General features: G+C 71.8%; 51 protein-coding genes and 1 pseudogene (1 of these 52 running past the window's edge). 31 read left to right on the plus strand and 21 right to left on the minus strand.

Annotation, left to right across the window (positions count from 1 at the left end; all coding sequences use genetic code 11):
- Positions 1-127: 127 nt before the first annotated feature.
- Together ABT001_RS27710 and ABT001_RS27715 are read right to left on the minus strand one after the other, a co-directional pair.
- The gene (locus ABT001_RS27710; protein ID WP_351282809.1) at positions 128-1402 is read right to left on the minus strand and encodes a PucR family transcriptional regulator; all 1275 of its coding nucleotides are present in this window, start codon (positions 1400-1402) and stop codon (positions 128-130) included.
- 151 nt (positions 1403-1553) lie between these two features.
- Positions 1554-2447 (minus strand): LysR family transcriptional regulator, encoded by an 894-nt coding sequence (locus ABT001_RS27715; protein ID WP_351282812.1) that lies wholly within the window; start codon positions 2445-2447, stop codon positions 1554-1556.
- A 124-nt stretch (positions 2448-2571) separates the two neighbouring features.
- Here ABT001_RS27715 and ABT001_RS27720 point away from each other — a divergent pair, with 124 nt between their 5' ends.
- The 7 genes from ABT001_RS27720 (at position 2572) to ABT001_RS27750 (ending at position 11169) form a co-directional block, all read left to right on the plus strand.
- On the plus strand, positions 2572-3573 hold the full coding sequence (locus tag ABT001_RS27720; RefSeq protein WP_351282815.1) for an aldo/keto reductase: 1002 nt from the start codon (positions 2572-2574) through the stop codon (positions 3571-3573).
- A gap of 171 nt (positions 3574-3744) precedes the next feature.
- Positions 3745-4578 (plus strand): M55 family metallopeptidase, encoded by an 834-nt coding sequence (locus ABT001_RS27725; RefSeq protein ID WP_351282818.1) that lies wholly within the window; start codon positions 3745-3747, stop codon positions 4576-4578.
- A complete protein-coding gene (locus ABT001_RS27730; protein WP_351282821.1) occupies positions 4571-5914 on the plus strand; it encodes a M20/M25/M40 family metallo-hydrolase in 1344 nt (447 codons plus the stop codon). Before ABT001_RS27725 ends, ABT001_RS27730 begins: the two co-directional genes overlap by 8 nt.
- An 18-nt stretch (positions 5915-5932) precedes the next feature.
- The gene (locus ABT001_RS27735; protein WP_351282824.1) at positions 5933-7951 is read left to right on the plus strand and encodes a S9 family peptidase; all 2019 of its coding nucleotides are present in this window, start codon (positions 5933-5935) and stop codon (positions 7949-7951) included.
- Complete coding sequence (locus tag ABT001_RS27740; protein WP_351282827.1) at positions 7948-8892, plus strand: S66 peptidase family protein; 945 nt, start codon at positions 7948-7950, stop codon at positions 8890-8892. The genes ABT001_RS27735 and ABT001_RS27740 overlap by 4 nt, the downstream gene beginning before the upstream one ends.
- Before the next feature lie 150 nt (positions 8893-9042).
- Positions 9043-10818: a CocE/NonD family hydrolase gene (locus ABT001_RS27745; protein ID WP_351282829.1), complete on the plus strand. Its 1776-nt coding sequence runs from the start codon at positions 9043-9045 to the stop codon at positions 10816-10818.
- A gap of 117 nt (positions 10819-10935) precedes the next feature.
- Positions 10936-11169, plus strand: coding sequence for a LapA family protein (locus ABT001_RS27750; RefSeq protein WP_351282832.1), 234 nt, complete (start codon positions 10936-10938; stop codon positions 11167-11169).
- Between the two features lie 7 nt (positions 11170-11176).
- Here the strand turns inward: ABT001_RS27750 and ABT001_RS27755 are convergent, their stop codons facing one another.
- Positions 11177-11626: an SRPBCC family protein gene (locus ABT001_RS27755; RefSeq protein WP_351282835.1), complete on the minus strand. Its 450-nt coding sequence runs from the start codon at positions 11624-11626 to the stop codon at positions 11177-11179.
- A 297-nt stretch (positions 11627-11923) separates the two neighbouring features.
- Here ABT001_RS27755 and ABT001_RS27760 point away from each other — a divergent pair, with 297 nt between their 5' ends.
- The gene (locus tag ABT001_RS27760; protein WP_351282837.1) at positions 11924-13108 is read left to right on the plus strand and encodes an alcohol dehydrogenase catalytic domain-containing protein; all 1185 of its coding nucleotides are present in this window, start codon (positions 11924-11926) and stop codon (positions 13106-13108) included.
- Positions 13109-13203: 95 nt separating this feature from the next.
- Positions 13204-14121 (plus strand): arginase family protein, encoded by a 918-nt coding sequence (locus ABT001_RS27765; RefSeq protein WP_351282839.1) that lies wholly within the window; start codon positions 13204-13206, stop codon positions 14119-14121.
- Here ABT001_RS27765 and ABT001_RS27770 read toward each other — a convergent pair whose 3' ends face one another.
- The 3 genes from ABT001_RS27770 to ABT001_RS27780 all read right to left on the minus strand — a co-directional run bounded on the left by ABT001_RS27770 (position 14122) and on the right by ABT001_RS27780 (position 16940).
- Positions 14122-14475: a VOC family protein gene (locus tag ABT001_RS27770; RefSeq protein WP_351282841.1), complete on the minus strand. Its 354-nt coding sequence runs from the start codon at positions 14473-14475 to the stop codon at positions 14122-14124. It lies immediately after the preceding gene.
- Positions 14476-14536: 61 nt separating this feature from the next.
- Positions 14537-15346 (minus strand): methyltransferase domain-containing protein, encoded by an 810-nt coding sequence (locus ABT001_RS27775; RefSeq protein WP_351282844.1) that lies wholly within the window; start codon positions 15344-15346, stop codon positions 14537-14539.
- Between the two features lie 97 nt (positions 15347-15443).
- Positions 15444-16940, minus strand: a complete 1497-nt coding sequence (locus tag ABT001_RS27780; RefSeq protein ID WP_351282846.1) for a bifunctional phosphatase PAP2/diacylglycerol kinase family protein — start codon at positions 16938-16940, stop codon at positions 15444-15446.
- A gap of 215 nt (positions 16941-17155) precedes the next feature.
- Here ABT001_RS27780 and ABT001_RS27785 point away from each other — a divergent pair, with 215 nt between their 5' ends.
- The 4 genes from ABT001_RS27785 to ABT001_RS27800 all read left to right on the plus strand — a co-directional run bounded on the left by ABT001_RS27785 (position 17156) and on the right by ABT001_RS27800 (position 21165).
- Entirely contained in the window at positions 17156-17929 is a 774-nt protein-coding gene (locus ABT001_RS27785; RefSeq protein WP_351282849.1) for an IclR family transcriptional regulator, read from the plus strand.
- Complete coding sequence (locus ABT001_RS27790) at positions 17926-18774, plus strand: SMP-30/gluconolactonase/LRE family protein (protein ID WP_351282851.1); 849 nt, start codon at positions 17926-17928, stop codon at positions 18772-18774. The genes ABT001_RS27785 and ABT001_RS27790 overlap by 4 nt, the downstream gene beginning before the upstream one ends.
- A gap of 113 nt (positions 18775-18887) precedes the next feature.
- Positions 18888-20126 (plus strand): aminotransferase class I/II-fold pyridoxal phosphate-dependent enzyme, encoded by a 1239-nt coding sequence (locus ABT001_RS27795; RefSeq protein ID WP_351282853.1) that lies wholly within the window; start codon positions 18888-18890, stop codon positions 20124-20126.
- Between the two features lie 13 nt (positions 20127-20139).
- Complete coding sequence (locus ABT001_RS27800; RefSeq protein WP_351282856.1) at positions 20140-21165, plus strand: MBL fold metallo-hydrolase; 1026 nt, start codon at positions 20140-20142, stop codon at positions 21163-21165.
- 32 nt (positions 21166-21197) lie between these two features.
- On the opposite strand, the gene ABT001_RS27805 is transcribed toward ABT001_RS27800, so the two are convergent.
- Positions 21198-21815 (minus strand): DedA family protein, encoded by a 618-nt coding sequence (locus ABT001_RS27805; protein ID WP_351282858.1) that lies wholly within the window; start codon positions 21813-21815, stop codon positions 21198-21200.
- Complete coding sequence (locus ABT001_RS27810; protein ID WP_351282861.1) at positions 21812-22588, minus strand: MBL fold metallo-hydrolase; 777 nt, start codon at positions 22586-22588, stop codon at positions 21812-21814. The genes ABT001_RS27805 and ABT001_RS27810 overlap by 4 nt, the downstream gene beginning before the upstream one ends.
- A gap of 293 nt (positions 22589-22881) precedes the next feature.
- Here ABT001_RS27810 and ABT001_RS27815 point away from each other — a divergent pair, with 293 nt between their 5' ends.
- Positions 22882-25074 (plus strand): phage holin family protein, encoded by a 2193-nt coding sequence (locus tag ABT001_RS27815; RefSeq protein WP_351282863.1) that lies wholly within the window; start codon positions 22882-22884, stop codon positions 25072-25074.
- Between the two features lie 13 nt (positions 25075-25087).
- Here ABT001_RS27815 and ABT001_RS27820 read toward each other — a convergent pair whose 3' ends face one another.
- The 3 genes from ABT001_RS27820 to ABT001_RS27830 all read right to left on the minus strand — a co-directional run bounded on the left by ABT001_RS27820 (position 25088) and on the right by ABT001_RS27830 (position 27791).
- Positions 25088-26143, minus strand: coding sequence for a LacI family DNA-binding transcriptional regulator (locus ABT001_RS27820; protein WP_351282866.1), 1056 nt, complete (start codon positions 26141-26143; stop codon positions 25088-25090).
- A gap of 7 nt (positions 26144-26150) precedes the next feature.
- A complete protein-coding gene (locus ABT001_RS27825) occupies positions 26151-26771 on the minus strand; it encodes a DUF305 domain-containing protein (protein WP_351282868.1) in 621 nt (206 codons plus the stop codon).
- 84 nt (positions 26772-26855) lie between these two features.
- Positions 26856-27791 (minus strand): DUF1996 domain-containing protein, encoded by a 936-nt coding sequence (locus ABT001_RS27830; protein ID WP_351282871.1) that lies wholly within the window; start codon positions 27789-27791, stop codon positions 26856-26858.
- Positions 27792-28032: 241 nt separating this feature from the next.
- On the opposite strand from ABT001_RS27830, the gene ligA reads away from it, so the two are divergent.
- The 6 genes from ligA to ABT001_RS27860 all read left to right on the plus strand — a co-directional run bounded on the left by ligA (position 28033) and on the right by ABT001_RS27860 (position 35248).
- Positions 28033-30129, plus strand: coding sequence for an NAD-dependent DNA ligase LigA (gene ligA / locus ABT001_RS27835; RefSeq protein WP_502967536.1), 2097 nt, complete (start codon positions 28033-28035; stop codon positions 30127-30129).
- 148 nt (positions 30130-30277) lie between these two features.
- The gene (locus tag ABT001_RS27840) at positions 30278-31117 is read left to right on the plus strand and encodes a type IV pilus biogenesis protein PilM (protein ID WP_351282874.1); all 840 of its coding nucleotides are present in this window, start codon (positions 30278-30280) and stop codon (positions 31115-31117) included.
- On the plus strand, positions 31114-31620 hold the full coding sequence (locus ABT001_RS27845) for a hypothetical protein (RefSeq protein WP_351282877.1): 507 nt from the start codon (positions 31114-31116) through the stop codon (positions 31618-31620). Before ABT001_RS27840 ends, ABT001_RS27845 begins: the two co-directional genes overlap by 4 nt.
- A gap of 36 nt (positions 31621-31656) precedes the next feature.
- Positions 31657-33951 (plus strand): protein translocase subunit SecD, encoded by a 2295-nt coding sequence (secD, locus tag ABT001_RS27850; protein ID WP_351282880.1) that lies wholly within the window; start codon positions 31657-31659, stop codon positions 33949-33951.
- Positions 33952-34076: 125 nt separating this feature from the next.
- Complete coding sequence (locus ABT001_RS27855; protein WP_502967537.1) at positions 34077-34820, plus strand: YoaK family protein; 744 nt, start codon at positions 34077-34079, stop codon at positions 34818-34820.
- A gap of 116 nt (positions 34821-34936) precedes the next feature.
- The gene (locus tag ABT001_RS27860; protein ID WP_351282886.1) at positions 34937-35248 is read left to right on the plus strand and encodes a 4a-hydroxytetrahydrobiopterin dehydratase; all 312 of its coding nucleotides are present in this window, start codon (positions 34937-34939) and stop codon (positions 35246-35248) included.
- Between the two features lie 69 nt (positions 35249-35317).
- Here ABT001_RS27860 and ABT001_RS27865 read toward each other — a convergent pair whose 3' ends face one another.
- The 3 genes from ABT001_RS27865 to ABT001_RS27875 form a co-directional block, all read right to left on the minus strand.
- A complete protein-coding gene (locus tag ABT001_RS27865) occupies positions 35318-36154 on the minus strand; it encodes an aldo/keto reductase (protein WP_351282889.1) in 837 nt (278 codons plus the stop codon).
- Between the two features lie 146 nt (positions 36155-36300).
- Positions 36301-38100, minus strand: a complete 1800-nt coding sequence (locus ABT001_RS27870; protein ID WP_351282892.1) for an AMP-dependent synthetase/ligase — start codon at positions 38098-38100, stop codon at positions 36301-36303.
- A gap of 229 nt (positions 38101-38329) precedes the next feature.
- Complete coding sequence (locus ABT001_RS27875) at positions 38330-39223, minus strand: LysR substrate-binding domain-containing protein (RefSeq protein WP_351282895.1); 894 nt, start codon at positions 39221-39223, stop codon at positions 38330-38332.
- A 131-nt stretch (positions 39224-39354) separates the two neighbouring features.
- On the opposite strand from ABT001_RS27875, the gene ABT001_RS27880 reads away from it, so the two are divergent.
- The 3 genes from ABT001_RS27880 (at position 39355) to ABT001_RS27890 (ending at position 43138) form a co-directional block, all read left to right on the plus strand.
- Entirely contained in the window at positions 39355-40392 is a 1038-nt protein-coding gene (locus ABT001_RS27880; RefSeq protein ID WP_351282898.1) for a bile acid:sodium symporter family protein, read from the plus strand.
- A gap of 171 nt (positions 40393-40563) precedes the next feature.
- Positions 40564-41547, plus strand: coding sequence for an AraC-like ligand-binding domain-containing protein (locus ABT001_RS27885; RefSeq protein ID WP_351282901.1), 984 nt, complete (start codon positions 40564-40566; stop codon positions 41545-41547).
- Between the two features lie 166 nt (positions 41548-41713).
- On the plus strand, positions 41714-43138 hold the full coding sequence (locus tag ABT001_RS27890; RefSeq protein ID WP_351282904.1) for a COG1470 family protein: 1425 nt from the start codon (positions 41714-41716) through the stop codon (positions 43136-43138).
- Between the two features lie 17 nt (positions 43139-43155).
- Here ABT001_RS27890 and ABT001_RS27895 read toward each other — a convergent pair whose 3' ends face one another.
- Positions 43156-43437, minus strand: a complete 282-nt coding sequence (locus ABT001_RS27895) for a hypothetical protein (RefSeq protein WP_351282906.1) — start codon at positions 43435-43437, stop codon at positions 43156-43158.
- Positions 43434-43721 (minus strand): hypothetical protein, encoded by a 288-nt coding sequence (locus tag ABT001_RS27900; RefSeq protein WP_351282909.1) that lies wholly within the window; start codon positions 43719-43721, stop codon positions 43434-43436. Before ABT001_RS27900 ends, ABT001_RS27895 begins: the two co-directional genes overlap by 4 nt.
- Positions 43722-43895: 174 nt before the next feature.
- On the opposite strand from ABT001_RS27900, the gene ABT001_RS27905 reads away from it, so the two are divergent.
- Complete coding sequence (locus tag ABT001_RS27905) at positions 43896-44738, plus strand: helix-turn-helix domain-containing protein (protein ID WP_351282912.1); 843 nt, start codon at positions 43896-43898, stop codon at positions 44736-44738.
- Positions 44720-44929, plus strand: a complete 210-nt coding sequence (locus tag ABT001_RS27910) for a DUF397 domain-containing protein (RefSeq protein ID WP_351282914.1) — start codon at positions 44720-44722, stop codon at positions 44927-44929. The genes ABT001_RS27905 and ABT001_RS27910 overlap by 19 nt, the downstream gene beginning before the upstream one ends.
- Positions 44930-45010: 81 nt before the next feature.
- Here ABT001_RS27910 and fdhD read toward each other — a convergent pair whose 3' ends face one another.
- The 5 genes and pseudogenes from fdhD to ABT001_RS27935 form a co-directional block, all read right to left on the minus strand.
- Complete coding sequence (gene fdhD, locus ABT001_RS27915) at positions 45011-45859, minus strand: formate dehydrogenase accessory sulfurtransferase FdhD (protein WP_351282917.1); 849 nt, start codon at positions 45857-45859, stop codon at positions 45011-45013.
- Between the two features lie 5 nt (positions 45860-45864).
- Positions 45865-46725, minus strand: a complete 861-nt coding sequence (locus tag ABT001_RS27920) for a 2Fe-2S iron-sulfur cluster-binding protein (RefSeq protein ID WP_351282920.1) — start codon at positions 46723-46725, stop codon at positions 45865-45867.
- The gene (locus ABT001_RS27925; RefSeq protein WP_351282922.1) at positions 46722-48692 is read right to left on the minus strand and encodes an NAD(P)H-dependent oxidoreductase subunit E; all 1971 of its coding nucleotides are present in this window, start codon (positions 48690-48692) and stop codon (positions 46722-46724) included. The genes ABT001_RS27920 and ABT001_RS27925 overlap by 4 nt, the downstream gene beginning before the upstream one ends.
- Positions 48683-50656 carry a molybdopterin oxidoreductase family protein gene (locus ABT001_RS27930; protein WP_351282924.1) on the minus strand — a complete coding sequence of 658 codons (1974 nt, stop codon included), beginning with the start codon at positions 50654-50656 and terminating at the stop codon, positions 48683-48685. Before ABT001_RS27930 ends, ABT001_RS27925 begins: the two co-directional genes overlap by 10 nt.
- Positions 50653-50904 (minus strand): annotated as a pseudogene (locus tag ABT001_RS27935) (ketopantoate reductase C-terminal domain-containing protein); the annotation flags it as partial. The gene ABT001_RS27930 and the pseudogene ABT001_RS27935, both read right to left, overlap by 4 nt.
- 297 nt (positions 50905-51201) lie before the next feature.
- Here ABT001_RS27935 and ABT001_RS27940 point away from each other — a divergent pair.
- The 6 genes from ABT001_RS27940 to ABT001_RS27965 form a co-directional block, all read left to right on the plus strand.
- Positions 51202-52152, plus strand: coding sequence for a beta-ketoacyl-ACP synthase III (locus ABT001_RS27940; RefSeq protein ID WP_351282926.1), 951 nt, complete (start codon positions 51202-51204; stop codon positions 52150-52152).
- A 74-nt stretch (positions 52153-52226) separates the two neighbouring features.
- Positions 52227-52904 carry a GntR family transcriptional regulator gene (locus tag ABT001_RS27945; RefSeq protein ID WP_351282928.1) on the plus strand — a complete coding sequence of 226 codons (678 nt, stop codon included), beginning with the start codon at positions 52227-52229 and terminating at the stop codon, positions 52902-52904.
- Positions 52905-52988: 84 nt separating this feature from the next.
- Positions 52989-53615 carry a class I SAM-dependent methyltransferase gene (locus ABT001_RS27950; RefSeq protein ID WP_351282930.1) on the plus strand — a complete coding sequence of 209 codons (627 nt, stop codon included), beginning with the start codon at positions 52989-52991 and terminating at the stop codon, positions 53613-53615.
- 188 nt (positions 53616-53803) lie between these two features.
- Positions 53804-54943 (plus strand): M23 family metallopeptidase, encoded by a 1140-nt coding sequence (locus ABT001_RS27955; RefSeq protein ID WP_502967538.1) that lies wholly within the window; start codon positions 53804-53806, stop codon positions 54941-54943.
- A 182-nt stretch (positions 54944-55125) separates the two neighbouring features.
- Positions 55126-56307: an ROK family transcriptional regulator gene (locus tag ABT001_RS27960; protein WP_351282935.1), complete on the plus strand. Its 1182-nt coding sequence runs from the start codon at positions 55126-55128 to the stop codon at positions 56305-56307.
- A gap of 244 nt (positions 56308-56551) precedes the next feature.
- Positions 56552-57536: the 5' portion of a sugar ABC transporter ATP-binding protein gene (locus tag ABT001_RS27965; protein WP_351282937.1), read on the plus strand. It continues 539 nt past the right edge of the window; the window shows 985 of its 1524 coding nt (coding positions 1-985); its start codon is at positions 56552-56554; its stop codon lies beyond the right edge, outside the window.

A 57536-nucleotide genomic window follows, 5' to 3' on the forward strand; every position in this document is an offset into this window, starting at 1 on the left:
GTTTCCTCTCCATGGTCCCACCATCCTGCTCCTCGGGTGGCCAGAGTTCCCGAGCGGGGTGCTCGGCCAAGCGGAGGGTCCGCGTCACCGGCCGGGGCCCGCTGGATCCGCACCTCCCCCTGTGCGGTCAGAGACCGTCCTCGGCGGGCCCGCTCGTACCGCCTGCGTGGGTGATCCCACACAGTTCGAAGGCGAGACGGAGGGCGAAGTCACCTGCGTCCACGGGCCGGGCCACGATGTCCGAAGCCCGGTTGAGGCGCTTGACGAGGGTGTTGACGTGGACGTTGAGGCGCCGGGCGGCCCGGGTGGGGCTGCCGAGTTCCTCGAACCAGATTCGGAGGGTTTCGCGCAGGACCGAGTGACGCGGTTCGACGAGGCTTCCGAGCTGGCTTCGGACGAAGTGCCGTGCCAGTTCGATGTCGCGGCTGGCGAAGACCAGCGCGAACACGTCGCAGATGGACACGATGTGGCCGGCCTCGGCCTTCGTGCCGGGACGTATGGACTGCGGCATGGCACTGTCGGCGAGGGACTGGGTCTCCAGCGCCTCGCGATGGGTGACACGGAAGCCGCTGCTGCCGTACTGCGGTGTGCCCAGACTGATGCGGATGCCGGCGGGCACGGAGAGGCGGGCACGCAGCAGGTCCACACCGGGAGCACTCTCCGGGACGTCGAACCACCCGTGCAGAGCATGCTCGTCCGCCGGGACCATGAGGTCCTGCTGCGCTCTCATCTGGAAACGCAACCGGGCCGCGACCTCCCTCAGCGCGGCTTCCGTGGCTCCGGGGCCCCACACCACGAAAGCCACGTGCCGCTTGTTCATCCGATAGCCCAGCTGCTGTTCCGCCTCCGCATCGCCCAACTCTCCGGACAGCACCCGCTGGACGGCTGCCAGTACGTCGGGAACCCCGCTGTGCTGCAACCGCTGCTGCTCCTGGTGGTAGACCGTCATCGCTTGCGCCAGCGCGGCCTGACGGAACCGGAACAGCCGGCCCGCCACCACCAACAGCATGTCGGCGCGGTCGCAGCCCGCCGGTGTGGAGGGGTCGCCGCGCAGTGCTCTGCTGAACGTATCGAGCAGCGCGTTTCCGGCGATGTCGTAGCTGAGTGCGAGATCCACGAGTTTGATTCCCGCCGCGGGAAGCCGGCGTGCCAAGTCGTCCGCCGCAGCCGGGAGTGAAGCCCCCTGGGGGATCTCGCCTGTGGTCACTGCCTCGCTGACGACCGGGACGAACGAGGAGCACACCGCGCGGAACGCGAGTTCGATCTCCCGGCCGGTGGTGATGAAGGAGGGAACAGCCGAGACGCAAGCTCGGAAGACGTTGTCAGCGACGTCGTCCGGGTTCGCTCGGATCCATTCCGCGAAAGCGTCGACGCGCTGGGTGTCAGGCGAGGTGGTGCTCATATGTATGCAATTTACAAGAACATCTGTAGAGAATGATCGAGGAAAAGGTGACGGCGGGGTGAAAACGGTGACAAGGCAGGTGCTCGCAGGGTGCGTTCGCCCGCCGTTGCCGGAGGCGGGTGGCACGGCTGCTGTACGGGCTCTGCTCGCCTCAGCGCAGCGGGGCCTCCCGGACCAGCGTCATCAGCGACTTGGCCCCCGGGCTCATGGCGCGGGCCGGCGGGAGCACCACCACGCTCTCGTAGACCGGTCGGTGCGCTCCGTCGAGCTCCACCGCGACCAGGCCCCGCGCCTCCGGCTTACGGGAGAAGTGGTGCGGCACCACCGCGATCCCGAGGCCCTCGTGCACCAGCTCCAGCAGGCTGTGGACGTCGTTGACCTCCAGCGCCACCGTGCGCCGGACCCCCGCCGTGCCGAACGCCTCGTCCGCCGCGCGCCGGGGCCCCCAGTCCGGGTGGAAGTCGATGAACGACTCGCCGCGCAGCTCACCCCAGGCCACCCGTGCGCCGTCCTGGACGAGCCGGTGGCCGGGGGAGCACAGGACGACCATGGGCTCCCGCGCCAGTGGCACGAGCTCGCCCCGCCACTCCGGCGGGCTGACGGTCGCCGCGAACGCGAGGTCCAGCCGACCGCCGGCCACCCCTTCCAGCAGGCTCGACGTGCCCTCCTGCCGGAGCCTGATCTCCATGTGCGGATGCTCCCGGTGGAAGGCGGCGAGCAGCCGCGCCGTGCTGACCCCGGCCACGCACTGCTCCACCCCCAGCGTCAGCGTGCCGCGCAGCAGTCCCCGTACGGCGTCGACGGCGTCCCGGGCGGCCCTGGCACCCGCCAGCGTGCGCTCCGCCTCCACCAGCAGTGCCGCCCCCGCCTCGGTGAGCCGGACCGTCCGCGTCGTACGGCTGAACAGCGGCGTCCTCAGCTCGTGCTCCAGCGCCCTGACCGAAGCGGACAGCCCTGACTGCGACACGGCCAGACGTTCGGCGGCGCGGGTGAAGTGCCGCTCCTCGGCGACGGCGACGAAGTGCTCCAACTGGCGCAGTTCCATGATTGAGCAATTTATACGATGAATCTCAGCGGAATCTCCTGTTGGACCGCTGGATCGTTCTCCGCCAGTCTTGGGGGCGCGCACCAGATCTGGCGCGCGACGCCGTGTCCCGTGGAGTGCTCGCATGTATCTTCCGTCCGCCGACCGCTACTCCGCCATGCCCTACCGGCGCACCGGGCGCAGCGGCCTGCTGCTCCCCGCCCTGTCGCTCGGGCTCTGGCACAACTTCGGAGGCGACCGGACCCCCGAGAGCCAGGGCGAGATCCTGCGCCGCGCCTTCGACCTCGGCATCACCCACTTCGACCTCGCCAACAACTACGGCCCGCCGCCCGGCTCGGCGGAGGTCGCCATGGGCCGCGCCCTGAAGACGGACTTCGCCGGACTGCGGGACGAGATCGTCGTCTCCACCAAGGCCGGCTACCACATGTGGGAGGGGCCATACGGGGAGTGGGGCTCCCGCAAGAACCTGCGCTCCTCGCTGGACCAGAGCCTGACCCGGCTCGGCCTCGACTACGTCGACATCTTCTACTCGCACCGCTTCGACCCCGACACCCCGCTCGAGGAGACGATGGGCGCCCTCGACACGGCGGTGCGCCAGGGCAAGGCGCTCTACGCCGGCGTGTCCAACTACTCCGCCGAGCAGACCCGCGAGGCCGCCCGCATCCTGAACGAGCTGGGCACCCCCCTCCTCATCCACCAGCCCCGCTACTCGATGCTGGACCGCTGGGTCGAGGACGGACTGCTGGACGTCCTGGACGAGCTCGGCACCGGCTCCATCGCCTACTCCCCGCTGGAGCAGGGCATCCTCTCCGACCGCTACCTGCACGGCATCCCGGAGGGCTCGCGGGCGGCGGGGGCCAGCCCGTTCCTGTCGGCCGAGGCCGTCACCCCGGACCTGGTGGAGCGCCTGGGCGCGCTGAACGAGCTGGCCCGGGAGCGCGGACAGTCCCTCGCCCAGATGGCGCTCGCCTGGGTGCTGCGCGGCGGCCGGGTCACCTCCGCCGTCGTCGGCGCGAGCAGCGTCGCCCAGCTGGAGAACAGCGTGGAGGCCGTCCGCGGCCTGGAGTTCGGTGAGGACGAACTCGCCCGGATCGAGGAGCTCGTCAAGGGCACCGCCCGCGCGTGAGACATGGGCCGTCCGCCGCTTCCCGGCGGACGGCTCCACAGGTCTGGACCGGTGTCGGACCCATGTGGCTCTGGCCCGGCGCTGTCCCGGCGCGTACCGTGATGCGGCACGAAGATCCTCTTCCCGGGTACCGGGCGGGGGAGCGACCGACCAGCGACAGGACCCGCGCACGTGAAGATCCTCGTCAGCGCCGACATGGAGGGCGCGACCGGAGTGACCTGGCCGGCCGATGTGCTGCCCGGCACCCCGCAGTGGGAGCGGTGCCGCTCCCTGTTCACCTCCGACGTGAACGCGGCGGCGCTCGGCTTCTACGACGGGGGTGCCGACGAGGTCCTCGTGAACGAGGCCCACTGGAGCATGCGCAATCTGCTCCTGGAGCGGCTCGACGACCGCGTCCAGATGCTCACGGGCAAGCACAAGTCCCTCTCCATGGTCGAGGGCATCCAGCACGGCGACGTCGACGGCGTGGCGTTCGTCGGCTACCACACGGGCGCCGGTACGGAGGGCGTGCTCGCCCACACCTACCTGGCCAACTCCATCACCGGGGTCTGGCTCAACGGGGTCCGCGCCAGTGAGGGCCTGCTCAACGCCCATGTCGCGGCGGAGTACGGTGTGCCCGTCATCCTGGTCACCGGCGACGACCTGACCTGCCAGGACGCCGGTGGCTACGCCCCCGGGGCGCGCACGGTCGCGGTGAAGGACCACGTCTCGCGGTACGCCGCCGTGTGCCGCACCCCGGCCCGCACAGCCGCCGACATCAGGGCGGCCGCCGCCGGCGCGACCGCGCTCGCCGTGCGTCACACACCGGTGACGAGCGGCTCGTACACGGTGGAGCTGGAGTTCGACGCCGAGCATCTGGCGGCCGCCGCGACCGTGGTCCCCGGCGTGGCGCCGAGCGGCGAGCGGCGCGTCGTCTATACCAGCGGGACGATGTACGAAGGTATTCGCACATTCAAGGCGGTGACGACGATCGTGTCGGCCGCCGTGGAGGAACAGTATGGCTGAGGCGAGCAATCCCACCGGAGCGGTCGACGAGCGGGCGCTCGAGGAATCGGTGACGTTCACCTCCGAACTGATCCGGATCGACACGACCAACCACGGAGACGGCAACTGCCGGGAACGTCCGGCAGCCGAGTACGTCGCCGAGCGGCTGGCCGGTGCCGGGCTGGAGCCCGCCCTCCTGGAGCGTACGAAGGGGCGGACGAACGTGGTGGCCCGGATCGAGGGCACCGACCCGTCCGCCGACGCCCTCCTCGTGCACGGGCACCTCGACGTGGTGCCGGCCGAGGCCGCCGACTGGACCGTGCACCCCTTCTCGGGAGAGGTGCGCGACGGCGTCGTGTGGGGCCGCGGTGCCATCGACATGAAGAACATGGACGCGATGGTCCTCGCGGTCGTCCGGGCCTGGGCGCGGGCCGGCGTACGCCCGCGCCGCGACCTCGTCATCGCCTACACGGCCGACGAGGAGGCGAGCGCGGACGACGGTGCCGGCTTCCTCGCCGACCGGCACCCAGAGCTCTTCGACGGCTGTACCGAGGGCATCAGCGAATCCGGGGCGTTCACCTTCCACGCGGGACCCGGCATGCCGCTCTACCCCATCGCCGCCGGCGAGCGCGGGACGGGCTGGCTGAAGCTGACCGCCGAGGGCAAGGCCGGCCACGGCTCCAAGGTCAACAGGGCCAACGCCGTCAGCAGGCTCGCCGCCGCCGTCGCCCGGATCGGAGCGTACGAGTGGCCGGTGCGGCTGACTCCGACGGTGCGCGCCGCCCTCACCGAGATCGCCGCACTCCACCACATCCGCGTCGACTTCGACGCCCCCGGGTTCGACGTCGACGAACTCCTCGGCAAGCTCGGCCCGGCGGCGGCCCTGGTCGAGCCGACGGTCCGCAACAGCACCAACCCGACGATGCTGGACGCCGGTTACAAGGTCAACGTGATCCCCGGCCACGCCACGGCCCAGATCGACGGACGCATGGTGCCCGGCGGGGAGGACGAGTTCCGCGCGACCCTGGACCGGCTGACCGGCCCCGGTGTCGACTGGGAGTTCCAGCACAGCGAGGTCGCCCTCGAAGCTCCCGTCGACTCACCGACGTACGCGAAGATGCGCGCGGCCGTCGAGCTGTTCGACCCGGACGCGCACGTCGTCCCGTACTGCATGTCGGGCGGCACGGACGCGAAGCAGTTCTCCCGCCTAGGCATCACGGGCTACGGCTACTCCCCGCTGAAGCTGCCGGTCGGATTCGACTACCAGGCGCTGTTCCACGGCGTCGACGAGCGGGTCCCGGTCGACGCCCTGCACTTCGGCGTCCGGGTCCTGGACCACTTCCTGCGCACCGCGTGACGAACCGCACCGCCTGACATGAGAGGGGACCCGATCGTGGTGTCCACAGCGGCGTACGGCACCTGGCCGTCACCGATCGACGCGGCACTCACCGCCTCGCACGACGGCCGCCCGGAGTTCGTCGGCACCGTCGGCGACGAGGTGTGGTGGACGGAGCCGCGCCCGGCCGAAGGAGGCCGCCGCGCCCTCGTGCGCCGCCTGGCCGACGGCAGCGTCCGTTCCGTGCTCCCCGAGCCGTGGAACCCCCGCAGCCGTGTCATCGAGTACGGCGGGATGCCGTGGGCCGGTGCGGCGCGCGAGGAGGGCGGGCCGCTGGTCGTCTTCGTCCACTTCGCCGACCAGCGGCTGTACGCCTACGCGCCGGACGGGCCCGACGGGCCGTGGCCGCTCACCCCCGTGTCGGACGTCGGCGGCGGACTGCGCTGGGTGGACCCGCAGGTGCACCTGGACCGTGCCGAGGTGTGGTGCGTGCTGGAGGAGTTCACCGGCGAGTCGCCCACCGATGTGCGGCGGGTGATCGCAGCCGTGCCGCTGGACGGATCCGCCGCCGGGGACCGCGCCGCCGTGCGCGAACTCACCGACGGCCGGGACCGGTTCGTCACCGGCCCCAGGCTGTCGCACGACGGCCGCCGCGCCGCCTGGATCGCGTGGGACCACCCGCGGATGCCGTGGGACGGCACCGTCGTGAAGATGGCCGAGGTCACCGCGGAGGGCGAATTCACCGGGGTCCGGCCCCTGGTCGGCGACGTCGACGAGTCGGTCGTCCAGGTGGAGTGGGACCGGGACGGGTCCCTGCTCTTCGTCTCGGACGTCGGGGGCTGGTGGGAGCTCCAGCGCATCAGGCCCGACGCGGTCGCCGACGCGGTCGTGCCCACCAGCCGGCTCTGCACCGGCCGGAACGAGGAGTTCGGCGGCCCGCTGTGGAAGATCGGGCTGCGCTGGTTCCACCTCCTGGACAACGGGCTGATCGCGGTCATCCACGGCCGGGGCACCACCGCGCTCGGTGTGCTCGACCCGGAGACCGGCGAACTCGTCGACGCCGTGGGCCCCTGGACCGCCTGGGCGGAGACGCTCGCCGTGCAGGACACCAGGGTCATCGGCATCGCCGCGAGCCCCCACACCTCGTACGAGGTCGTCGAGCTGGACACGGCCACGGGGCACACCCGGACGATCGGCGCGCCCCACCAGGAAGCGGTCGACCCCGCCTACCACCCCGAGCCGCTGCTCCGCACCTTCACCGGGCCCGGTGGCCGCGAGATCCACGCCCAGGTGTACCCGCCCCGCCACCCCGGACGCACCGGCCCCGACGGCGAACTGCCGCCGTACGTCATCTGGGCGCACGGCGGCCCCACCGGCCGCGCCTCGCTCGTGCTCGACCTGGAGATCGCCTACTTCACCTCCCGCGGCATCGGTGTCGTCGAGGTCGACTACGGAGGCTCCACCGGCTACGGCCGCGCCTACCGCGACCGGCTCCGCGGTCAGTGGGGCGTCGTCGACGTGGAGGACTGCGCGGCCGTGGCCCTGGCACTGGCGGAGGAGGGCACGGCCGACCGGAGCAGGCTGGCGATCCGGGGCGGCAGCGCGGGCGGCTGGACCGCCGCCGCCTCCCTCACACGGACCGACGTGTACGCCTGCGGGGCCATCAGCTATCCGATCCTCGACCTGGAGGGCTGGGCGACCGGTGAGACGCACGACTTCGAGTCGCGGTACCTGGAATCTCTCGTGGGCCCGTACGCCGAGGTACCCGAGCGCTACCGGGAGCGCTCACCCGTCCACCACACGGACCGGATCACCGCCCCGTTCCTGCTGCTCCAGGGCCTCGACGACCCGATCTGCCCGCCGGCCCAGTGCGAGCGCTTCCTCGCCGCGACGGCGGGACGCGGGATCCCGCACGCGTACCTCGCCTTCGAGGGCGAGGGCCACGGCTTCCGCCGTGCCGACACGGTGCGGCGCGCACTGGAGGCCGAACTCTCCCTCTACGTCCAGACGTTCGGTCTCGATCGGTCCGATGTTCCCCGGCTGGAGCTGAAGGAGTGACCCTGGAGCCACTCGCCCGCCCGGCCAGGCTGCGGCCCGGGGCCAAGGTCGTGGTCGTCGCCCCCAGCGGCCCCGTGCCCGCCGAACGGCTGGAGCGCGGTCTCGACCTGCTGCGCGGCTGGGACCTCGACCCCGTCGTGGCGCCCCACGTACTCGACACACACCCGGAGCTGGCCCACCTCGCCGGCACGGACGTGAACCGCGCCCGGGACCTCCAGGAGGCCTGGTGCGACCCGTCCGTGGACGCCGTGCTGTGCGCCAGGGGCGGGTACGGAGCCCACCGCATGGTCGATCTCCTCGACTGGCCGGCGATACGGGCGGCCGGGCCCAAGGTGTTCGTCGGCTACAGCGACATCACCGTGCTGCACGAGGCGTTCGCCCTGCGGGCAGGCTTCTCGACCCTGCACGGGCCGATGGTCGCCACCGACGTCTTCCTGAAGGACGCGGCCACCCGGGAAGCGCTGCGCGCCACCCTGTTCGAGCCGGAGTCGGTGCTGACCCTGGGCCTGGACACGGCCGCCGCACTGGTCCCCGGCACGGCCCGGGGCGTCACCTACGGCGGCTGCGCGAGCCTGCTCGCCGCCGACGCCGGTACGCCGCGCGCCCGGACCTCCTCCCGGGGTGGACTGCTGGTGCTGGAGGACACCACGGAGGAGCCCTACCGGCTCGACGGGATCCTCACCCGGCTGCTGCGCGTCGGCGCCCTGGACGGGACAGCCGGGGTGGTGTGCGGCTCCTGGGAGGGGTGCGGGCCGTACGGGGCGGTGCGGGCCGTGCTCGCCGACCGGCTGGGCGGGCTCGGGGTCCCGGTGGTCGAGGAACTGGGCTTCGGCCACGGCCCGACGGCGCTGACCGTCCCGCTCGGCGTGCCGGCCGAGCTGGACGCCCCGGCCGACGGCGGTCGGTGCACGCTCACCGCGCAGGTTCCGGCGCTGACCTGACATCCCGTCCGGAGCGGGGCGGCTCGCACGGAACGTGGATCATCCGTGAAACCCGGTTCCCGCACGTTGACATGGGTATGACGTGTGTCACACCATGGGCCGGGCCCGGTGCTTACCGGTCGGTAACGAGTCCTCGGTGTGGAGGTCCATGTGTCGCGTGCTGTGCCCGGATTCCGCCGTCCACTCACTCTTCTCGCCGGGGCGGCACTGCTCGTCCCGCTCGCTCTGACCGGTGCCCCTCCGGCGTCCGCAGCCGATCAGTACACCGTCACCGCACTGGAGTTCACCGTGCGCGCCGGTGACCGCTCCTGCACGGTCGACGCGGACCTCTACAAGCCGACCGGTGTCGACGCGCGGCACCCGGCCCCCGCCGTCCTCGCCACCAACGGCTTCGGCGGGAGCAAGTCCGACGGCTCCACCGACGTCATCGGCAGGGCGTTCGCCGAACGCGGCTACGTCGGCCTGGTCTACTCGGGCCTGGGCTTCGGGAAATCCGGCTGCCTCATCACGCTCGACGACCCCGCGATCGACGGCAAGGCGGCCTCCGGGCTCGTCGACTTCCTCGCCGGCACCCGTGCCGCCGACGACGGCACCCGGGCCGATTACGTCACCACGGACGCACCTGGCGACCCGGTGGTCGGCATGATCGGCGGTTCGTACGGCGGGGCCATCCAGCTGGCGACCGCCTCCGCCGACAGGCGGGTCGACGCGCTCGTCCCACTGATCACCTGGAACGACCTGGCGTACTCGCTCGCACCCAACTCCACCGGAGCGGCCCGGGGTGTCTCCTCCGACACGCCGGGCGTCTTCAAGTGGCAGTGGACCAACGGCTTCTACCTCATGGGCGAGGCACAGCCCCTGCTGGAGCCGAGCCTCGACCCGTCGCGGATCGGCCGCCTCGGCTGCCTGCACTTCGCGGCCCGGGCCTGCGACACCATCAGGCTCCTGAACTCAGGCCGCTACCCCACCGCCGCGACCGAGGAGATGCTGACGTACGCACGCAGCGTCTCGCCGGCCTCCTACCTGTCCGGTGTCACCGCGCCCACACTGCTGGTCCAGGGCCAGGCCGACAGCCTCTTCAACCTCAACGAGGCCACCGCCACCTACCGGGCGCTCGAGGCCCAGGGCATCACGACCAAGATGATCTGGCAGGCCTGGGGGCACAGCGGCGGCTCGGTCCCCGGTGAACTCGACCTCTCCACGGGCAATCTGGAGACCAGCTACGTCGGGCAGCGCATCCTCGCCTGGTTCGACCGCTACCTCAGGCACGACGAGAACACCTCCACCGGGCCCGAGTTCGCCTACTACCGCGACTGGGCGAGCGGCTACGGCACCGCGGCAGCCGTTCCCGGCCCGTCCCGCAGGATGTACCTCTCCGGCGACGGCGCCCTGGTGGACAGCCGCTCGGAGGTCACCCGTGGCAGCCGCCAGTACACCAACTGGCTTCTGCCCACCAGCCACTCCGAGAGCTCCCTCGCGGGACTGATCGGACTGCCCGACCCCGCGCCGTACGACACCAAGGGCACCTACCTCGGCTGGACCAGCGCCCCGCTGACCGCCCCGGTGGACGTCGTCGGTGCGCCGAAAGCCACCCTGAAGGTCGTCTCGCCGAAGACGGAGCGGGTCCAGAACAGCGGCGACGCCGCGGACAAGCTCGTCCTGTTCGCGAAGGTGTACGACGTGGCCCCCGACGGCACCCAGAAGCTGGTGAACCGCCTGGTCGCCCCGGTGCGCGTCCCTGACGTGACCCGCCCCTTCACCGTGGAGCTGCCGGGCGTCGTGCACCGGTACGAGGCAGGGCACCGGCTGCGGTTCGTGGTCGCGGGGAGCGACACGGCGTACTTCGGCAACCGGGGCGTCAAGCCGGTCACGGTGGTCAGCGCCCCGCAGGACACCGGAGTCCTGGAGCTCCCCGTGGTCGGCTGACCGTCACCCGTACGGCGCCGCCCACCCGTCCTCGGTCCCCGGGCGGAGGCATCCTGGGGTCCGGGGCCCGCCGTTTCCCGGCCCCGGACCCCAGGACCCAGTGAGAAAGGGCCGCCGATGAGCCCCAAGGACGTATCCAGCGGCAGCACGGGCGCGTTCAGCCCTGCCCGGATCATCGTCATCCTGCTGGCGGTGCTGACGATCGTCTTCATCTGTGTGAACACCGCCGAGGTCACCATCCGGGTGATCATTCCCAAGGTCACGATGCCGCTCTGGGCAGCGCTGCTGGGGGTCTTCGTGGCGGGTGCGCTCTGCGGGGCCTATCTGTTCCGCAGGAGGGCGGCGCGGTAGGGCGACGCTACCGTCGCCCGCTGTCCTCCTGCGCGTCGACCACCTTGGCCAGCCGTCCCAGCATCGCGCGGTGCCTGAGCTGGAGCACCGCGTCCAGTGCGACGTTGTGCAGGGTTCCGCCGAGCCCCTGCAGCGGGTGTTCGGTGAGCAGCACCAGCGTCTTGTCGCCCCAGGGACGGATGTCGAACGCGATGCGAGCCGTGCCCAGCGGCCCGCTGTTCGCCTCCAGTTCGAGCACCTCCGGCCGTTCCAGGCGGCGCACGGTGGTATGGCCCTGGAACTCCTTCGGCCCGAGGCGCACGGTGTACTCGATGGACGAGCCGACCTCCGGCCAAAGCCCCGCGCGCGGCCCGGACTCATGCGTGCCCACGACCCATCTGCCGTACAGGTCCGGTTGCTCCAGCACCGACCAGAGGGCCGGGGGTGGGTGATGGATCAGCTGATGGCGAATGGCCATGGACGCCTCCACACACGGAAATCGATCGGCGGGAACGGCGAGATCACCCACCATGCTACGCGGACTGCCCACAACCGACATGTCGGTTCCCGGGCAGGCGGGAGACTGCTCCGGAGTCACTCGATCGGCCTATCGGTGACAGGTGTCCCGCATGTGGGCCCCGCGTCCGGATCACGGCCCCGGCGGCCCGTGATCCGCCCCGGGCCCGGCGCACGGCACGAGCGCACGCGCGGTAGAACGGATGGAGGGGGCGGCGAGCGTGACGTGAACCCACTCGGGCGAGCGAGGAGAAGGCCCATGCGTGCACTGACCTGGCACGGACGGCGGGACGTCCGCGTGGAGACGGTCCCCGACCCGGTCGTGCAGGACGCGACGGACATCATCGTCCGGGTCACGTCCAGCGGCATCTGCGGATCGGACCTGCATCTGTACGAGGTCCTCGCCCCGTACCTGGAACCCGGTGACATCCTCGGACACGAGGCGATGGGCATCGTGGAGGAGACCGGCCGCGAGGTCACCGCGGTCAAGCGCGGGGACCGCGTCGTGGTGCCGTTCAACGTCTCCTGCGGCGACTGCTTCATGTGCGGCCAGGGTCTCCAGTCGCAGTGCGAGACCACCCAGGTCCGGGAGTACGGAAGCGGCGCCGCGCTGTTCGGCTACACCAAGCTCTACGGACAGGTGCCCGGCGGGCAGGCCGAGCTGTTGCGCGTCCCCTTCGGCAACACGCTGCCGGTCAAGGTCCCCGAAGGCCCGCCCGACGACCGGTTCGTCTTCCTGTCGGACGTCCTGCCGACCGCCTGGCAGGCCGTGGAGTACGCGGAGGTACCCCCCGGCGGCAGCCTGACGGTGCTCGGGCTCGGGCCGATCGGTGACATGGCGGCGCGGGTCGCGCTGCACCGCGGAGCGGGCCTGGTCATCGGTGTGGACCTGGTCTCCGACCGGCTGCACCGGGCCTCGGCCCGGGGTGTCCGGACACTGGACCTGCGGGAGTACGGCAAGAACCTGGGCGACGCCGTGCGCGACCTCACCGACGGACGCGGCACCGACGCGGTCATCGACGCGGTCGGCATGGAGGCGCACGGAGCGCCCGTGGCGAAGGCGGGACACTGGGCCGTCGGGAAGCTGCCCGATGCCGCGGCGCGCGTCCTCATGGAGCGGGCGGGTATCGACCGCCTCAGCGCCCTGCTCGCCGCCGTCGACGTGGTGCGCCGGGGCGGCACGGTGTCCGTCTCCGGCGTCTACGGCGGTGCCGTCGACCCGCTGCCACTGCTCAAGATGTTCGACAAGCAGATCCAGGTGCGGATGGGGCAGGCCAACGTCTGGAACTGGGTGCCGTCCATCCTGCCGCTGCTCGTCGACGAGGATCCGCTCGGTGTGGACGGCTTCGCCACCCACCATCTGCCGCTGGCCGACGGGCCCAAGGCGTACCGGACCTTCCAGGAGAAGGCGGACGGCATGGTGAAGACGCTGCTCACGCCGTGACCCGACGAACAGCGGCCGGGCCCGTGAGGGGTGGGGCGGGCGGCTTCCGCCGACGGGGCTGACAGGCCCGGGGCGGGGCGGCGAGGATGGGCCTCATGCGTACACGTGTGGTCCTCGACGCCCCCTCGAACCTCGGGCTGCGGCCCCCCGCCCCCGGCACCGTCCCCGGCTGTCACAAGCTGGCCGGCGCGCTCCGTGAGCAGCGCGTCGTGCGGCGGCTGGGGGCGCTGGAGGGTGGCGTCGTCGTACCGCCGCGCTACGACCTCGGAGACTGGCAGGAGGGCGACGGGGTCTTCAACGCCGCCGCCATCGCCCGCTACACCCGCGTCCTCGCCGACCGCGTCGAGGGACACGTCAGGGCCGGTGAGTTCCCGGTCGTCCTCGGTGGCGACTGCTCCATCCAGCTCGGTGCCGCTCTCGCCCTGCGCCGTATCGGCCGCTACGGGCTTGCCGCGATCGACGGTTCGGCGGACTTCCGGCACCCGGGCAACAGTGACCGGATCGGCGCTGCGGGCGGCGAGGAACTCGCCCTCTCCACCGGGCGCGGGCAGGCGGACCTCACCGATCTGGAAGGGCTCGGCCCCTACCTCAGGGACGAGGACGTCCGGCTCTTCGGCATGCGTGACGACGACGAGGACCGCGCCGAGATGACCGAGCTCGAGATCACCCACGCAACGGTCGGGGAGATCAGGGAACGGGGCCCCGCCGACATCGCACGCGCCGTGGTGCAGACCCTGGAGGTGCCCGTGCTCGACGGCTTCTGGGTCCACCTCGACGCGGACGTCCTCGACCCGAGTGTGATGCCCGCCGTCGACAGCCCGGACGACGGCGGACTCTTCCCGGACGAACTCGCCGCGCTGCTGCGCCCACTCGTCGGGTCGCCCCGCTGCGTGGGGCTCAACGTCACGATCTACGATCCCGACCTGGACCCGGACGGCACCGCCGGAGCGCTGCTCGCGGATCTGATCGTCGACGCCTTCGACCTGGCGGGAGCGGACGGCGCGGAGCGCTGATCAGGCGGGCACGTTCCGGTCGACGTACTCGAAGACCGAGCCGTCCGGGTGCAGTGCGATCAGATTGCGGCCGGCCGGGGTGGGTACGGGGCCCGCGATGACCCTCGCGCCCACCCGGGTCAGCGCCGCGTGCGCCTCGTCCACGTCCTTGACCGCGATGGTCGCCGACACCTTGCGCAGCACCTCCAGTTCCGCCTCGGGGCCGCTCATCAGCAGGAAGCAGCCGATCGCGGCCACCGAGACCCCGCCGCGCTCGAAGCGCAGTGCCGGGGTGCTGGTCAGGCCCTCGTAGAAGGCCACCGAGGCCTCCAGGTCGTCGACGCAGATTCGCAGCGTGGTTCCCAGGATTTCCATGCACACGAGGGTAGTTGCCGACCCGGCCGCATGTGATCGATTCCCGGTCCCGTTCACCGGATCACACCCGGCAGAGCACCTCGCCGTGGGGCACCATGAACCAGGCGTCGGGCTCCTCGCCCCACACGCGCCAGGCGTCCGCGATCGCCGTCAGCTGTCCGGTGCTCGCATGACCGCCGTCCACCGTCAGCTTCGCGTACACCGACGCGGTCGTGCGGTCCGCCCACAGCCCGCTCCACCAGGCGCGGTTCTCCGGGGTGGCGAAGCACCAGGCCGCGGCGGTCGGGGTGATGTCGGTGAATCCGGCCTGCCGGGCCCAGGACAGCAGCCGGCGCCCGGCGTCCGGCTCGCCGCCGTTGGCGCGGGCCACCCGGCCGTACAGCTCCTGCCACTCCGGCATCCCGGGCACCTCCGGGTACCAGGTCATGGCCGCGTAGTCGCTGTCGCGGGCCGCGACGACCCCGCCGGGCCGGCAGACCCTGCGCATCTCGCGGAGCGCCTGCACCGGGTCGCCCACGTGCTGGAGGACCTGATGGGCGTGGACCACGTCGAAGGAGTCGTCGGGGAAGTCCAGGGAGTGGACGTCGGCAGTGGCGAACTCCACGTTCTCCAGGCCGCGTTCCGCGGCGGCCGCCGCAGCGCGCTCCAGGATGTCGTGGTTGGTGTCGACCGCGGTGACCCGGCCGGGCGCCACCAGCGCGGCGAGGTCCGCGGTGATGGTGCCCGGCCCGCAGCCGACGTCCAGGACCGCCTGGCCCGGGCGGAGTTCGCCGATCAGGTATGCCGCCGAGTTGGCGGCGGTCCGCCACTCGTGCGAGCGCAGTACGGACTCGTGGTGGCCGTGTGTGTAGACGGCGGTTTCCTTCGGCATGGCCGTACATCCTCTCTCGGACCTGGGTCGCGGGCGTGGAGGTCGACGGTACGCCGCGATGTCGGATCCTGAGATGGGCGTCTCATCAAGTGGTCCCTCAGACCGGCATCGGGCAGTACACCGTCAGGGCTTCGGGCAGCTTGTCGATCAGCAACTCCGTGCCGGAGTGCGCCACTTCGCCGTCATAGGCGTAGGGGGTGCCCGGCGTGAGACCGGCGAGCCGTACCCTGCGGCGCCGTACGGCCGCGTGGACGGGGGACCGGGAGAGCGGTCCTGCGACCGCTGCGGCGAGCAGTCGCAGGCCGGGGGTGCGGCCGCCGTGCACCACGCGTACGTCCAGGAGGCCGTCCGCCAGGTTGTGGCGACGGCCCGGGGCGGGCCCCACCCGCTGGAACAGGCCGTTGCCCACGAAGAGCAGCCACAACGGCCTCCTCCGGCCCTGGAGTTCGGCGGCCAGTGGGCGTGAGCCGCGCAGCGCCTCGAAGGCCGCGAGCACTCCGGCCGGCCAGCCGCCGATCCTGGGCGCCCACTGCTCCCTGGTCCTCACGAGTTCCGGGTACACGCCCAGGCTGAAGGCGTTGAGGAAGTAGCCGTGCGCTCCGCCCGGCCCCTGAGGTCCGGGCCGGAAGCGCCCCAGGTCGACCCGGACGGCGTCGCCGGAGGTGAGCGCCGCCGCCGTGTCGTGCACGTTCTCGATGCCGAGGTCGTACGCGAAGTGGTTGAGGGTCCCGCCGGGGAACACGGCGAGCGGCAGGCCGTGCGTCGCGGCGACGGCCGCCGCCATGTTGACCGTGCCGTCGCCTCCGCAGACACCAAGGGCCCTGCCCTGCCGGGCCGCCTCCTCCAGGCATCCGGACAGATCGGCGGGTGCGCACTCCACCGTCTCCGCGAGCGGCAGTGCGTCACGGATGACGGCCGCCGCCGCGGTGGCGGAACCGGACTCCCGGTTGACGACCACCACCAGGTCCTGGCCGGCGGGCAGTGCGGGGGCCTCGGCCGGAGGCCGGCCCGGGGCGGGCAGCTGTCCGCGGGTCGGTACGACGCCCCGCAGCGCGAAAGCGGCCCCTATGCCGAGCGCCGCACCGGCCAGCACATCGCTCGGATAGTGGACCCCGGTGTAGACGCGGGAGGCGGCCACGGCCGCCGCCACCGGGGCGACGACCGCGCCCCAGCCCTTCGACTCCAGGGCGACGCCCGTCGCGAAGGCCGCCGCGGAGGCCGCGTGCCCGGAAGGGAAGGACGTCGTGAACGGCTGCCGCTTCAGCTGCCTCATGGCAGGCACGAGGTCCACTATCGGGCGTTCCCTGCGCACCGCCCCCTTGCCCACGGTGTTGATGGCGGCCGAGGCGACGGCCAGGGAGGCGATTCCGCGCAGTGCCGCCCTGCGGGACCGTGCGCTGGAGCCCAGCGCCGCCATGCCCGCCGCGGCCCCGAACCACAGCAGCCCGTGGTTGGCGCTGCGGCTGAGCCGGGGCAGGACGGCGTCGGCGCCGGGCCAGTGTCTCTCGGCCACGCGCTGGAACGCGGCGAGGTCGCGCCGGTGGAACCGGTCCCGCCAGCGGCCGGAGAAGGGGAGACTGCTCGTTGTCGACATGGGACAGCGAATACCCTGCGACCGGGCGGCGAACCAGGAGGCGCGCACAGCCGGCACGATCGGATCCCGGGTGTACGCGACGGAATGTGGCGAAGTGGCCCTTTCCTGCCCGCTCCGTCGCGCCGAGGACGTTGCCCGGACAAGTTCCCTGCCGTTAGCCTTCGTTCGTGATTCCGGTCATTGACCGGAGTGTCGAACGAGATTGGCGGGCGATCATGGGACGACTCGTCCCCGCGGTGACCAGGGCGCTGGATGTCCTCGAACTCTTCCTCCAGGGCGAGGGAACCCTTTCCGCCCCCGAGGTCACGCGCAAGCTCCAACTGCCGCGGACCACCGTCCATGAACTGATCACCACGCTCGCCGCACGGTCCTACCTGGTGACGGTGCCGGGACAGCCGGGCCGCTACCGGCTGGGCGTACGCACGTACCAGCTCGGCAGCCGCTACGCCGAGCAGCTCGACCTCGCGGCCGAGGGGCAGCAGGTGGCCCGGGAGGTCGCCGAGACCTGCGGTGAGACGGTTCATGTGGCGATCCTGGAGGGCACCGAGGTCATCTACATCGCCAAGGTGGACTCCACGCACGCCGTCCGCATGGTCTCCGCCGCCGGCCGCAAGCTGCCGGCCCACTGCACCTCCGTCGGCAAGCTGCTGCTCGCCGCGCTCCCGGAGGCGGAGCTGGACGCCCGCCTCGACGGGCGCGAACTCGTCGCCATGACCGACAACAGCCTCACCGACGCCGTGGAGCTGCGGGCCGCGCTCGCCGTCGTCCGCAAGCGGGGCGTAGCGGTGGAGCACCGGGAGTCGAACCCGGATGTGAGCTGTGTGGCCGCCCCCGTCCGGGACCGGTCCGGGCGCGTCGTCGCCGCGCTCTCCATCTCCGTGCCGATGATCCGCTGGAGCGAGGAGCGCGAGGCGGAACTGGCGCAGCTCGCGGCGGGCGGCGCCGACGCGCTCTCCGGCCGGCTCGGACACCACCGGGGCCAGGTATGAGGCCGGCCCTGGAAGTGGCCGTGCGGGAGCGGGCCGAGCTGGGTGAGGGCCCCACCTGGGACCCTGCCGGTGAGCGGCTGATCTGGGTCGACATCCTCTCCGCTCGGGTCCACACGTACGACCCGTCGACCGGCCGCCGTACGGTCATGGCCACCGGCCAGCACGTCGGAGCGGCGAAGCCGCGGGCGGGCGGCGGCCTCGTGGTCGTCCTGCGGGACGGGACGGGGCTGTACGACGCCGACGGAGCCTTCTCCTGGCTGGTCCACGAGCCCGTTCCCGGGCGGCGGGGCAACGACGCGGCCGTGGCCCCGGACGGCGCGCTCTGGGCGGGCACCATGCGGTACGACGAGGCGGAGGCGGGCGGCTCCCTGTCCCGGATCGCCCCGGACGGCACGGTGAGCCGCGTCCTGGACACGGTGACCGTCAGCAACGGCACCGGCTGGAGCCCGGACGGCCGGCTCATGTACTACACCGACACCCCGACCCGGCGCGTCGACGTCTTCGACGTGGAGGGGGAGCGTGTCGTGAACCGGCGCCCCTTCGCCACCGTGGAGCGGGGTTCCGGCTGGCCGGACGGTCTGACGGTGGACGCCGAGGGCTGTGTGTGGACCGCGCTCTGGGACGGTGCCGCGATCCACCGCTACACCCCCGACGGCCGGCTGGACCGGGTCATCGAGCTGCCGGTGCTCCGGCCCACGGCGTGCGCGTTCGGCGGGCCCCATCTCCGCGACCTGTACGTGTCCACCGCCCGGACGGGCCTGGACGCCCCCCACCCGCTGTCGGGCTCCCTGCTCGTGCTGCCGGACGTGGGACAGGGGCTGCCCGGAACACCGTTCGCCGGATGACCGGCCCGGGGGCCGGAGTGCGTATGCCGGTCGCACTCCGTGGCCGGTGCGGGGGCGGAAGGCGGGGAACCTCCGTATAAATGCTGTAGACGCAGGCGGAGGGAGCCCCGGGGATGCACGCGAGCGAGCGGAAGCCGGCCCGCCCCCTCGGGGAGGACCACGGCCCGGTCCGGTACGGGCCGCCCGCCCCCGACCCCGGTCTCCCGGTGCTTCCCGAGCTCGCGGGCGTACTGGCCGCGTCCGCCGCGTGGACCCGTCCCGAGCCACCCGGAGGCGGAACGATTCTGCGGGAGGCGGCCTCCGCCTACTGGGACCGGCGGAGCCTGCACGGCGGGCCCGGCGCCATCGCGGCGGCCCCGGGCGCCCAGCCGCTCCTGCTCGCCCTGATCGCCGCGTACGGCGGCGACGTGCTCATGCCCCGGCCCTGCCCCGCCACCTGGATGCCGCAGGCACGGCTGCTGGGCCGGCCCGCCTACCACGTGCCGACGCCCGCCGAGTGCGGCGGCATTCCCGACCCCTACGCCCTGCTGGAGACCGTACGCAGGGTGCGTGCCGAGGGCGGCAGGCCCCGGCTGCTCCTGATCTCCGTGGTCGACGATCCGACGGCGACCCTCGCGCCGCCGGAACTGGTGCGCGAGGTGTGTGAGGCGGCCGTCTCCGAAGGGCTGCACATCGTCAGCGACGAGACCTGGCGCGACACCGTGCACCGGCCCCACGAGACCGTCCTGCTCAGCCCCGCCGAGATGTGCCCCGACGACGTCACCGTCCTGTCCGACCTGGCCGGATCCCTCACCCCGTCCGCCTGGCCGGTCGCCGTCGCCCGCTTCCCGGCCGGAGCCCGCGCCGCGGCGCGCCGCGCCAGGGTCCTCGACGTCCTCACCGCGCTCGGCGCCCTCGTCGCCGAGCCGGTGGCCAGGGCCGCCGCCCACGCGCTGGGCGAACCCGAGGCGGTACGGACGAGGGTCAGGCAGGCGGCACACCTCCAGGACCACCTCGCCTCCGCCGCGCACCGCGCGGTCCTCACCGTCGGCGCCCTGGCCAGGCCGCCGCAGGCCGGCCGCCACCTCTACGCCGACCTCGGCCCGCTGCGCGCCCGGCTGGCGGCCCGGGGCGTCACGGACTCCATGGAGCTGGAGGACTACCTGACAGGCCGGCTCGGTGCGCCCGCGCCCGGTGGGCACCGGTTCGGGGACGAACTGGGCGCGCTGCGGGTGCGCCTGAGCACCGGCCCGCTCCTCGGCTCAACCCCGGAGCAGCAGATGGAGTCCCTCACTGCGGTGGAGCCCTTGGAATTGCCGCATGTCGCCCGAGCACTGAGCATTTTCGCAGCAGCCCTCGATGAACTCCGATGACAGGAGCCTCTCGATGACGGAACAGACCGAGCGTCCGACCGCCGGTGCCGGCCGCGCGCCCACCGGCCGTCCCGTCGCCGCTCCGCGCAGCCTCGGCGAGCTCCGGACCTGGCCCCGCAGCTTCGCCGACCGGCTCACCGCACCGCTCCCGGGTGTCAGGGGCATGACGCGTCTGGCCAGGGAGCGCGCCATGCGGCCCAACGCGGAGGGACTCCGGGGCGTCCACCGGCTGCCGTACGCCCCCCGGCCGCTGCCCGACGCCGACAGGGACACGGTGGCGGTCACCTGGGCCGGGCACGCCAGCTGGGTCATCCGCATCGGCGGGCTCACCGTCCTCACCGACCCGGTCTGGTCGCGGCGCATCCTGGGCACCCCGGCCAGGATCACCCCGGTCGGGGTCCGCTGGGAGGAACTGCCGGCCGTCGACGCGGTCCTGATCAGCCACAACCACTACGACCACCTCGACGCCCCGACCCTCCGCAGACTGCCCAGGGACACCCCGCTCCTCGTCCCCGCCGGCCTCGGCCGCTGGTGCCGTCGGCGTCGCTTCACCCGCGTCACGGAGCTCGACTGGTGGGAATCGGTGGAACTGGGCGGTGTCCGCTTCGACTTCGTGCCCTCCCACCACTGGTCCAAGCGCACCCTCCTCGACACCTGCCGGTCCCTGTGGGGCGGCTGGGTGATCGGCGACGCGGCAGGACGGCGGCTCTACTTCGCCGGGGACACCGGCTACGGCCACTGGTTCAAGGAGATCGGCCGCCGCTACCCCGGCCTGGACCTGGCCATGCTGCCGATCGGGGCGTACGAACCACGCTGGTGGCTCTCGGACGTGCACACCGACCCGGAGGAGGCCGTCCAGGCGTACACGGACCTCGGCGCCCGTGCGATGGCCCCGATGCACTGGGCGACGTTCCTGCTCTCCGCCGAACCGGTGCTCGAACCGCTGACCAGGCTCCGCACCGCCTGGCAGCAGGCCGGATATCCGCGCACCGACCTCTGGGACCTGCCGGTCGGCGGCTCACGCGTCATGGAAGCCTGACCGTGCCCGGCGGCCGGAACACCACCGGCCCCTCAGTCGGCCAGGCGCCCCCGCAGCCGCCGCCAGAGGGCCGGGGCCCCGCTGATCAGCAGCGTCAGCACCACCGCGGCGAGCACCCCCTCCCACGGCTCGGGGAACAGCGAACCGCCCAGGAGCCCGATCAGTTGATACGTCGCCGCCCAGGCCAGACACGCCGGCACATCGCCCCGCGCGAACTGCCGCAGCGGCATCCGGCCGAGCAGACAGGCCAGCATCACCGGTATTCGCCCGGCCGGTATCAGCCGGGACAGCACCAGCACCACCGTGCCGTGCTCGTCCAGCTTCCGCTGAGCCTGCGCGAGACGCTCCGGAGCGGCCCGGCCGGTGATCGCCTTCAGCCACTTCGAGCCGTTCTTGGACGCCACCCCGCGCTTGCCCAGCCAGTACAGGCATATGTCGCCGAGGAAGGCCGCGCCCGCGGCGACGGCGAATACCACGAGCAGGGCGAACGGTGACGTCTGGTGGAACGCCACCACGGCCGCCGAACTCACCAGCACCCCCGTCGGCACCACCGGCACCAGCGATCCCAGCGCCACGAGCAGGAACAGCGACGGATAGCCGACGGCCTGCTGCGTCGCCTCGGTCGGCAGCTGCCGCAGTACGTCCATCATCTTCGGGCCTCCGGCCTCACATGCTCGCCGTGCCCCAGCCGGTGCACCGCCACTTCGGGTGCCACCAGCGCCGCCTGCCGCACGAACTCGTCCCCCGGCGCATGGAACTCGTGCGGCCGGACCCCGTCCATCCCGATCGGCCAGTACGTGCCGTAGTGCACCGGCACGGCCGAACGCGGCTCCAGCATGGTCAGCGCCCGCGCCGCGCGGGCCGCGTCCAGGTGGTGGTGCCCCAGGTTGGGCCCCCAGCCGCCGACCGGCAGCAGCGCCACGTCCACCGGCCCCACCGCCTCGGCCATGTCGTCGAACAGCCCGGTGTCACCGGCGAAGTACGTGCGGGCCTCGCCCTCGACGACGTACCCGAGAGCGGGCACCCGGTGCGGGCCGACCGGCAGCCGTCGTCCGTCGTGCAGGGCCGGAACCGCCCGGACCAGGACCTCGCCGACCCGCACCACGTCCCCCGGGGCGACCTCGGAGATCCGCAGTCCCCGGGTCCTGCGCAGCAGACGGAGGCCCGGGACGGCCCGGACGGCACCCCGGGGCACGATCAGCAGGCTGCCGGGGGCGAGACGGGCCAGGGAGGGCAGATGCAGGTGGTCGGAGTGCAGGTGGGAGATCAGGACCGCGTCGGCGACCGCTGCCTCCGGCGGCGGGACGTCACCCCGGCGGCGTCGCAGATGTGCGAAGCGCCGCGCGAACAACGGGTCGGTGAGCACCCGGACGCCGGTGTCCTCGATCGTGCAGGTGGCATGACCCCACCACGTGACCTCCACCGCCCCGCCTCCTCACCCACGCCGTCCCCGTACGCGTACGAGGGTAGGCGCTCCGCGCCCCTCCCACGCCGGAGCGCTCCTGCGCACCGGCTCCGCAGCGGTTCCGGGCGGCTACGGAGGGCCACGGCGGAGGTAGGGTCGTGGCCGGCATCGGAGCACGGGGGGAACCGTCGACGGGCGACGGCCGCCGACAGCCTCGGAGGGCCCGGGGCCTCGAACAGGCACGAAAGGGCTATGACAGGCTTGACGCGGGCCCATGACGAACACCGGGCCCGGACGTGAGGTGGAACGGCGTGAGTGACGGGCGATGGCGCAGAGCGGGGGGAACCCTCCTGCGCGTGATCTCGGTGTGGGCCGTCTCCACCCTCACCCTGCTGGTACTGGCCGGGATCCTGCCCGACTTCCAGCTCCAGGCCGACGACGGCGACACCGTCACGAGGACCGCCTTCACCGCGGCCTGGGGTGCGGGTGCCTTCGGCCTGCTCTCCGCGCTGGTGTGGCCCGTGCTCGTCCGAGCACTGCTCATCGTGCCCGCCCTGGTCCTGGGCGCCCTGGTCTTCTTCCTCAACGGCTCACTGCTGCTGATCGCCCTGCGCCTCATCCCGGACGGGCGCGGCGACGCCGCGCCGGAGACCGCCGTCGTCGTGGCGGCCGTCATGTCCGCCGTCGCCTCCGCGACCTCCACCGCCCTCGCGGTCCGCGACGACGACGCCTACCGCCGCCGGCTCTCCCGCCTCGCCGACCGGCGCCGCAGACGCAGCGGCACACCGCACAGCGCGGACGGCGGGCGCGGCGGCCCGCCCGGCATCGTGTTCGTCCAGCTCGACGGGGTCGGCCACGACGTGCTCGAACGGGCCGCGGCCGACGGCCTCATGCCGACCGTGGCCGGCCTGCTCGCCGACGACGCGGGCCACCGGCTCACCCCGTGGACCACCGACTGGTCCAGCCAGACCGGCGCCAGCCAGCTCGGCATCCTGCACGGCAGCAACTTCGACGTGCCCGCCTTCCGCTGGTTCGAGAAGGAGACCGGCACCGTGATGGTCTCCAGCAGACCGGCGAGCGCCCTCGAACTCCAGCGCAGGGCCATCGCCCGCACCCGCGACGGCGGCCTGCTCACCGTCGACGGCGCGAGCCGGGGCAACCTCTTCAGCGGCGGCGCGGACCAGCTCGCCCTGGTCCTCTCCATGGCCGCCAGACGGGGCAAGGGGCGCCGCTCCCGCGCCGGCTACTTCGCCTACTTCTCCGACTCGGCCAACGCCGTGCGGACGGCTCTGTCCTTCGTCGCCGAGGTGGGCCGTGAGATGGGCGAGTCCGTCCGCGCACGGGTGCGCAAGGAGTCGCCGCGGGTCAAGCGCGGCGGGCTGTACCCCTTCATCAGGGCGTTCGCGACGGTGGTCGAACGCGATGTGGTGGTCGCCGCGGTGATCGGCGACATGTTCGCGGGGCGCACCGCGGTCTACGCCGACCTGGTCGCCTACGACGAGGTGGCCCACCACTCCGGGCCGTTCAGCAGGGACGCGGAGAAGGTCCTGACGCGGCTCGACCGCTCTCTCGGCCTCATCCTGAAGATCGCCGACCACACCCCGCGCGACTACCGGATCGTGCTGCTGTCCGACCACGGCCAGAGCCCCGGAGAGACCTTCGCGGGACGGTACGGCCTCACCCTCAAGCACCTCGTACGGGCCGGCTGCGGGCTCCCCGTGCCCCGCCGGGCGCAGCGCACCCGCAGTGCGTCGGAGGCCCGCGACGCCGTGCGCATCGCACTGCACAGGCCGGTCGACGGGGAGGAGACGGAGGACCCCACCAAGCCCTCCGACCCGGTGGTGCTCGCCTCCGGGAACCTCGGGCTGCTGTCGTTCCCGGACATAGAGGGGCGGGCCTCGCGCGAACAGCTCGACCGCCGCTACCCCGCACTGCTCGACACGCTCGCGGCCCATCCGGGGATCGGCTTCCTGCTCGTACGGAGCGACCGGCACAGATCGTCGGTGGTGCTGGGCCGGGACGGGGCGGAGGTCCCGGTGGCGGAGCTCAGGGACGGAGAGGGGCCCATCGCCCTCTTCGGGCCGGGTGCGGCGGACGCGGTGCGGCGCACCGACGGCTTTCCGCACGTGGCGGACGTCATGGTCAACTCGATGTACGACCCCGGGACCGGTCGCGTACACGCCTTCGAGGAGCAGATCGGCTCGCACGGCGGGCTGGGGGGCGAACAGTCGCGTCCGTTCCTGCTGTGGCCGCGGACGCTGACCGACCCGCTCGACGCCGTGGCGGCGGACACCTCCAGGCCGGTGTCCTCGGCAGGCCCGGTCGGCGCGGAGGCGGTGCACCGGGTGCTGGCGCGCTGGCTGAGGGAGCTCTCCGGACCCCAGGTACCGCTGCGGCAGGAGGGCTTCACCGGGGCGGTGCGGGCGGACGCGCCGTTCCCGGGGACACCGGCAGATGCGTCCGGGAGCGGCCCCGACGACGCGGTCCCCGGCGTGCGCGGCTGAGGAGCCGGGACGGTCAGGCGGAATCGCGCCGTACCAGCGTCGGATGGAAGACCACGGACGGTGCGGGGCCGTTGCCCGGGCTGCCGATCTGCTTCAGGAGGAGCCGTGCCATCTCGGCCGCCATCTCCTCCACCGGCTGACGCACCGTCGTCAGCGGCGGATCGCACGCCACCGCGGCGTTGCTGTCGTCGAAGCCCACCACCGCCACGTCCCCGGGCACGTCCCTGCCCGCCCGCAGCAGCACGGGCAGGGCGCCCAGCGCCATCAGGTCCGAGGCGATGAACACCGCGTCCAGGTCGGGCCGTTCATGCAGCAGCTGCCGCATCGCCGATGCCCCGCCGGCGTGGGTGAAGTCCCCCTCGGCGGTCACCACGTCACCGATGCCGTGCTGCTCCAGCGCGTCCAGGAAGCCGGTCAGCCTGACCTGTCCGGCGGGCATGTCCTGCGGGCCCGCTATCGTTCCGACGCGCCGCCGGCCCAGGGACGCCAGATGGTCGGCCGCCATCTGCGCGCCGGCCCGCTGGTCCGCCTCGACGTAGGTGAGGGGCGAGGGACGGCGGGGCCGGCCGGCCAGGACGGCGGGCAGCCGGGTCTCATGGAGGAGGCCGGGCAGCGGGTCGTCTGCGTGTGAGGAGATCAGGACCACCCCGTCGACATGTCCCTGGCGCAGATACGACAACAGCTGGTTGCGGGAGGCCTCGTCGTCGGCCAGCATCAGCACCATCTGGATCCCGGCGGGGCGCAGGACGTCCATCAGCCCGGCGACCACGCGCCCGAAGTGCGGATCGGAGAACATCCGGCCGATGAACGGCTCCGAGACCGGGCGCCGTTCCTGCTCGGACACCACCAGGGCGATCGAGTCCGTCCGCCTGGTCACCAGCGAGCGCGCGGCACGGTTGGGTACGTACCCCGTGGTGGCCACCGCCTTCTCCACGACCCGCCGCAGCGCCGGGTCCACCGTGGGCGCGCCGTTGATCACACGGGACACGGTGGCCCGGGAGACGCCCGCCACCGCGGCCACGTCCTCCAGGGTGGCGGGGCGTGCGGGCGGCGGAGCGTCGGCAGTCATGCAGTCTTTATACCGGGTGGTCCCTCGGGCACGCGAAGGGTTCCGGCACGTCAGCGGCCCTGTCCGCACACAGCGCGGTCAGTTCGGCGAGCTGTTTCCCGCGCGCCGTCACGAGCGTGCTGGCCCGTTCTCTGGCCTCCGCGCTGCTGCCCGCGGTCGTCTCGGAGCGTGAGACCTCTGCCGACCGGAGCAGATGATCGTGCAACCGGGCCACGAGCAGGCGGTCGAAGGCGGTTCCCTCGGCGTCACGCGCGTCATCGAGATCCTCCGCCGTCACCATGCCGGGCATGTCGTGCCCCTCGTGCACATCGGTGTCCGGCAGTCCCATCCGGTCCCGCAGCCCGCGCAGCGCGGTGAGTTCGGCGGCCTGGGAGGCTCGCAGCCGCGCCGCCCAGACGGGCAGCCGCGGGCCGGTGGCCTTCATCGCCGCGAGGTCCAGGAGGGCCACGGCCGCTTCGTTCATGGGGATCATCAACTGGAGCCAGGCGGAGTCGGTCGGGTGTGCGGAAGGGGCGGCGGCTGTGGGCGACGGTGCGGGGGCGGGGCTCGTCTCGCGTGTTCCTCCCTCCGTACACGCGGTCAGAAGGGTGAGCAGCAGGAGTAGAGCGGTGGTGCGACGCGCCGTCATGGGTGAGTTGCTCCTTGCGCCGGGGCGCCCGTCCGAGCCGCTCGGAACCGGACGGGCGCCTGTGTGCGGTGGGGTGACGAGACGTCAGGGGGCGCCGTCGGCGCCGCACTTGATGATGGCGTTGATGCAGTCACGGACCCGTTGTGCCAGGTCCGCCTCGGGCCACACGTTGAAGAAGTCGCCGTGCATGGTGTAGCCGCGTCCTGAGGCCAGCCGGAGGCGGGCCGGGTCGCCGTTGACCGGATAGCGCAGGACCTGGCGGAGCTTGGGGACGGGAACCGGGTGGGTGGACGGGCAGGCGCCGGCCACCGGATAGGCCATGTGGCTCTTGTGGTCGGCCGAGTCCAGGTCCTTGCCGTTCCAGCACTGCGGGAAGTCCAGGTAGCTCTCCAGCATCGAGCCCGCCGGGCAGTTGACGAAGTCGTGGGACGGGTTGACCTCGCCGTGGTGCAGGCACGACCAGCGCGCGAGGGTGTTGTCGTCGGGGCCGGCCGCCTTCGCGTTGCCCGCGACGATCCGCAGACCGCGTGGGAACGGCTGGATGGTGCGGATGATGTCGTCCCGCACGCCCTCGCCGAGGTAGTAGAACGTCGTGCCGGTCGGCTCCACCTCCTTGTCGCCGTCGTACAGCGTGGGAACCCAGTACGAGGACAGGTCGCTCGTGGGTGAACAGGTGGTGCCGGCCCTCTCCAGCGACGCCAGATCGGAGTGGGCGTCGGTGGAGTCGTTGCCGAAGAAGCTGTGCATGTGCGAAGCGCCCGGCAGGTTGGGCAGCACGATCGGGTCGTCGGGAGCCCGGTGTGTGTAGGGGCATTCGGCCAGGAATTCGGCGACCCGGACCACATCGGCGGCGGCCTTCGGTTCGCTCCGCTCGGTGCGGTCCGCGACCGCGTTGCCGGTGGTTGCCTGGAGGAGGGACAGGGTGAGCGCGGCGGCGGCGAGCCCCGCGATGCGGTAGCGCCAGGGCGACAGGGATCTGCGCCCGCGGTGTTCGGTCGTGCGTCGTCCGGTGAAGAGCACGGCACTCCTGTTCCGAGGAAGTGGGGTTCCTCTGACCGGCAGCCCGATCAGGGTGAGAGAGCGCTCTCTTCGTGAACGTACGAGCGTGATGGATACATGTCAAGATGCGGGGTGGCGGTCGTACGTAACCGTCGTTCCGGACGTACTGAAGCGCCCGTCTGCAAGAGGGAGCGCTCTCCTGCCCATGCGTTCGAACGGCTGTCGGAGTGGATTGTCAGTGGCGGGCGGCAGGATGGTGGCCATGACGACGAACTCAGTTGGTGTGCTCGCCGATACCGCCGCGTACGCGGCCGCCGTGGAAGAGGCGAAGCGTGCTGCCGCCGCGTATTACACCGCAGGTGAGAGCGGGCTCGACGACGACGCGTACGACCGGCTCGTGCGCGGGATCGCGGCCTACGAGGAGGAGCACCCGCAGGAGGTGCTGGACGCCTCGCCGACCGGGAAGGTCGCGGGAGGCGCGGCCTCGGGGGACGTGCCGCACACCGTGCCGATGCTCTCGCTGGACAACGTGTTCTCCGCCGAGCAGTTCGTCACCTGGACGGCCTCGGTGGAGCGGCGGATCGGGCGGCCCGTCGCCGCCTGGAGCGTGGAGCCCAAGCTCGACGGGCTCGCCGTCGCCGCGCGTTACCGGCAGGGCCGGCTCGACCAGCTGATCACCCGTGGCGACGGGACCGCGGGGGAGGACGTCTCGCACGCCATCGGGACGGTGCTCGGCCTGCCCGAGCGGCTCGGTTCCCCGGAAACCATCGAGGTGCGGGGCGAGATCCTCATGACCGCCGAGCAGTTCGAGCAGGCCAACACGGTGCGCACCGAACACGGCGCCGCTCCCTTCGTCAATCCGCGGAACGGGGCGGCCGGCACCCTGCGGGCCAAGGACCGCCCGTACCGGGTGGAGATGACCTTTTTCGCGTACGGGGCGCTCGCGCTGCCCGATTCGGGCGAGCTGACGGCCACTCTGGCCGAACTCCCGCACAGCGAGGTCCTGGAGTACGTCGCCGGGCTCGGCGTGCACACGGCGGCGGACACCGCGGTCGCCCCGCGCACCGTCACCACGACGGAGGAGGTGCGGGCAGGGGTGGAGGAGATCGCCGCCCTGCGCGCCTCGCTGCCGTTCGGCATCGACGGCATCGTGATCAAGGCGGACCTGGCCGCCGACCAGCGCGACGCGGGCTCGGGCACGCGGGCGCCGCGCTGGGCCATCGCCTACAAGCTCCCCGCCGTGGAGAAGATCACCCGGCTGCTGGACGTCGAGTGGAATGTCGGCAGGACCGGCATCATCGCGCCGCGCGCCGTGCTGGAGCCCGTGGAGATCGACGGATCCACCGTCAGCTTCGCCACGCTGCACAACCCGGCCGACATCACCCGCCGTGATCTGCGGCTGGGCGACCACGTGATGGTCTACAAGGCGGGCGACATCATCCCCCGCATCGAGGCCCCCGTCGCGCATCTGCGGACGGGCGAGGAACAGCCGGTGGTGTTCCCCGAGGTCTGTCCCCTGTGCGGTTCCGAGATCGACATGAGCGAGCAGCGCTGGCGCTGCACCAGGGGCCGCGACTGCCGTGTGGTCGCCTCCATCTCCTACGCCGCCGGTCGCGACCAGCTCGACATCGAAGGCCTCGGCGCCACCCGGGTCGTCCAGCTCGTGGACGCGGGCCTCGTCCAGGACTTCGCCGACCTCTTCACCCTGGAGCGGGAGCAGCTGCTCTCCCTGGAGCGGATGGGGGAGACCTCCACCGACAATCTGCTGGCCGCGATCGAGACGGCCAGGACCCGCCCGCTCTCCCGCGTCTTCTGCGCACTGGGAGTCCGCGGCACGGGCCGGTCCATGTCCCGCCGGATCGCCCGCTACTTCGCGTCGATGGACCGGATCGTCGCCGCCGACGCCGAGAGCCTGCAGCGGGTCGACGGCATAGGGACGGAGAAGGCCGCGGCCGTCGTCACGGAGCTGGTGGAGCTGGCGCCGCTGATCGGCAAGCTGGTGGCCGCCGGAGTCACCATGACGGAGCCCGGTGCCACCCCGCCGCCGGAGCCCGGCAGCGAACCGGCGGACGCCACCGAGGGGCAGGAGGGGGGCGGCCTGCCGCTCGCCGGAATGACCGTCGTGGTCACCGGAGCCATGACCGGCGCCCTGGAGGAGCTCTCACGCAATCAGATGAACGAACTGATCGAGCGGGCCGGTGGCAAGTCCTCCTCCAGCGTCTCCAAGCGCACGAGTCTGCTCGTCGCGGGGGAGAAGGCCGGATCCAAGCGCACCAAGGCGGAGGAGCTGGAGATCAGGATCGCCACGCCCGCGGAGTTCGCTGAGCTGGTCGAGCCCCATCTGGCCCTGGACGTGTGAGGGAGGACGCGCGCTCATGCCTGGGGATTATCAAGGGAGTGGTGTTTCTGTGCCTTGTATTGCATAGTGAAGGATCGATCATGCCTCTTTATCGGCGGTTCGGTGCGAGCCGGCGCCTGTAGCGGGCAAGACCTGAGGGTGAGGGCCGATGCGTTCTTCGCATGACGGACGGCGGCGCGGCCGGCCGGTGCTCCGGCGGCGGGAGGCGCCCGCCCTCGTTGCCCACCGGCCCGGCCCCCTCAGGGGACTGGCCATCGACCTGGGCAGCTCAGGGGCGCGCGCGTGGGTCCCGGGTCAGGGCCTCGTCGACGGGGGACCGTCCGCCTGGCAGGAGGGCGTGAGCCGGCCGGTCCGGCGGGGGCGCATCGTCGACCCCGAGTCCTGCGCCGGGCTGCTGAGACGCCTCGCCGACACCGCGCTGGGCGCCCACCGGCAGGACAGCGTGATCGTGCTCAGCCATCCGGTTCTGGCCGGACACGAACACCGCGTGCTGGCGAGAGAACTCCTCGCGGATCTCGGCGTGTCCGGCGCCGTGATCCTCAACAGCGCCGGCGCCGCGGCCGCGTGCGCGGGAGGACCGGACGGCGGCCCCGTGCTCGTCGTGGACATGGGCGCCGAACTCACCGAAGTGGCCCTGCTCGTCGACGGGACGGTCGTCGACGCCCGCCAGGCCGAGGCCGGCCTCAGCGACCTCGAACCGCGGTCCCTGCCTGCCGGACTGGTCCACAGCGTCCTCGATATGATCACGTCCATGTGGCGTGAGGACCAGCACGGAGCGGTACGCGGAGCGCTGCGCCGCGGCCCCGTGCTCACCGGTGGCGGAGCGCTCCGCCGCGATGTCACCGACCGGATCGCCGGCCGCCTCGGTGTCCCGGTGCGCGTCGACCCCGATCCCTCGACCACCGTCGTACGCGGCGCCGCGCTGCTCCTGGGCTCCCACCTGCGTTCCGCCGGCGCGGTGGCGGTCCGTCCGGTCCGGCTGAGGTGAGCCCCCTCCCGGGGGCACCCCGGGGGAACGCGCCCCCGCGGGGCCCGCACGGCACACCGCCGCACCAGGCGCGGCACATCCTTGCCGCGCTCCTCCTCGCCGTCCTGACGCTGCTGGGCGGAGCCCCCGGGGCGGCGCTTCCCGTGCAGGGCGCCACCCCGTACGCCGTGCTCGACCCCGCGCATTCCTCCGCGCCGGACGCCGTGGTCCGGGCGGCCCCCGCCCGGTGGACGGATGCCGTCCCCGCGCCGGGACCCCGTGCGGGCGCCGACCGTCCGCACGCGCCGTTCCACGTCCCACCGCCCGGCCACGGCGCACTGCCGCCCCGCACGCAGTGCCTTCCCCTGCCCCGTGGCCTCGCGCCCGTGGCCGCGGGCACCCCCTTCGTCGACGTACGGGCACGGGCGGCGCTGCCCGGTGTACGGGGCCCTCCCGGGGCGGGGGCCGGTCATCCGGCCCGTATCCGGCCCTGTTCCACAGAGCTGTCGCTCCCCCCTCACTGAGTGCGGGGCGGACGACGCCCACTCGAGGGGATCCCCATGACTCGCGCCACCACGGTGCGAGCGGTTCTGGCTGCCGCCGTTCTGCTCGCCTCCGTGTTCATCACGCTGACCATGTCACCCAGACTCGGCCTCGACCTCCAGGGCGGCACCCGGATGGTGCTGCAGGCCAAGGACTCCAACACCGCGAAGGCGGACCGGGAGAGCACCGATCGCACCCTGGAGGTACTCCGGCAGCGCATCGACTCGCTCGGCGTCTCCGAACCGACCCTGACGCGCTCGGGCGAGGACCGGATCATCGTCGAACTGCCCGACGTGCAGGACCCGCGTCAGGCCGCCGAGGTCATCGGCAGGACCGCGCAACTCGGCTTCCACGCGGTGCAGGGCGCCGGAGCCGGACAGAAGGACGAAGGGACGACGCTGCCCGACGAACAGGGCACCCCGCTGGTACTCGGCCCCGAGCGGCTCTCCGGCGCGGGGGTCAAGGACGCCACCGCGCAGTTCGACGCCCAGCAGGCCACGGGCTGGACCGTCTCGCTCGACTTCCACGAGGACGCGGGCAAGGAATGGAAGCGGCTCACCGGGGAAGCCGCGTGCAATCCGGCCGGGGACGAACGGCGGCGCGTCGCGATCGTCCTCGACGAGAAGGTCATCTCCTCGCCCCAGGTGGATCCATCGATCGGCTGCGAGGTCGGTCTCCCTTCGGGTTCCACGCAGATCACCGGCTCCTTCAGCGCCGACGAGGCCCGCGATCTCGCGCTCCTCATCAAGGGCGGCGCACTCCCCGTGCCCGTCGAGATCGTCGAACAGCGGACCGTCGGCCCGACGCTCGGCGCCGACGCCATCGACGCGAGCGCCCGGGCCGCACTCATCGGCGCCGCCGCCACCGCGCTCTTCATCACCTTCGTGTACCGGCTCTTCGGTGCCCTCGCCGCGCTGGCGCTGGGTGCCTACGGCGTGATCTCCTACGCCACCCTGGTCGTCCTCGGCGTCACCCTGACCCTGCCGGGACTCGCCGGATTCGTCCTCGCCATCGGAATGGCGGTCGATGCCAACGTCCTCGTCTTCGAACGGGCCCGCGAGGAGTACGCGGGCCGGACGAGCCGCTCGCTCCGCTCCGCGCTGACCGCCGGATTCCGCAACGCGTGGAGTGCGGTCGCCGACTCCAACGTCACCACCCTCATCGCGGCCGCCCTCCTCTTCTTCCTCGGCTCCGGGCCGGTCAAGGGCTTCGGGGTCACGCTCGCCATCGGCGTGCTGGCCTCGATGTTCTCGGCACTCGTCATCGCCCGCGCGCTCACCGAGACAGCGGCCGGCTCCCGGTTCGTCAACGACTACCGGGGTGTCAACGGCATCGCACGGCCCGGCCGCGTCCGCACCTGGCTGAACACGCGTGACGTCCAGCTGTTCCGGTCGCCGCGCCGCTGGCTGATGATGTCCGCCGCGCTCGTCCTCGTCGCCGTGACCGGGATCCTCGTGCGCGGCATCGACCTGGGGGTCGAGTTCACCGGCGGGCGACTCGTCGAGTACTCCACCAGCCGCCCCGTCGATGTCGACACCGCCCGCGACACGATCGCCGCCGCGGGCTTCGGCGACGCCGAGGTCACCACCGCGGGCGATCAGGACCTCTCCGTACGTACCGGCAAGCTCGACAACGACGGGGAACACGCCCTGCGTGCGGCCCTGGCCGAGGCGGGTGGCGAGACCACCAAGGTGCGCGACGAGCTGATCGGGCCCAGCCTCGGTGACGAACTGCGGCGGAACGCGCTCATCGCTCTGGGCGTCGCGGTGTTCGTGCAGCTCGCCTACCTCGCTGCCCGGTTCCGGTGGACGTTCGCCGTCGCCTCGGTCGGGGCGCTGGTGCACGACGTCATCATCCTGGTCGGTGCCTTCGCCTGGCTCGGACGGCCCGTCGACGGGATCTTCCTGGCCGCTCTGCTCACCGTGATCGGCTACTCGGTCAACGACTCCGTCGTGGTCTTCGACCGGGTGCGGGAGCTGTGGGCCAGGAGCCGCCGGACACCCGTCGCCGACGTGGCCAACCGTGCGGTGCTGCAGACCGTGCCGCGCACCGTCAACACAGGGATGGGAGCCCTGTTCATCCTGGTCGCACTCGCGGTGCTGGGCGGCGACTCGCTCGCGGACTTCGCCCTGGCCCTCCTCATCGGCATCTGCGTCGGAACGTACTCCTCGGTGATGACCGCCGTACCGGGGGCGCTGCTCCTGGAGAGGAGCCGGAAGGCACCGCCGCCGGCCAGGAAGCGAGCACCGAAGCGCGGTGGGCCGTCCGGGCGGGCCCGCCGGGATCCCGCCGACAACGGGGCGCGTGTGTAGCGCGTACCCACGGCGTGCCGTGCGGGGCGGACGCGGCTCCGCCCCGCACGGCGCGTACAGCCGGCTCCGTCGCCGTGCTGCGGCACAATCCGGACCACGTCAAGTGATCGGAGCGTGCTGTGCACCTGCCCGTCGTGCTGCGTGAGGCCCGGGACACGCTCGTACCCGACATGGACGGCCCGCACGGTCCGCTGCCGCCGATGCTGCTCGTCCTGACCGTGCTCACCGGTCTGGTCGACGCGTTCAGCTACCTGCTGCTGGGGCACGTCTTCGTCGCCAACATGACCGGCAACGTCGTGTTCATGGGCTTCGCCCTCGCCGGCGCGCCGACCTTCTCGTTGCTGGCCTCGGTGGTCGCCCTCGTGTCGTTCGCAGCCGGTGCGCTGGCCGGCGGCCTCACCGTCCACGGGGCGAGGGCCCACCGCGGGCGGCAGTTGCAGCGTGCTCTCCTCGTCGAGACCGGCTTCGTCGCCGCGGCCATGATCGTCGCGACGGTTTCGGGGGAGCCGTACACGGGAGGGGGCCGCTTCACGCTCATCGTGCTGCTCGGCCTCGGGCTCGGTGCGCAGAACGCCTGTGTACGCGCGCTCGCGGTACCCGACCTCACCACGACCGTGCTGACCCGCACCCTCACCGGGACCGTCGCCGACAGCCGGCTCGCCAAAGGGTCCGGTAGCCGGGCCGGGCGCCGGGTCCTCTCCGCCGCGGCCATGCTGGCCGGAGCGTTCCTGGGAGCCCTTGCCCTGCTGAACGGGCACCCGACACTGCCGCTGGTGCTCGCCGTGATCCTCCTGGCCGCCATGAGCGCGGTGACGGTCCCGCTGGCCCGGAGCGACGCCGCCTGGACAGGGCCTCTCAGCCAGGCGTGAGGCGGACACGGCGGGCGGGGATGGCCCCGCCCGGTGTCAGGCGCGACAGTTGAAGTACCCGGACGATGACGTCACGGGATCCGTTCACCGATCCGACACGCATCAGGAGTCGCCGTATGCCCGCCGAACCACTGTCCGCACATGACATCGAGGCCGGTCTGCGTGAGCTGCCGGGCTGGCGGCTGGAGGGGGACCGGATCACCCGCACCTACCGGCTGCCCTCCCACTTCGCCGCGGCAGGGCTGACCGTCCATGTCGCCCAGATCCAGGAGGAGCTCAACCACCACTCGGACCTCACCCTGGGGTACGACACCGTGGCCCTCGCGGTGCACACGCATGACGCGGGCGGGGCCGTCACACGGAAGGACCTCGCGCTGGCCGCGCGCGTCGAGGCGATCGCGGCCGGGCACGGCGCACGGACGACGTGACCGCACTCCACGCTCACCGGCCGCTCTCCTCCCGCGGGCCCGGCCGACCGCCGGGCCCGCGGATGCCGCTCAGGCGCCGAGGTTGAATTCGGCGGGGTCGGCGCCGAGGCGCTTGCCTTCGTCGAGCGCGGCGAAGGCGGCGAGGTCGTCGTCGTCCAGCTCGAAGCCGAAGACGTCGATGTTCTCCGCGATCCGTGACGGCGTCACGGACTTGGGGATCACCACGTGCCCCGTCTGCAGGTGCCAGCGGAGCACCGCCTGGGCCGGGGTCCGGCCGTGCTTCTGCGCGACGGCGACCACCGTCGGGACCTCCAGGAGGCCCTTGCCGGAGCCCAGCGGCGACCAGGCCTCGGTCACGATGCCGTGCTCGGCGTGGAAGGCGCGGCACCGGGCCTGCTGGAGCTGCGGGTGCAGCTCGATCTGGTTGACCGCGGGGACGACCGAGGTCTCGCCCAGCAGGCGCTCCAGGTGCTCCGGGTGGAAGTTGGAGACACCGATGGCCTTCGCGCGGCCGTCGGCGAGGATCCGCTCGAAGGCCTTGTACGTGTCGACGTAGGCGTCCTTGGCCGGCACCGGCCAGTGGATCAGGTACAGGTCGACGTGGTCCAGACCCAGCTTGTCCAGCGACGCGTCGAACGCGCGCAGTGTCGAGTCGTATCCCTGCTCGGAATTCCACAGCTTGGTGGTGACGAACAGCTCCTCACGGGCCACACCGGAGGCGGCGATGGCCTTGCCGGTGCCCGCCTCGTTCCCGTAGATCGCGGCGGTGTCGATGCTCCGGTACCCGGCCTCCAGGGCCGTGGCCACGGCCGTCGTGGCCTCGTCGTCCGGCACCTGCCAGACGCCGAAGCCGAGCTGCGGCATCTCGAGGCCGTTGTTGAGGGTGATGGTGGGGACCTGGCTCACGAGCAGTCGATCCTTACGTTGTCGGTTGGGTACTCCCGGAGAGAACGAATACGGGAGCCTAACCATTCCCACCTGCCCCGATCCGGAGAACCGGAAAGTTGTTCCCCTGAGGAGCCGTCAGGAGTCGCCGGAGGAGGCCGGCGGTATCACCGGTAGAGGGCTTCGACCTCCGCCGCGTACGCCGTCTCGATCGCCTTCCGCTTCAGCTTGAGCGACGGGGTCAGCAGGCCGTACTCCTCGGTGAACTGGTGCGCCAGGATGCGGAAGGTGCGGATGGACTCCGCCTTGGAGACCGCCGTGTTCGCGGCCACCACCGCCCGGCGCACCTCCATCTCCAGGTCGGGGTCTCGCACCAGGTCCGCGGGGCTCATCGGCGTACGGTTCTGCATGGCGAGCCAGTGCTCCACCGCCTCGTGGTCCACGGTGACCAGCGCCGCGATGTAGGGCCGGTCGTTCCCCACGGCGATGCACTGCGCGACCAGCGGATGGGCGCGCACCCGTTCCTCCAAACCGGTGGGGGCCACGCTCTTGCCCCCGGAGGTCACCAGGATCTCCTTCTTGCGCCCGGTGATGGTCAGGTAGCCGTCCTCGTCGAGCGCACCGAGGTCGCCGGTGGCGAGCCAGCCGTCGTGCAGCACGGAGTCCGTGGCCTTCGGCCGGCCCAGATATCCGGAGAACACATTGGCGCCGCGCACCCAGATCTCACCGTCCTGGGCGATGTGGACCGAGGTTCCCGGGATCGGCTGGCCGACGGTTCCGTAGCGGGTGCGTTCGGGCGGATTGGCCGTGGCGGCGGCGGTCGTCTCGGTGAGCCCGTAGCCCTCGTAGACCGTGACGCCCGCACCCGCGAAGAACAGCCCGAGCTGCCGGTTCATGCCGGAGCCGCCCGTCATGGCGTGCCGCACGCGGCCGCCCATCGCGTCCCGCAGCTTGCGGTAGACGACCTTGTCGAAGAACTGGTGCTGCATCCGCAGTCCGGCCGACGGCCCGGGTCCGGTCCCGAAGGCCCGCTCCTCCGTCGCCTCCGCGTACTTCACCGCGATCTCGACGGCCTTGTCGAACGCCCCGACGCGGCCTTCCGCCTCCGCCTTGCGCCGCGCGCCGTTGAAGACCTTCTCGAAGATGTACGGCACCGCCAGGATGAACGTGGGCCGGAAGGACACCAGGTCCGGCATCAGCGCCTTCGCGGACAGCTCGGGCTGGTGCCCCAGCTTCACCCTGCCGCGGAGGGCCGCCACCTCCACCATGCGGCCGAAGACATGCGCGAGCGGCAGGAAGAGCAGCGTCGCCGTCTCCTCGCCGGGTTTGGAGAGGAACACAGGCCGCCAGCGGGCGACCATCGTGTCGGCCTCGAACATGAAGTTGGCGTGCGTGATCACACAGCCCTTGGGGCGCCCCGTCGTTCCTGAGGTGTAGATCAGAGTGGCCACCGAATCGGGAGTGACCGCGCGGCGGTGCCGGTGGACGACCTCGTCGTCGATCGTCGCCCCGGCGTCGACGAGCTCGGTCACCGCGTCGGCGTCCAGCTGCCAGAGCCGGCGCAGGTGCGGCAGCCGGTCGATCACCGAGCCGATCGTCATCGCGTGGTCCTCGTGCTCGACCATGACAGCCGCGACCTCGGCGTCGTGCAGCATCCACAGGACCTGCTCGGCCGACGACGTCGGATAGATGGGCACGGACTGGGCGCCCACGGACCAGAGGGCGTAGTCGAAGAGGGTCCACTCGTAGCGCGTACGGGACATGAGGGCCACCCGGTCGCCGAAACGCACGCCCTGCGCGATCAGCCCCTTGGCGAGAGCGAGCACCTCGTCACGGAACGCGGCGGCGGAGACGTCCTGCCAGCGTCCCTGCGCGTCCTTGCGGCAGAGGGCGATCCGGTGGGGATCCTCCTCCGGGAAGTCGAAGACCGTATCGGCAAGACCGCCGACTTGAGGGGCTGCGGCCATGGGTGGGACAGTGAACTCGCGCAATGACCTGCTCCTTGTGGCGCTCCGCACGGCGCCGCGACGCTACCTCACCGTACGAGGCCGCTGGAGGGTCCGAACCCTTCGGGGAACGTGGCACCTGGCCTGGTGCGACCGCAGATATCGGGCCAGATGGGCAAGGCTCGGGCGGACTTCTGACTGCCGGGTAAGTAGCCGGCGCGGGAATCTCCACCAAATCTGTACGCTGCGGTTACACCGAATCCGGGTGCCCGGGCATGACAGGGCCGCGGTGGAGCCGGTCACCGCCCGCCAGGATCGCGGCCGCGAGGGCGTCCGCCGCTTCCTGGGCGGTGTCCCTGCGGCGCCCGTGCAGCAGGACGAAGTCCACGTCCCCGAGCTCCGGCAGACCCGCCCGGGACGGCACCGGCACGAGCCCCGGCGGGATGAGCCCACGGGTGTGCGCCATCACCCCCAGCCCCGCGCGGGCCGCCGCGACGAGTGCGCTCAGGCTCGCACTCGTGCACGCGAAGCGCCAGGCCCTGCCGTGCTCCTCCAGCACCTCCAGGGCGCGCGCCCGGGTCAGGCCGGGAGGCGGGAAGGCGATCAGGGGCAGCGGGCGCTCGGGGTCGATCCGCAGCTGCGGGGCGCCGATCCAGGTCAGGGTGTCCCGCCACACCAGCTCGCCGTGCGTGTCACCGGTGCGGCGCTTGGCCAGCACCAGGTCGAGCCGGCCCGCCGCGAGCTGCCGGTGCAGCACGCCGGACAGCTCCACCGTCAGTTCCAGCTCGACCTCAGGGTGCTCGCGCCGGAAGGATTCCAGGATCTCCGGCAGCCGGGTCAGCACGAAGTCCTCCGACGCCCCGAAGCGCAGCCGTCCGCGCAGCCGGGTGCCCGTGAAGAACGCCGCCGCCCGCTCGTTGGCCTGCAGGATCGTCCGGGCGAAGCCCAGCATGGCCTCGCCGTCCTCGGTGAGGTCGACCCGGTGCGTGTCCCGGCTGAACAGCTGCCGGCCGGCCTCGGACTCCAGCCGGCGGACGTGCTGGCTGACCGTGGACTGCCGTACACCGAGCCGGCGTGCCGCCTGGGTGAAGCTCAGGGTCTGTGCGACGGCCAGGAAGGTGCGGAGCTGGACGGGGTCGTACATGAGCCCAGGCTATCGCGAACCGTGATGACAGTCAGTGCGGTGTACGGGATTCCCGATCGCGGCGTCCAGGAGCAGGATGGGGAGGCCACGATTCCACCGAGAGACACGATCACCGAGAGAGCCCGGAGCACATGAGCCGCCGCACCAGCCGCTTTGCCCCCGCGTTGCCGTCCTGGCTGCGGGTCGACCCCTACATCCTGGCGCTGATCGGCACCGTGGTGATCGCGGCGTTGCTGCCGGTGTCCGGGACCGGCGCCGAGGTGGCTGGCGGAGCCTCGACCGGAGCGGTGGCCCTGCTCTTCTTCCTCTACGGAGTACGCCTTTCGACGGCGGAGGCGCTCGACGGCCTGAAGCACTGGCGGCTCCACCTCACCGTCCTGGCCTGCACCTTCGTGGTGTTCCCGCTGTTCGGCCTGGCCGGCCACGGTCTGGTGCCGCATGTGCTGACCCCGCAGCTCCAGGAAGGCTTCCTCTTCCTCTGCCTGGTGCCCTCGACCATCCAGTCGTCGATCGCCTTCACCTCGATCGCCCGAGGCAACGTGCCCGCCGCCATCTGTGCCGGCTCCTTCTCCAGCATCGCCGGAATCCTGCTGACCCCGCTGCTGGCCGCCGCGCTGCTCGGCGGCGGGGGAGGGTTCTCCGCCGACTCCCTGCTGGGGATCGTCCTCCAACTGCTGGTGCCGTTCCTCGCCGGCCAGCTGCTGCGCCGCTGGGTCGGAGGTTTCGTCGGCCGCCATCGCACGCTGCTCGGCTACGTCGACCGCGGTTCGATCCTGCTCGTCGTCTACACGGCGTTCAGCGAGGGCATGGTGGCCGGCGTCTGGGACCGGATCACCCCACTCGGCCTCGGTGCGCTGCTCGGCGCCGAAGCGGTGCTGTTGGCCCTCATGCTCGCCGTGAGCTGGTACGGCGCCAAGCGGCTGGGCTTCGGGCGGGAGGACCGGATCGCCATCCAGTTCGCCGGCTCGAAGAAGAGCCTGGCGGCCGGGCTGCCGATGGCCAGTGTCCTCTTCGGCGCGCACGCGAGCCTCGCGGTGCTGCCGCTGATGCTCTTCCACCAGATGCAGCTGATGGTCTGCGCGGTGATCGCGAGGCGCCGCTCCCGCGATCCACTCCCGAGCGAGCCCCGCGTCACCCCCCTCCCGGCGGTAGCGCACCGCGTGAGGTGACTCCGCGTCAGGCAAACGTCATGTGCGTGTCCTCCGAAGCCGTTGCGCAGGGAGAGGGAATCCGGCCAGACTGATGTCGGGAACCGTCCGTGCCGAGGGGGGACTTGTGGGGGAACGGGCCGAGGTACTGCCAGGTCGGCTCCGCGGTCGACGCGGACGAAGGGCTGCCTCATGAGTCAGGTCCTGGACACCGCGTTCATACCGCCGCGCGACCGGGAGGAAGTGGTCCGCAACGCGGTGTGGAAGTCCATGGTGGCGGTCGACATCGACCATCGTCCTGCGGCCGAGGACATCTCCGTTCGCATCGGGCTCGGCGCCGCGGGGCCGATCAGGATCTGTTCGGCGCGGGCGACCGCGGTCACCCTCCGTCGCACGGAGCGGCTCGCCCAGAAGGACGAGGAACCGGCCGTCACTCTCGGTGTCCAGATGACGGGCAGCAGCCTGGTGGTGCAGAACGGTCGCGAGTGCCTGCTGAGACCCGGGGAGTTCGCCGTCTACGAATCCATCGCTCCCTACACACATCTCTTCGACGAAGCGGTCGACTACCGCTTCATCCGCTTCCCCCGCGCGGCTCTCGCACTCCCCGACCGGTTGCTGCGCGACATCTCCGCGGTTCCGCTGGGCTCCGACAACCTCGTCGCGCGTCTGGCCTTCACCTACTTCTCCCAACTGGCCGTCAGCGAAGATCTGCACGAGGGCGCGCACGCCGACGCCGTCGCGGAACCCAGCATCGAGCTCCTCCGCGCTGTGCTGACGACCCAGCACGGCGACTCCGCTCTGGCCAGGGGGCCGTTGGAAGCGACACTCAGCCTGCGGATCACTCAGTACATCCGGGAGCGCCTGGCTGATCCCGATCTGTCGGCGGCACGGATCGCCGCCGCCCACGACATCTCCGTACGGCATCTCTACGCGGTGCTGTCCCGCTCGGGCATCAGCCTCGGCGACTGGATCCGTACACATCGCCTGGCCGAGTGCAGGCGAGAGCTGGCAGGCCCGAACGGCCGACTGCGGACCGTGGCAGCGGTAGGGCGGAGGTGGGGCTTCGTGGACGCGCCCCACTTCAGCAAGGTTTTCAAGCGGGCGTACGGGATCTCGCCTCGGGCCTGGCGCGATCAGCACCACCCCCGTGCCTCCGCGCGCCCACGTCGCGGGTGACCGCCTGCGGACCGGCCGCCCGACGATGTGACGACGACAGCGGGACGAACCTCCCCGTGGCACGGCCCGGATGGCACGGCCCGGGCAATCGCTTCCGCCTTTTCGGGCACTCATCGTGCCCCGAAGCTCCCTGACTCGGCGCCGTCGCCGCGTTTAAGCTCCGGGAGTGAGCCTCTGGACCTCCCTCGAACCCGCCTCCACGACAGTGGACCCGGGTGGTAGTACGACTGTGCGGCTGCGTCTGCGCAACACCGGCGACGTGGTGGACGAGTACCGCTTCGAGGCGGTGGGATCGTCCGCGCCCTGGACCGTCGTGGAGCCGCAGACCCTGCGGCTGTATCCGGGAACGACGGGGTCGGTGGAACTGACGATCTCTCCGCCGCGTACGCCGGACGCGACGGCCGGGCCGAATCCGTACGCGGTGCGGATCATCCCGACGGAGCATCCGGAGGCGACGACGGTTCCGGAGGGGAACCTCACCATCACTCCGTTCACGGAGCTGCGGGCGGAGTTGGTGCCGCCGACGGTGAAGGGACGGTTCCGTGGCCGCCCGAGACTGGCCGTGGACAACCTGGGCAACACGAAGCTGACGGCGTCGGTGAGCGGCAGCGACAGCGGTGACCAGCTGTCGTACGAGATACGTCCGAGCAACGTGCAGATCGAGCCGGGCCGTGCGGCGTTCGTGAAGACGACACTGAAGCCGCAGCAGATCATCTGGTTCGGCTCGTCGGAGCAGCGGCCCTACACCCTGGCGGTGCGGCGGTCGGGAGTGACGCCGCTGGACGTGGAAGGCACGTATGTGCAGCGGGGTTTCCTGCCGCGCTGGCTGGCGGTCTTCCTCAGTGTCTTCATGGCGCTGGCGATCACGTTCCTGATGTTGTGGATCTCCTACAAGCCCCAGGTCGCCAGCGCTGCCGTCGAGAAGCCCCAGGAAGCCGGTATCGGCACGTTGCCGCCCGAAACCGCACCGGAGCTCAAGGCGCCCAAGGCCCCGGCCGGCGAGGTCACGGCACCCCCGCCCGCGGCCGAGAACCAGCAGCCGGGCGGAGCGGGCGAGGGCGGCGGTGGTTCCGAGGAGGAGGCCGAGGCGCCGGAGGAGACGGCGGCGACCGCGGTCCAGGAACTGGCCGTGGACGATCCGAGCGGACGGCACATCTGCTATCGGGTGTACGCGGCGGACCAGGGCTGGAGCGACGTCGCGTGCGACGGCGAAGCAGCGGGCGAGGCGGGTGGAGGGCAGCCGCTCAAGGCCGTCAACATCGCGGTGTCCGGCACCAACGGCACATCCGGCGGCGCCTTCGTCCGCAACCCCGCATCGACCAAGGGCGAGGGACACTACCCGGAGCCGGGGACGAACGCCGCCGATGGCATCGACCACTACGTCGGCAGCACCAAGAACGACACCCCGAACCTGATGGGGTTCTCGATCAACGTCGACGATGGCAAGGGCAACGTCTGCCAGTCCTCCTACGTCCACAACGACGCCTGGCTCAACCTGGCATGCGACGTCCCCGGCGACCAGTTGGACTTCACGTACGTCGGCACCCACGACAACGAATTGTGGATCGAAGCGATCAAGCTCAAGGTGTGACCCGAGCCGCCCACCGCTCAAGCGGAGCCGGGGTCGGGAGTGACGGTGTGCGGGGAGCCCCGTATGTCGCCGAGGCCGAGGCCGGTACGGCTGCGGGCGTTGGCCTCGGCGACGCGGGCGCTCAGCAGCTCGGCCGGGCCGAGCGGCCGTAGGCCGGCTGGGTCCGCGTCCCACTCACGGCCACCGCCGAGCGGGCGTAGCTGGAGGTACGGCCCTTCGTGCCCCATCACCAGGCCCACCCGTCCGCTGCCGGCATCGTGCACGGCTGTTCCGACGAGAGGGACCCCGGCATCGGTCACCTGGCCGCTCCGTTCCTGATCACCGCGGCGAGGGCGTGTGCCACGGGGGCGGAGCAGACGCCGAGGTGGACGAGGGCGTAACGACCGGGCCGCGCGCTGTCGCCGTCCTCCGTGTCCGGCCACGGAGTACGCACGTCCATCGCGGGCAGCTGGATACCGGCGCCGCTCAGCGCGGCGGCGAGGTCGTCGCGCGCGGCCACGGCTTCCTGGAGCTTGGCCGTTGCCGGGTCTCCTGCCCGGGGCGTCCGGCGGGGGAGGGGCGGCTTCTGCGGCGGTGGCGTCATGGGGGTCTTCCTTCGGTTGTTCTTTCGCGGATTCCTCTGCGTGACCACGTACCTGTGGCTACGGTGCGTGAGGGGCTGTTACGAGAGTGGCCCGGCCAGAGGTGCGACACACCGAGGGCAGAGGGTGCTTCCCGGGCAGGTGAGGCACCTTCCACACGTTCCACGGAGGACACGATGCCGACGAGGCGGGCGGTTACGGGCCGCAGCAGGGAACCACGCGCACGGTTCGCGGAAGAGCTGCGGCACCTGCGCACCGAGCGCGGCGAAAGCCTGCGGCAGCTCGGCGAACGGCTGGGCTGGGACTGGTCGTTGTTCGGGAAGATGGAGAAGGGCGAGACGGTCGGTGGGCCGGAGGTGGTGCAGGCACTGGACCAGTACTACGGGACGCCGGGACTGCTGCTGGCCATGTGGGAGCTGGCGATCAGCGACCAGTCGCAGTTCAAGGAGCGGTACCAGCGCTACATGTCGCTGGAGGCGGAGGCGACGAGCCTGTGGCACTTCGCGGTGAGCGTGCTGCCGGGGCTGCTGCAGACGCCGGCGTACGCGCGGGAGTTGCTGGCTTCCGGCGGGTTCAGCGGGGTACGGCTGACGCAGCAGGTGGAGGCGCGGATGGGACGGCGGAGTCTGCTGGAGGGCGAGAGCGCGCCGCCGTTCCGGACGATCCTGTCAGAGGCGGCTCTTCGGACGGCGTCGCGGAGTGCGGAGGACTGGCGGGAGCAGCTCGAGTACCTGTCGGAAATGGCGGAGCGGCCGAATCTCACGTTGCAAGTGCTGCCGCAGAGCGCCGGGTTGCACGGGCTGTCGAGTACCGACGTCTGGTTTCTTCGACTGCCGGACAGCCGTACTGTGGCGTATACGGAACACGGGTACGGAGGGGAACTCCACGAGGAGAGCGCTGCGGTGGAACGCATGCAACGTACGTACGATGCGACGCGCGACCTGGCACTTTCCCCAACCGAGTCGCAAAAATTCGTCCTGCGTATGTTGGAGGAACTGTCGTGCGATCCATCGACCTGAGCGCCGCGATCTGGCGCAAGAGCAGCTACAGCAACCAGGATGGTGGCGCGTGCGTCGAGGTCTCCGACGACTTCGCCGCAATCGTCCCGGTGCGTGACAGCAAGAACCCGCACGGCCCCGCGCTCACGTTCGCGGCGGACCACTGGTCGTCGTTCGTGTCCGCGGTGAAGGACGGTTCCGTGGGGGTCTGAGCCACGCGGGAGAGGGCCCGGCCGGCGCAGGGGGCGCTCCCCGTCGGCCGGACCCCTGCCCCGTGCAGCGGGCGGGCAGGCTCAGCCCTGTGACACCATCGCCTCCAGGGCGATGCGGTGGTCTCCCGCGTACACGTTCATGGACTGCCCCCGCAGGAATCCGACGAGGGTCAGTCCGCTCTCGGCCGCGAGGTCCACGGCCAGCGATGACGGCGCCGAGACCGCCGCCAGCATCGGGATCCCCGCCATCACCGCCTTCTGCGCCAATTCGAAGGAAGCCCGTCCGGACACCAGCAGGATCGCCTGCGAGAGCGGAAGCCGGTCGTCGGTGAGGGCACGTCCCACGAGCTTGTCGACGGCGTTGTGCCGGCCGACGTCCTCGCGGATGTCCAGCAGCTCACCCTCCGGCGAGAACAGCGCCGCCGCGTGGAGGCCCCCGGTCCGGTCGAACACCCGCTGTGCCTCGCGCAGCCGGTCGGGGAGGGCCGAGAGCAGCGCGGGCGTCACCCGGACCGGGGGAGTGTCGGAGACGGGATGGCGGGTCGTGGTGCGGACCGCGTCCAGGCTCGCCTTGCCGCACAGCCCGCAGGACGACGTGGTGTAGACGTTGCGCTCCAGTGTGATGTCGGGGACCACGACGCCGGGCGCGAGCTTCACGTCCACCACGTTGTACGTGTTCACACCGTCGGCCGTCGCCCCGGCGCAGTACACGATCGACTGGACCTCGGAGCCCTCACCGATCACGCCCTCGCTCACCAGGAAGCCCGCCGCGAGGGCGAAGTCGTCGCCCGGGGTCCGCATGGTGATGGCGAGCGGCTTGCCGTTCAGCCTGATCTCCAGGGGTTCCTCGGCGACGAGGGTGTCGGGGCGTGTCGTGACCGCCCCGTCCCGGATGCGGATGGTGCGGCGGCGCTCGGTGACCCGTCCCATAGCCGTTAAACCCGATTCTGTACGTGTTGGAAGCCGAAACGGCCTTTGATACAGAGGTTGCCATGGGTCACCGGGTTGTCGTGCGGCGAGGTGACCTTCACGATCTCGTTCTCCTGCACGTGGAGGGTCACGTTGCAGCCCACGCCGCAGTAGGCACAGACGGTGGTGGTCTGCGACTGCGCGGACTCGTCCCATGTCCCCGCCGCCCGCATGCCGAACTCCGTGCTGAACGAGAGCGCGCCGGTGGGGCACACCTCGATGCAGTTCCCGCAGAAGACACAGGCCGAATCGGGAAGCTCGGCATCGTGCTCGGTGGAGATGCGGGCGTCGAAACCGCGCCCCGCGACGGCGATGGCGAACGTGTTCTGCCACTGCTCGCCGCAGGCGTCGACGCACTTGTAGCAGAGGATGCACTTGTCGTAGTCGCGGACGTAGAGATCGTTGTCGATCTTCGGCTGTTCGTCGACCCGCGCGGCGTCGGTGCCGAAGCGTTCCGGCTTCGCCTCGTACTCCTTGATCCACTCCTCGGCCCGTGGGGTCGTCGACAGGTCCGTCGAGGAGGCCAGCAGCTCCAGGACCACCTTCCGGCTGTGCCGGGCCCGCTCGGTGTCCGTGCGGACCGTCATGCCCGCCTCGGCACGGCGGGAGCAGGCCGGGGCCAGGGTGCGGGCACCCTCCACCTCGACGACGCACACCCGGCAGGCGTTCTTCGGGGTGAGCGTGTCCCCCTGGCACAGGGTCGGGATGTCCTTGCCCGCCGTCCGGCAGGCGTCCAGGATCGTCGATCCCTCCGGGACCCGGGTCTCCTCGCCGTCCAGCGTGAACGAGACGAGACGGCGCGGCGGCTGAAGCGGCACTGTGGTCACTTGTAGACCCCCAGACGGTCGATTGCGGACTCCACGGCATTCCACGCGGTCTGTCCCAGACCGCAGATCGAGGCGTCCCGCATGGTCCGCCCCACCTCCCTCATGAGCGCGATGTCCTCGGCGGCCGCGGCGCCCGTACGGTCCGCGATCCGGTGCAGCGCCTCCTCCTGGCGGACGGTGCCCACCCGGCAGGGCACGCACTGCCCGCACGACTCGTCCCGGAAGAACTCCGCGATGCGCAGTAGCACCCGGGGGAGTTCCACCGAGTCGTCGAGGACCAGCACCACTCCCGAACCCAGCGTCGTCCCCGCCGCCCGGGTGCCCTCGAAGGTGAGCGGGATGTCCAGCTCGTCGGGCCGGACGAAACCGCCCGCGGCCCCGCCGAGGAGCACGGCCCGCAGCTGCTCCGGAGGCCCGGCCAGTTCGAGCAGCTGCCGCAGGTTCGCGCCGAAGGGGAGTTCGTAGACGCCGGGGCGGGCCACCTGTCCGGAGACGCAGAACAGTTTGGTGCCGGTGGACGTCTCCGTGCCGGTCGCGGCGTAGGCGGCGGCGCCGTGCTCCAGGATCGGCAGCACGTTCACCAGCGTCTCGACGTTGTTGACAGCGGTCGGCTTGCCGAACAGGCCCTTCTCCACCGGGAAGGGCGGCTTGGAGCGTGGTTCGCCGCGCTGACCCTCGATGGAGTTGAAGATCGCGGTCTCCTCGCCGCAGATGTAGGCGCCCGCGCCGCGCCGGATCTCGATGTCGAAGGCGTACCCCTGCCCGAGGACGTCGGGGCCGAGCAGTCCGCGGGTGCGGGCGGCCGTCAGGGCGTGGGCGAGCCGCTCGTACGCGCGGGGGTACTCGCCGCGCAGGTAGATGTAGCCCTGGTGGGCGCCGATGGCGTACCCGGCGATCGTCATCGCCTCGACCAGGGCGTACGGATCGCCCTCCATCAGCACCCGGTCCTTGAAGGTGCCGGGCTCGCTCTCGTCCGCGTTGCAGACCAGGTAGTGCGGGCCGTCGGCCTGCTGGGCGGTGGCCTGCCACTTGCGGCCCGTGGGGAAGGCGGCGCCGCCCCGGCCGACGAGTCCGGCGTCCAGCACCTCGCGGATCACTCCCGCCGGGCCGAGCGTGAAGGCGCGGCGCAGTGCGGTGCAGCCGCCGGCGGAGCGGTAGTCGTCGAGGGAGGTGGGGTCCACGGTGCTGATGCGCCTGAGCAGTACGAGGGCGGGGGCGCCGGCCTGGGGGACGGCAGCGGCGGCCGGGGGTTCCTCCGGGGCGTCCAGGGGGGCGCGGACCGCGTCGAGCAGTGCGGGTGCGGTGGCGGGGGCGAGCACGGCGGAGCAGCGGGGGGCGCCTGCGGCGGGCTCCTCGGGGGCTCCGCCCCCGGACCCCCGCTCCTCGAACGCCGGAGGGGCCGGATTTGCCCCTGTCGGGAGGGGGAGCGGCGCCGGCGGGGCTGAATGTGCCCCGGCCGGGTCGGTGCCCGCCTGGAGCAGGAGCGCCGCCGGGGCCCGTTCGCAGAGGCCCAGGCAGGGGCTCTCCTGCCAGACCGCGCCCTCCGCCGGGGTGCCCGGCGCGCCCAGGCGTTCGGTGAGGTCCGCGCACACGGCCGCCGAGCCACGGGCCGCGCACGCCAGGTCCGTGCAGACGTGCAGCACCTTCGCCGGTCGGGGCCGCACCGAGAACATGGCGTAGAAGGTGGCGACGCCGTACGCCTCGGCGGGGGGCACGGTCAGCCGTCGGCAGATGTAGTCGAGTGCGCCCTCGCTGATCCAGCCCACCCGGTCGTTCACCGCGTGCAGGGCGGGCAGCAGCTGGTCGCGGCGGTCCTTGGCCGCCGCGACGCCGCCCTTCGCCCAGCGCAGGTCCTCGTCCGTGCGCTCCGCCGCGCCCTCCCAGCCGGACGGTGGGGGACCCAACAGGGCGTCCACCGCCTCCCGTTCGATGTCGGAGGGGGCGGCGTCGGTGTACCTCAGGTCCATGCGGGCACCAGCTTCTCTATCCGTACGGCGGAGGCCTTGAATTCGGCGGTGCCCGCGATCGGGCAGTTCGCCTCGATGGTCAGCTGGTTGGTGTCGACCTCGTCCGGGAAGTGCATCGTCATGAAGGCGAGTCCGGGCCGCAGCCCGGGGTCGATCCACACGGGCGCGGTGACACTGCCCCGCCGGGACGCGACCCGCACTTCCTCACCTGCGGCGACGCCGAAGGACTCCGCGTCCTCCGGGCAGAGCTCGATGTACTCGCCCCGGCGCAGCGGCGAGGCGTAACCGCTGCTCTGGACACCGGTGTTGTACGAGTCCAGCCGACGCCCGGTCGTGAGCCGCAGGGGGTACGACTCGTCGGTGAGGTCGACCGGCGGGTCGTGCTGCACCAGGCCGAACGGCGCGGCCGGGCCGCGCCGTTCGGGATCGGTCTCCCAGAGCCGGGCGTGCAGGAAGCTCGACGGCAGCTTCTCCGTGTCGGGGCAGGGCCACTGCAGCCCCTGGTGCTCCGCGAGCCGTTCGTACGTCATCCCGAAGTGGTCGGGGGAGAGGGAGCGCAGTTCGTTCCAGACGGTCTCGGCGTTCTCGAACTTCCAGTCGTGTCCAAGCCGTCCGGCCATGGCGCAGAGGATGTCGATGTCCTCGCGGGCCTCGCCGGGCGGTACGAGGGCGGCGCGGACCCGCTGGACGCGGCGTTCGCTGCTGGTCGTCGTGCCGTCGGTCTCGGCCCAGGAGGCGGTCGCGGGCAGGACGACGTCGGCCAGCTGGGCGGTCCTGGTCAGGAAGATGTCCTGCACGACCAGGTGGTCGAGGGCCTCCAGCCGGCGTACGGCCTGGTCGCTGTCGGCCTCCGACTGCGCGGGGTTCTCCCCGATGCAGTACACCGCGCGCAGCTCGCCGGTCTCCATGGCCTCGAACATCTCGGTCAGGGTCTTGCCGTAGCGCGGCTGGATGACGGTGTCCCAGGACCGTTCGAACTTCTGCCGGACGGGTGGGTCGAGGATGTCCTGGAAGCCGGGCAGTTTGTTGGGGATGGCGCCCATGTCGCCGCCGCCCTGCACGTTGTTCTGCCCGCGCAGGGGCTGGACCCCGGAGCCGTACCGTCCGACGTGGCCGGTGAGCAGGCAGAGGTTGATCAGCGCGCGGACGTTGTCCGTGCCGTTGTGGTGCTCGGTGATGCCCAGGGTCCAGCAGAGCTGGGCGCGTTCGGCCGTGGCGTAGGCGTGGGCGAGGTCCCGGATCGCTTCGGCCGGGACCCCTGTCACCTTTTCCGCCGCGGACAGGGTCCAGGGCTCGACGAGTGCCGCGTACTCCTCGTACCCGCTGGTCGCACGGTCCACGAAGGCCCGGTTGACCAGTCCCGCGTGGATGATCTCGCGGCCGACGGCGTGGGCGAGCGGGATGTCGGTGCCGACGTCGAGGCCGAGCCAGCTCTCCGCCCATTCGGCGGTCGAGGTGCGTCGCGGGTCGACGGCGCACAGCCGGGCCCCGCTGTGGATGCCCTTCAGGACGTGCTGGAAGAAGATCGGGTGGGCGAACCGGGCGTTGGAGCCCCACATCACGATCAGGTCGGTGTGTTCCACCTCCTCGTACGAGGAGGTGCCGCCGCCGGAGCCGAAGGCGGCCGAGAGGCCCGCGACACTCGGCGCGTGGCAGGTGCGGTTGCAGGAGTCGACGTTGTTGGTGCCCATCACGACGCGGGTGAACTTCTGCGCCACGTAGTTCATCTCGTTGGTGGCCCGGGCGCAGGAAAGCATCGCGAAGGCATCGGGGCCGTGTGTCTCGCGGGTCTGCCGGAATCCGGCAGCGGCGCGTGTCAGCGCCTCGTCCCAACTCGCCCGGCGCAGGACGCCGTCGTCACCGCGGACGAGGGGATGGGTGAGGCGTTCGTAGGTCTTCGGCTGCCGCCCCTTGCGGTTACTGCCGCCGGTGCGTGCGGTGTTCCTGCCGCGTTCGGTGTTCATCGTGCGCTCCCTGCCGGTGCCGGTGCCGAGGACGTGGTGGCGAGGAGATCGGCGAGCGCGTGCACGGCGCGCAGCGTCGGGACGGGCGTTCCGGCCAGCTCGGCCAGCTCGATGACGGCCGCGAGCAGCACGTCGAGTTCGAGGGGCTTGCCCTTCTCCAGGTCCTGGAGGGTGGATGTCCTGTGATCGCCGACGCGCTCCGCGCCCGTGGTGCGCCGCTCCCCGACATAGGCGCCGACGGCTCCGGCGCCGACAACTGCGACTTTCACGGGGCTCTCCGTTCGGTGAGAGGACCGAGCGACATGTCAAGTCGACAGAATATTGTCTACAGTATCCGTTCGGAAGGGGTCAATACTCGTGACAGTGAGTGCCTTGTCCGTTCGAGATTCCGGCGTGGCCGCCGGGTGTCCGCGAGAGTTCCCGGGAAGCTGTTCGAGACGCTCCAAGCTCGGGCCCGTATTCCTGTGGGGTTACGTGCCCCTGTACCGGTCGGTAGCAACCAAGACTGGCTAGTTCCTGCCAAACGTAGCGAGGGGAACCCGTACATGACCGGCTCACGTGTCGTGGCGCTCGGCCACTACCAGCCTGCCAAGGTCCTCACCAACGATGATCTGGCGGCCATGGTCGACACCAGCGACGAGTGGATCACCAGTCGGGTCGGCATCAAGACCCGGCACGTGGGCGGCCCCGACGAACCCGTGGACGAACTGGCCGCGCACGCCGCGGCCAAGGCGCTCGCCTCGGCCGGGCTGCAGCCGGGGGACATCGACATGGTCCTCGTCGCCACCTCCACGGCCATCGACCGCTCGCCGAGCATGTCCGCCCGGGTCGCCGCCCGTCTGGGCATGCGCTCGCCGGCCGTCATGGACATCAACGTGGTCTGCTCCGGGTTCACCCATGCGCTGGCCACCGCCGACCACGCCATCCGGGCCGGAGCCGCGACCAAGGCCCTCGTCATCGGTGCCGACAAGATGGGCGACATCGTCGACTGGACGGACCGCTCCACCTGCGTCCTGATGGGCGACGGGGCGGGGGCCGCCGTCGTCACCGCCGACCCGGACGCGGGCGACAGGCCCGGGATCGGCCCCGTCCTGTGGGGCTCCGTGCCGGAGATGGGCAACGCCGTGCGGATCGAGGGCACGCCCCCGCGGTTCGCGCAGGAGGGGCAGTCCGTCTACCGCTGGGCCACCACGCAGCTGCCGCCGATCGCCCGCAAGGTCTGCGAGCGGGCAGGGATCACACCCGAGGACCTCGCCGCTGTGGTGCTGCACCAGGCCAACCTGCGGATCATCGAACCGGTCGCCCGGAAGATCGGCGCGGTCAACGCGGTCATCGCCCGGGACGTGGTGAACTCCGGCAACACCTCGGCCGCCTCGATCCCGATGGCCCTGTCCAAACTGGTGGAACGGGGAGAGGTGGCCAGTGGTGCGCCGGCCCTGCTCTTCGGCTTCGGCGGGAATCTCTCGTACGCGGGTCAGGTGATCCGCTGCCCCTGACCGCCCCGCCGTGGCATTGTGCTCGGTAGACTGTAGACGATAGGCAATTGCCCGGCGCCCGGAGGGGGACCGCGATGTTGTCCGCAGGACTGCCGCAAGGAACGGTGCCGAAGCTGGAGCGGCCCGGGCCGTTGCGCGAGCGCGTCTACGAGGCGCTCCTCGAGCTGATCACCACGCGCGCCCTCAGCCCCGGCCGGCACCTGGTCGAAAGTGAACTGGCCGGGCATCTGGGGGTGTCACGCCAACCGGTGCGCGAGGCGCTCCAGCGGCTGAACACCGAAGGCTGGGTCGATCTGCGCCCCGCGCAGGGCGCGTTCGTCCATGAGCCCACCGAGGAGGAGGCGGACCAGCTGCTCTCGGTCCGCACCCTGCTGGAGGCCGAGGCCGCCCGGCTGGCCGCCGCCAACTCCGGGAGGCCGGGCATCGAGGCCCTGGAGGAGCTCTGCTCCCAGGGGGAGCAGGCCGTGGCCGCCGACGACGTGGACCGCACCGTCGCCACGAACGCCGCGTTCCACGCCAAGGTCATGGAACTGGCCGGCAACGTCGTCCTGTCGGAGCTCGCCGCCCAGGTGGACCGCCGGGTCCGCTGGTACTACACGCCGGTGGCCCGCCAGCGCGGCACCCAGTCATGGATCGAGCACCGGGAGCTGATCGCGGCGATCGCCTCCAGGGACGAACAGCGGGCGACCGAGGTCATGCGGGCGCACACGGAGCACACCCGCCGGACGTACCACCAGCGCGATCAGGGCTGACCGCGGGCTCCGCAGCGAGCCACGAACCATGTGACGGCACCGACCTCGCCCCTGCGGCGGGACAGAACGGAAGGCACTGCGAACATGACCGGTCCACGCGACCGTTGGGCGGAACTGACCGGCGGACAGGCGGGAGAGGAGTACGCTCAGCGGTTCGCGCGGCTCGCCGGATCAGGTCACGACGTCCATGGCGAGGCCACCTTCTGTGCCGCGTTGATCGAGCCCGCAGCCCGCGTCCTCGACGCCGGCTGCGGAACCGGCCGGATCGCGATCCGGCTCGCGGAGCTGGGCCACGACTGCGTCGGAGTGGACGTCGACCCCTCGATGCTCGCCGTGGCCCGCCGGGACGCTCCCGCGCAGGAATGGCACCTCGGCGACCTGGCCCGACTGGACGCCCTCGGCCTGGACCCGGACTTCGACCTCGTGCTCGCCGCCGGAAACGTCATCCCCCTGCTGGCTGCCGGTACCGAGCCAACGGTCGTCCGGCAGCTGGCCGCCGCGCTGCGCCCCGGCGGCCTGCTGGTCACGGGTATGGGACTGGACGCGGCACATCTGCCGCTGGCGGAACCGCCGCTGACCCTCGCGGAGTTCGACGACTGGTGCGCGCGGGCCGGGCTGACCCTGCGGCAGCGCTTCTCCACCTGGAGCGGCGGCGCCTTCGACCAGGACCGCGGTTACGCCGTCAGCGTTCACTCACGCTCCACCGTGTGAGCCCCCGCCTTCCCCGAGGCCGAGAGGGCTGACCGGGCATCGGCCGTGCCCCATCGGGCAGTTCACCGTGTCCCCGCGACCGGTGACGCCCCGCCGCGTGATTGCTAGCGTCAGAGCGTGAGCCGATACGCCCCACCGACACCACGACCTGCCGAAACACCCTCGTGGAGTCGGTCCGGCACGTGACCATGGACATGGATCCGACCGGACCGCAGTCGACCGACGCGGCGCCGGACACCCCCGCACCGGTCGGAGGCCCGTCGGACGGCGACGCGCCCGACGTTCCCACCCGCCCCCGCCGCCGCGGCCCCGGCCCCTTCACCCTGATCGTGCTGCCCAGCCTGCTGGTGCTCCCCGGCGTCGCCGGCTACCTCGCCCTGACCGGCGGCCTCGACGGCGCGATGGAGGAGGACCCGGCACCGACCCAGTCAGCCGTCAGCAATGTGGACGGCTCCCACGTCACCTGGCTGCGCAGGGCGACGGCGGACTGCGCGGGTGTCACCCCCGCGCTCCTCGCCGCACACATCGACCAGCTCTCCGGGTGGCAGGCCGACACCGCGAGCCTTTCCGAAAAGGGCATCGCCCGTTTCACGGACGCCGACTGGAAGACCTGGGGCCGGGACGACGACGGCAACGGCACATCCTCCCCGCACGACGCGGTGGACGCCATCATGGCCCTGGGGCGGCAGGACTGCTCCCTGGCGGAGAAGGTGACCGCACTGCGCACCGAGGGCGCCGTCAACGGTGACGTCGCCGACCTCACGCTCGCCGCGTACACGGCAGGGACGGACCAGGTCGAAGAGGCCGGCAAGGTCCCCGGCCCGGCCCGCGCGTTCGTCGCCGACGTCAAGAAGCGGCTGCCGCAGTACGACGCCCTGGTCCGGGAGAACTCCGGGCAGGAGAGTGGCCAGGCCTCCGGCGCGCTGCTGACAGTGCCCGTCACCACGCACACCATCTCCTCGCCGTTCGGCTCGCGCACGCACCCACTGACCGGGGTCACCAAGCTCCACACGGGCATCGACTTCGCCGCACCGCAGGGCGCCCAGGTGTCCGCGGCACGGGAGGGGCGGGTCACGTTCGCAGGGCTGACCTCGGCCTACGGCAACCGCGTGGTGATCGACCACGGCACGATCGACGGAAAACCACTGGAGACCGCCTACAGCCATCTGTCCGCCCTCCAGGTGACCGTCGGCCAGAGCGTGACCACCGGACATCCCGTCGGACTCGTCGGCTCGACCGGCCTGTCCACCGGCCCGCATCTCCACTTCGAGGTCTTCTTCAACCGCCAGTACATGGACCCGGTCGCCTGGCTCAACAGCGGTGGCTGAGTCCGCCCGGGACCACCGCTGAGACGACGGTCACCCGTCGACAGGCGCATCTTTGTCCTGGGTGTGGAGAAAGTTGGAGCGGATTCCTGCGCAACTTCTTCCCACCCCGGTAAACCGCTGCTACGTTCCCCTCGAAAGCCCGACGGACTGGCCGATGTGGCGGGGAGGGACGCGTGAGACGCATGACGGCACGACCCGCGAACATGCACCAGGCGCGACTGCTACGGCTGCTGCGCGACGGAGGGCCCAACTCCCGCGCACAGCTGGGCGATCAGGTCGACCTCTCACGCTCCAAACTCGCCGTCGAGGTGGACCGGCTCCTGGAGACCGGTCTCGTCGTGGCCGACGGACTCGCCGCCTCCCGCGGTGGCCGCCGCTCCCACAACATCCGGCTCGCCCCCGGACTCCGCTTCCTCGGCGTCGACATCGGCGCCACCTCCGTCGATGTGGCCGTCACCAATGCCGAGTTGGAGGTCCTCGGACACCTCAACCACCCGATGGACGTACGGGACGGGCCCGTCGCCATCTTCGAACAGGTGCTTGCCATGGCGGCCAAGCTCCGCGCCTCCGGGCTCGCCGAAGGATTCGACGGCGCCGGGATCGGCGTACCGGGACCGGTCCGCTTCCCCGAAGGGGTCCCGGTCGCACCACCGATCATGCCCGGCTGGGACGGCTTCCCCGTGCGGGAGGCGCTCAGCCAGGAACTCGGCTGCCCCGTCATGGTCGACAACGATGTGAACCTGATGGCACTCGGGGAGCAGCACGCGGGCGTCGCCCGTTCCGTGGGCGACTTCCTGTGCGTCAAGATCGGTACGGGCATCGGCTGCGGCATCGTGGTGGGTGGCGAGGTCTACCGCGGTACGACGGGCAGCGCCGGAGACATCGGCCACATCCAGGTGGAACCGGACGGGCGCGCCTGCGCCTGCGGCAACCGGGGCTGCCTGGAGGCGCACTTCAGCGGCGCGGCACTCGCCCGCGACGCCGAGGACGCGGCCCGCGCCGGCCGGTCCGCGGAACTGGCGGCCCGGCTGGACAAGGCCGGGAAGCTCACGGCCGTCGACGTGGCCGCCGCCGCGGCGGCCGGAGATCCCACGGCGCTGGACCTGATCCGCGAGGGCGGCAACCGGGTCGGCCAGGTCATCGCCGGACTCGTCAGCTTCTTCAACCCGGGCCTCGTCGTGATCGGCGGCGGGGTGACCGGCCTCGGCCACAACCTGCTGGCCAGTGTCCGCACCCAGGTCTACCGGCAGTCCCTGCCGCTGGCCACGGGCAACCTCCCCATCGTCCTCGGTGAGCTGGGACCCGTCGCCGGAGTCACCGGCGCGGCCAGGCTCATCAGCGACCACCTGTTCTCGCCGGCCTGATGTCCGGGCCGGCGCGCCCTTCGGCACGCGTACCGCAGTCACCTCCGTAAACAGCCTGCTCCGAGTTCCGACCGCAGCACCGCACGAGGACCCAGCACCGCACCGCACGCGCACAGCAGTACCACCCAGCAGTTCCGTCAGCAGTACGGCACCGCCGGCACTGCGCCCTGCCCGCTCACCGGCCTCCTCCTGGCTCTCGGCCTCGCCCGAGCAGAGGAGACCTCGTTCGCCGAGGGGATTCGTCATGGCACCAGAACCACCCCTGCTCACGATGTCCGGCATCACCAAGTCGTTCCCCGGTGTGCGCGCCCTCGACGGCGTGGACCTGGAGGTGCTGGCCGGTGAAGTCCACTGCCTCCTCGGCCAGAACGGCGCCGGCAAGTCCACCCTCATCAAGGTGCTGGCCGGCGCCCACCAGCCCGACGACGGCACCATCACCTGGCGCGGCGAGCCCGTCCGGCTGTCCTCGCCGATCACCGCGATGCGCCTGGGCATCGCCACCATCTACCAGGAACTCGACCTGGTGGAGGGCCTGTCGGTCGCGGAGAACGTCTTCCTCGGGCACGAGCCGACCAGCGCCGGCTTCGTCGTACGGACCCGCGAGGCACGCACCGAGGCCGCCGCGCTCCTGAAGCGCCTGGGACACCCGGAGATCGACCCGGCCCGTGCGGTCGGCGACCTCTCCGCCGCCCACCAGCAGATCGTCTCCATGGCACGGGCGCTCTCCCACGAGGTACGGCTCATCGTGATGGACGAGCCGTCCGCGGCCCTGGACCCCGACGAGGTCGACAACCTCTTCCGCATCGTCGACGGGCTCACCGCCGACGGGGTGGCCGTCGTCTACATCTCGCACCGGCTGGAGGAGATCCGCCGGATCGGTGACCGGGTGACGGTGCTCAAGGACGGCAGGGCCGTCGCCGTGGGGCTCCCCGCCAAGTCCACCCCCACGCGCGACGTCGTGGCCATGATGACGGGCCGGAACGTCGAGTACGTCTTCCCCGAGCGGCCCGCCCCCGGTGCCCGGTCCTCCGCCGAGCCGGTGCTGAAGGTCGAAGGACTGTGCCGCACAGGCGAGTTCGAGCCCGTCGACCTCGAGCTGCGGCCCGGCGAGATCGTCGGTCTGGCCGGGCTCGTCGGCTCCGGACGCTCCGAGATCCTGGAGACCGTCTACGGCGCCCGCAAACCGACCGGGGGCCGCGTCCTCGTCGGCGGCACCCCCCTGCGCCCCG

The organism is Streptomyces sp. NPDC002793, from assembly GCF_040295485.1.
In the GTDB taxonomy this organism is placed as follows: Bacteria; Actinomycetota; Actinomycetes; order Streptomycetales; family Streptomycetaceae; genus Streptomyces.

Coding starts and splice junctions, on each gene's coding strand:
- ABT001_RS27710 (WP_351282809.1), bottom strand. CDS start 1,402: ATGAGCACCACCTCGCCTGACACCCAGCGCGTCGACGCTTTCGCGGAA.
- ABT001_RS27715 (WP_351282812.1), bottom strand. CDS start 2,447: ATGGAACTGCGCCAGTTGGAGCACTTCGTCGCCGTCGCCGAGGAGCGG.
- ABT001_RS27720 (WP_351282815.1), top strand. CDS start 2,572: ATGTATCTTCCGTCCGCCGACCGCTACTCCGCCATGCCCTACCGGCGC.
- ABT001_RS27730 (WP_351282821.1), top strand. CDS start 4,571: ATGGCTGAGGCGAGCAATCCCACCGGAGCGGTCGACGAGCGGGCGCTC.
- ABT001_RS27735 (WP_351282824.1), top strand. CDS start 5,933: ATGAGAGGGGACCCGATCGTGGTGTCCACAGCGGCGTACGGCACCTGG.
- ABT001_RS27750 (WP_351282832.1), top strand. CDS start 10,936: ATGAGCCCCAAGGACGTATCCAGCGGCAGCACGGGCGCGTTCAGCCCT.
- ABT001_RS27755 (WP_351282835.1), bottom strand. CDS start 11,626: ATGGCCATTCGCCATCAGCTGATCCATCACCCACCCCCGGCCCTCTGG.
- ABT001_RS27760 (WP_351282837.1), top strand. CDS start 11,924: ATGCGTGCACTGACCTGGCACGGACGGCGGGACGTCCGCGTGGAGACG.
- ABT001_RS27765 (WP_351282839.1), top strand. CDS start 13,204: ATGCGTACACGTGTGGTCCTCGACGCCCCCTCGAACCTCGGGCTGCGG.
- ABT001_RS27770 (WP_351282841.1), bottom strand. CDS start 14,475: ATGGAAATCCTGGGAACCACGCTGCGAATCTGCGTCGACGACCTGGAG.
- ABT001_RS27775 (WP_351282844.1), bottom strand. CDS start 15,346: ATGCCGAAGGAAACCGCCGTCTACACACACGGCCACCACGAGTCCGTA.
- ABT001_RS27780 (WP_351282846.1), bottom strand. CDS start 16,940: ATGTCGACAACGAGCAGTCTCCCCTTCTCCGGCCGCTGGCGGGACCGG.
- ABT001_RS27785 (WP_351282849.1), top strand. CDS start 17,156: ATGGGACGACTCGTCCCCGCGGTGACCAGGGCGCTGGATGTCCTCGAA.
- ABT001_RS27790 (WP_351282851.1), top strand. CDS start 17,926: ATGAGGCCGGCCCTGGAAGTGGCCGTGCGGGAGCGGGCCGAGCTGGGT.
- ABT001_RS27795 (WP_351282853.1), top strand. CDS start 18,888: ATGCACGCGAGCGAGCGGAAGCCGGCCCGCCCCCTCGGGGAGGACCAC.
- ABT001_RS27800 (WP_351282856.1), top strand. CDS start 20,140: ATGACGGAACAGACCGAGCGTCCGACCGCCGGTGCCGGCCGCGCGCCC.
- ABT001_RS27805 (WP_351282858.1), bottom strand. CDS start 21,815: ATGATGGACGTACTGCGGCAGCTGCCGACCGAGGCGACGCAGCAGGCC.
- ABT001_RS27820 (WP_351282866.1), bottom strand. CDS start 26,143: ATGACTGCCGACGCTCCGCCGCCCGCACGCCCCGCCACCCTGGAGGAC.
- ABT001_RS27825 (WP_351282868.1), bottom strand. CDS start 26,771: ATGACGGCGCGTCGCACCACCGCTCTACTCCTGCTGCTCACCCTTCTG.
- ligA (WP_502967536.1), top strand. CDS start 28,033: ATGACGACGAACTCAGTTGGTGTGCTCGCCGATACCGCCGCGTACGCG.
- ABT001_RS27840 (WP_351282874.1), top strand. CDS start 30,278: ATGCGTTCTTCGCATGACGGACGGCGGCGCGGCCGGCCGGTGCTCCGG.
- secD (WP_351282880.1), top strand. CDS start 31,657: ATGACTCGCGCCACCACGGTGCGAGCGGTTCTGGCTGCCGCCGTTCTG.
- ABT001_RS27860 (WP_351282886.1), top strand. CDS start 34,937: ATGCCCGCCGAACCACTGTCCGCACATGACATCGAGGCCGGTCTGCGT.
- ABT001_RS27870 (WP_351282892.1), bottom strand. CDS start 38,100: ATGGCCGCAGCCCCTCAAGTCGGCGGTCTTGCCGATACGGTCTTCGAC.
- ABT001_RS27875 (WP_351282895.1), bottom strand. CDS start 39,223: ATGTACGACCCCGTCCAGCTCCGCACCTTCCTGGCCGTCGCACAGACC.
- ABT001_RS27880 (WP_351282898.1), top strand. CDS start 39,355: ATGAGCCGCCGCACCAGCCGCTTTGCCCCCGCGTTGCCGTCCTGGCTG.
- ABT001_RS27885 (WP_351282901.1), top strand. CDS start 40,564: ATGAGTCAGGTCCTGGACACCGCGTTCATACCGCCGCGCGACCGGGAG.
- ABT001_RS27900 (WP_351282909.1), bottom strand. CDS start 43,721: ATGACGCCACCGCCGCAGAAGCCGCCCCTCCCCCGCCGGACGCCCCGG.
- ABT001_RS27905 (WP_351282912.1), top strand. CDS start 43,896: ATGCCGACGAGGCGGGCGGTTACGGGCCGCAGCAGGGAACCACGCGCA.
- fdhD (WP_351282917.1), bottom strand. CDS start 45,859: ATGGGACGGGTCACCGAGCGCCGCCGCACCATCCGCATCCGGGACGGG.
- ABT001_RS27925 (WP_351282922.1), bottom strand. CDS start 48,692: ATGGACCTGAGGTACACCGACGCCGCCCCCTCCGACATCGAACGGGAG.
- ABT001_RS27930 (WP_351282924.1), bottom strand. CDS start 50,656: ATGAACACCGAACGCGGCAGGAACACCGCACGCACCGGCGGCAGTAAC.
- ABT001_RS27940 (WP_351282926.1), top strand. CDS start 51,202: ATGACCGGCTCACGTGTCGTGGCGCTCGGCCACTACCAGCCTGCCAAG.
- ABT001_RS27945 (WP_351282928.1), top strand. CDS start 52,227: ATGTTGTCCGCAGGACTGCCGCAAGGAACGGTGCCGAAGCTGGAGCGG.
- ABT001_RS27950 (WP_351282930.1), top strand. CDS start 52,989: ATGACCGGTCCACGCGACCGTTGGGCGGAACTGACCGGCGGACAGGCG.
- ABT001_RS27955 (WP_502967538.1), top strand. CDS start 53,804: ATGGACATGGATCCGACCGGACCGCAGTCGACCGACGCGGCGCCGGAC.
- ABT001_RS27960 (WP_351282935.1), top strand. CDS start 55,126: ATGACGGCACGACCCGCGAACATGCACCAGGCGCGACTGCTACGGCTG.